General features: G+C 71.5%; 48 protein-coding genes and 1 pseudogene (1 of these 49 only partly in view). 23 read left to right on the plus strand and 26 right to left on the minus strand.

The genetic code is table 11. From position 1 onward, the window contains the following. From OG714_RS48395 to OG714_RS48430, 8 genes are all read left to right on the plus strand, one after another. Window positions 1-768 carry the 3' portion of a class I SAM-dependent methyltransferase gene (locus tag OG714_RS48395; protein ID WP_406132194.1) on the plus strand. The gene continues 33 nt to the left of window position 1, outside the view, so only the last 768 of its 801 coding nucleotides appear in the window; its start codon lies off the left edge, out of view; the stop codon is at window positions 766-768. Beyond that, entirely contained in the window at window positions 765-1,523 is a 759-nt protein-coding gene (locus OG714_RS48400) for an ABC transporter permease (protein ID WP_406130863.1), read from the plus strand. Before OG714_RS48395 ends, OG714_RS48400 begins: the two co-directional genes overlap by 4 nt. Window positions 1,524-1,709: 186 nt before the next feature. Further along, window positions 1,710-3,293 carry an ABC transporter substrate-binding protein gene (locus OG714_RS48405; protein ID WP_406130864.1) on the plus strand — a complete coding sequence of 528 codons (1,584 nt, stop codon included), beginning with the start codon at window positions 1,710-1,712 and terminating at the stop codon, window positions 3,291-3,293. A gap of 2 nt (window positions 3,294-3,295) precedes the next feature. Next, the gene (locus OG714_RS48410; protein ID WP_019057109.1) at window positions 3,296-4,252 is read left to right on the plus strand and encodes an ABC transporter permease; all 957 of its coding nucleotides are present in this window, start codon (window positions 3,296-3,298) and stop codon (window positions 4,250-4,252) included. Next, window positions 4,249-5,136, plus strand: a complete 888-nt coding sequence (locus OG714_RS48415; protein WP_406130865.1) for an ABC transporter permease — start codon at window positions 4,249-4,251, stop codon at window positions 5,134-5,136. The genes OG714_RS48410 and OG714_RS48415 overlap by 4 nt, the downstream gene beginning before the upstream one ends. Next, entirely contained in the window at window positions 5,136-6,866 is a 1,731-nt protein-coding gene (locus tag OG714_RS48420) for a dipeptide ABC transporter ATP-binding protein (RefSeq protein ID WP_406130866.1), read from the plus strand. Before OG714_RS48415 ends, OG714_RS48420 begins: the two co-directional genes overlap by 1 nt. Further along, window positions 6,863-8,869, plus strand: a complete 2,007-nt coding sequence (locus OG714_RS48425) for a CocE/NonD family hydrolase (protein WP_406130867.1) — start codon at window positions 6,863-6,865, stop codon at window positions 8,867-8,869. Before OG714_RS48420 ends, OG714_RS48425 begins: the two co-directional genes overlap by 4 nt. Further along, window positions 8,866-9,534 (plus strand): TetR/AcrR family transcriptional regulator, encoded by a 669-nt coding sequence (locus tag OG714_RS48430; RefSeq protein WP_406130868.1) that lies wholly within the window; start codon window positions 8,866-8,868, stop codon window positions 9,532-9,534. The genes OG714_RS48425 and OG714_RS48430 overlap by 4 nt, the downstream gene beginning before the upstream one ends. On the opposite strand, the gene OG714_RS48435 is transcribed toward OG714_RS48430, so the two are convergent. From OG714_RS48435 to OG714_RS48445, 3 genes are all read right to left on the minus strand, one after another. Further along, the gene (locus OG714_RS48435; protein WP_406130869.1) at window positions 9,497-10,405 is read right to left on the minus strand and encodes an SGNH/GDSL hydrolase family protein; all 909 of its coding nucleotides are present in this window, start codon (window positions 10,403-10,405) and stop codon (window positions 9,497-9,499) included. The genes OG714_RS48430 and OG714_RS48435 overlap by 38 nt on opposite strands. Window positions 10,406-10,482: 77 nt before the next feature. Further along, on the minus strand, window positions 10,483-12,147 hold the full coding sequence (locus OG714_RS48440) for an ATP-binding protein (RefSeq protein WP_406130870.1): 1,665 nt from the start codon (window positions 12,145-12,147) through the stop codon (window positions 10,483-10,485). Between the two features lie 8 nt (window positions 12,148-12,155). After that, entirely contained in the window at window positions 12,156-12,830 is a 675-nt protein-coding gene (locus tag OG714_RS48445; protein WP_363097858.1) for a response regulator transcription factor, read from the minus strand. Between the two features lie 231 nt (window positions 12,831-13,061). On the opposite strand from OG714_RS48445, the gene OG714_RS48450 reads away from it, so the two are divergent. Then, entirely contained in the window at window positions 13,062-13,490 is a 429-nt protein-coding gene (locus tag OG714_RS48450; protein ID WP_406130871.1) for an STAS domain-containing protein, read from the plus strand. A 3-nt stretch (window positions 13,491-13,493) separates the two neighbouring features. Here the strand turns inward: OG714_RS48450 and OG714_RS48455 are convergent. Then, window positions 13,494-13,616: pseudogene (locus OG714_RS48455) on the minus strand (SAM-dependent methyltransferase); the annotation flags it as partial. A gap of 305 nt (window positions 13,617-13,921) precedes the next feature. Here OG714_RS48455 and OG714_RS48460 point away from each other — a divergent pair. Then, window positions 13,922-14,716, plus strand: a complete 795-nt coding sequence (locus OG714_RS48460) for a VOC family protein (protein WP_406130872.1) — start codon at window positions 13,922-13,924, stop codon at window positions 14,714-14,716. Between the two features lie 43 nt (window positions 14,717-14,759). On the opposite strand, the gene OG714_RS48465 is transcribed toward OG714_RS48460, so the two are convergent. Beyond that, window positions 14,760-15,977 carry a low temperature requirement protein A gene (locus OG714_RS48465; RefSeq protein ID WP_406130873.1) on the minus strand — a complete coding sequence of 406 codons (1,218 nt, stop codon included), beginning with the start codon at window positions 15,975-15,977 and terminating at the stop codon, window positions 14,760-14,762. A gap of 106 nt (window positions 15,978-16,083) precedes the next feature. On the opposite strand from OG714_RS48465, the gene OG714_RS48470 reads away from it, so the two are divergent. Next, window positions 16,084-16,779, plus strand: a complete 696-nt coding sequence (locus tag OG714_RS48470; RefSeq protein ID WP_406130874.1) for a ribonuclease H — start codon at window positions 16,084-16,086, stop codon at window positions 16,777-16,779. An 18-nt stretch (window positions 16,780-16,797) separates the two neighbouring features. Here the strand turns inward: OG714_RS48470 and OG714_RS48475 are convergent, their stop codons facing one another. Next, the gene (locus OG714_RS48475) at window positions 16,798-17,151 is read right to left on the minus strand and encodes a hypothetical protein (RefSeq protein WP_406130875.1); all 354 of its coding nucleotides are present in this window, start codon (window positions 17,149-17,151) and stop codon (window positions 16,798-16,800) included. A gap of 122 nt (window positions 17,152-17,273) precedes the next feature. Between OG714_RS48475 and OG714_RS48480 the strand changes: the two genes are divergently transcribed. The 3 genes from OG714_RS48480 (at window position 17,274) to OG714_RS48490 (ending at window position 20,682) form a co-directional block, all read left to right on the plus strand. Continuing rightward, window positions 17,274-18,485, plus strand: coding sequence for an FAD-dependent monooxygenase (locus tag OG714_RS48480; RefSeq protein WP_406130876.1), 1,212 nt, complete (start codon window positions 17,274-17,276; stop codon window positions 18,483-18,485). A 119-nt stretch (window positions 18,486-18,604) separates the two neighbouring features. Further along, on the plus strand, window positions 18,605-20,098 hold the full coding sequence (locus OG714_RS48485) for an MFS transporter (RefSeq protein ID WP_406130877.1): 1,494 nt from the start codon (window positions 18,605-18,607) through the stop codon (window positions 20,096-20,098). Further along, window positions 20,095-20,682: a TetR family transcriptional regulator gene (locus OG714_RS48490; protein ID WP_406130878.1), complete on the plus strand. Its 588-nt coding sequence runs from the start codon at window positions 20,095-20,097 to the stop codon at window positions 20,680-20,682. The genes OG714_RS48485 and OG714_RS48490 overlap by 4 nt, the downstream gene beginning before the upstream one ends. Window positions 20,683-20,704: 22 nt before the next feature. On the opposite strand, the gene OG714_RS48495 is transcribed toward OG714_RS48490, so the two are convergent. Next, complete coding sequence (locus OG714_RS48495; protein ID WP_406130879.1) at window positions 20,705-22,438, minus strand: cholesterol oxidase substrate-binding domain-containing protein; 1,734 nt, start codon at window positions 22,436-22,438, stop codon at window positions 20,705-20,707. 136 nt (window positions 22,439-22,574) lie between these two features. Here OG714_RS48495 and OG714_RS48500 point away from each other — a divergent pair, with 136 nt between their 5' ends. Together OG714_RS48500 and OG714_RS48505 are read left to right on the plus strand one after the other, a co-directional pair. Next, on the plus strand, window positions 22,575-23,558 hold the full coding sequence (locus OG714_RS48500) for an aldo/keto reductase (RefSeq protein WP_406130880.1): 984 nt from the start codon (window positions 22,575-22,577) through the stop codon (window positions 23,556-23,558). A 77-nt stretch (window positions 23,559-23,635) separates the two neighbouring features. Beyond that, on the plus strand, window positions 23,636-24,124 hold the full coding sequence (locus OG714_RS48505; RefSeq protein ID WP_406130881.1) for a DUF6328 family protein: 489 nt from the start codon (window positions 23,636-23,638) through the stop codon (window positions 24,122-24,124). Here OG714_RS48505 and OG714_RS48510 read toward each other — a convergent pair. The 9 genes from OG714_RS48510 to OG714_RS48550 form a co-directional block, all read right to left on the minus strand. Beyond that, window positions 24,057-24,704 carry a DUF2238 domain-containing protein gene (locus tag OG714_RS48510; RefSeq protein ID WP_406132195.1) on the minus strand — a complete coding sequence of 216 codons (648 nt, stop codon included), beginning with the start codon at window positions 24,702-24,704 and terminating at the stop codon, window positions 24,057-24,059. The two genes, OG714_RS48505 and OG714_RS48510, sit on opposite strands and share 68 nt — an antisense overlap. A 111-nt stretch (window positions 24,705-24,815) precedes the next feature. Then, window positions 24,816-25,838 carry a hypothetical protein gene (locus tag OG714_RS48515; protein ID WP_406132196.1) on the minus strand — a complete coding sequence of 341 codons (1,023 nt, stop codon included), beginning with the start codon at window positions 25,836-25,838 and terminating at the stop codon, window positions 24,816-24,818. A 115-nt stretch (window positions 25,839-25,953) separates the two neighbouring features. Next, a complete protein-coding gene (locus OG714_RS48520) occupies window positions 25,954-27,606 on the minus strand; it encodes a serine/threonine protein kinase (RefSeq protein WP_406130882.1) in 1,653 nt (550 codons plus the stop codon). Between the two features lie 352 nt (window positions 27,607-27,958). Beyond that, complete coding sequence (locus OG714_RS48525) at window positions 27,959-28,918, minus strand: pyridoxal-phosphate dependent enzyme (protein ID WP_406130883.1); 960 nt, start codon at window positions 28,916-28,918, stop codon at window positions 27,959-27,961. A gap of 82 nt (window positions 28,919-29,000) precedes the next feature. Further along, window positions 29,001-30,029, minus strand: coding sequence for a polyprenyl synthetase family protein (locus tag OG714_RS48530; protein WP_406130884.1), 1,029 nt, complete (start codon window positions 30,027-30,029; stop codon window positions 29,001-29,003). Beyond that, entirely contained in the window at window positions 30,026-31,072 is a 1,047-nt protein-coding gene (locus OG714_RS48535; RefSeq protein WP_406132197.1) for a tetratricopeptide repeat protein, read from the minus strand. Before OG714_RS48535 ends, OG714_RS48530 begins: the two co-directional genes overlap by 4 nt. A 200-nt stretch (window positions 31,073-31,272) precedes the next feature. Beyond that, complete coding sequence (locus OG714_RS48540) at window positions 31,273-31,950, minus strand: AIM24 family protein (RefSeq protein WP_019057080.1); 678 nt, start codon at window positions 31,948-31,950, stop codon at window positions 31,273-31,275. Between the two features lie 66 nt (window positions 31,951-32,016). Further along, window positions 32,017-33,480, minus strand: a complete 1,464-nt coding sequence (locus OG714_RS48545; RefSeq protein WP_406130885.1) for a CAP domain-containing protein — start codon at window positions 33,478-33,480, stop codon at window positions 32,017-32,019. A gap of 166 nt (window positions 33,481-33,646) precedes the next feature. Then, entirely contained in the window at window positions 33,647-34,906 is a 1,260-nt protein-coding gene (locus OG714_RS48550) for a serine hydrolase domain-containing protein (protein WP_406130886.1), read from the minus strand. A gap of 307 nt (window positions 34,907-35,213) precedes the next feature. Between OG714_RS48550 and OG714_RS48555 the strand changes: the two genes are divergently transcribed. Beyond that, on the plus strand, window positions 35,214-37,010 hold the full coding sequence (locus OG714_RS48555) for a M4 family metallopeptidase (protein WP_406130887.1): 1,797 nt from the start codon (window positions 35,214-35,216) through the stop codon (window positions 37,008-37,010). Between the two features lie 72 nt (window positions 37,011-37,082). Here the strand turns inward: OG714_RS48555 and OG714_RS48560 are convergent, their stop codons facing one another. Further along, complete coding sequence (locus tag OG714_RS48560; RefSeq protein ID WP_406130888.1) at window positions 37,083-37,829, minus strand: hypothetical protein; 747 nt, start codon at window positions 37,827-37,829, stop codon at window positions 37,083-37,085. 135 nt (window positions 37,830-37,964) lie between these two features. Between OG714_RS48560 and OG714_RS48565 the strand changes: the two genes are divergently transcribed. The 4 genes from OG714_RS48565 (at window position 37,965) to OG714_RS48580 (ending at window position 44,616) form a co-directional block, all read left to right on the plus strand. Further along, window positions 37,965-39,137 (plus strand): ROK family protein, encoded by a 1,173-nt coding sequence (locus tag OG714_RS48565; protein WP_406130889.1) that lies wholly within the window; start codon window positions 37,965-37,967, stop codon window positions 39,135-39,137. A gap of 76 nt (window positions 39,138-39,213) precedes the next feature. After that, on the plus strand, window positions 39,214-41,007 hold the full coding sequence (locus OG714_RS48570) for an alpha-galactosidase D (protein WP_406130890.1): 1,794 nt from the start codon (window positions 39,214-39,216) through the stop codon (window positions 41,005-41,007). A gap of 22 nt (window positions 41,008-41,029) precedes the next feature. After that, window positions 41,030-43,387, plus strand: a complete 2,358-nt coding sequence (locus OG714_RS48575; RefSeq protein WP_406130891.1) for a glycosyl hydrolase family 95 catalytic domain-containing protein — start codon at window positions 41,030-41,032, stop codon at window positions 43,385-43,387. Then, window positions 43,384-44,616, plus strand: a complete 1,233-nt coding sequence (locus OG714_RS48580) for an SGNH/GDSL hydrolase family protein (protein ID WP_406130892.1) — start codon at window positions 43,384-43,386, stop codon at window positions 44,614-44,616. The genes OG714_RS48575 and OG714_RS48580 overlap by 4 nt, the downstream gene beginning before the upstream one ends. Before the next feature lie 18 nt (window positions 44,617-44,634). Here OG714_RS48580 and OG714_RS48585 read toward each other — a convergent pair whose 3' ends face one another. From OG714_RS48585 to OG714_RS48605, 5 genes are all read right to left on the minus strand, one after another. Next, on the minus strand, window positions 44,635-47,598 hold the full coding sequence (locus OG714_RS48585) for an AAA family ATPase (protein WP_406130893.1): 2,964 nt from the start codon (window positions 47,596-47,598) through the stop codon (window positions 44,635-44,637). Between the two features lie 79 nt (window positions 47,599-47,677). After that, window positions 47,678-48,028 (minus strand): UBP-type zinc finger domain-containing protein, encoded by a 351-nt coding sequence (locus OG714_RS48590; protein WP_406130894.1) that lies wholly within the window; start codon window positions 48,026-48,028, stop codon window positions 47,678-47,680. Then, window positions 48,025-49,482 carry an ATP-binding protein gene (locus tag OG714_RS48595; RefSeq protein ID WP_406130895.1) on the minus strand — a complete coding sequence of 486 codons (1,458 nt, stop codon included), beginning with the start codon at window positions 49,480-49,482 and terminating at the stop codon, window positions 48,025-48,027. The genes OG714_RS48590 and OG714_RS48595 overlap by 4 nt, the downstream gene beginning before the upstream one ends. Further along, the gene (locus OG714_RS48600; RefSeq protein ID WP_406130896.1) at window positions 49,479-51,155 is read right to left on the minus strand and encodes an FAD-dependent oxidoreductase; all 1,677 of its coding nucleotides are present in this window, start codon (window positions 51,153-51,155) and stop codon (window positions 49,479-49,481) included. The genes OG714_RS48595 and OG714_RS48600 overlap by 4 nt, the downstream gene beginning before the upstream one ends. Before the next feature lie 120 nt (window positions 51,156-51,275). Further along, the gene (locus OG714_RS48605) at window positions 51,276-51,629 is read right to left on the minus strand and encodes a VOC family protein (protein ID WP_406130897.1); all 354 of its coding nucleotides are present in this window, start codon (window positions 51,627-51,629) and stop codon (window positions 51,276-51,278) included. 61 nt (window positions 51,630-51,690) lie between these two features. Here OG714_RS48605 and OG714_RS48610 point away from each other — a divergent pair, with 61 nt between their 5' ends. Then, the gene (locus tag OG714_RS48610; RefSeq protein WP_406130898.1) at window positions 51,691-52,563 is read left to right on the plus strand and encodes a universal stress protein; all 873 of its coding nucleotides are present in this window, start codon (window positions 51,691-51,693) and stop codon (window positions 52,561-52,563) included. An 18-nt stretch (window positions 52,564-52,581) separates the two neighbouring features. On the opposite strand, the gene OG714_RS48615 is transcribed toward OG714_RS48610, so the two are convergent. Both OG714_RS48615 and OG714_RS48620 read right to left on the minus strand, forming a co-directional pair. Continuing rightward, complete coding sequence (locus tag OG714_RS48615; protein ID WP_406130899.1) at window positions 52,582-53,613, minus strand: Gfo/Idh/MocA family oxidoreductase; 1,032 nt, start codon at window positions 53,611-53,613, stop codon at window positions 52,582-52,584. Window positions 53,614-53,648: 35 nt separating this feature from the next. Further along, window positions 53,649-54,434 (minus strand): TIM barrel protein, encoded by a 786-nt coding sequence (locus tag OG714_RS48620; RefSeq protein WP_406130900.1) that lies wholly within the window; start codon window positions 54,432-54,434, stop codon window positions 53,649-53,651. Window positions 54,435-54,609: 175 nt separating this feature from the next. Here OG714_RS48620 and OG714_RS48625 point away from each other — a divergent pair, with 175 nt between their 5' ends. Beyond that, window positions 54,610-55,647, plus strand: a complete 1,038-nt coding sequence (locus tag OG714_RS48625; RefSeq protein WP_406130901.1) for a LacI family DNA-binding transcriptional regulator — start codon at window positions 54,610-54,612, stop codon at window positions 55,645-55,647. 17 nt (window positions 55,648-55,664) lie between these two features. On the opposite strand, the gene OG714_RS48630 is transcribed toward OG714_RS48625, so the two are convergent. Both OG714_RS48630 and OG714_RS48635 read right to left on the minus strand, forming a co-directional pair. Further along, window positions 55,665-56,900 (minus strand): DUF4032 domain-containing protein, encoded by a 1,236-nt coding sequence (locus OG714_RS48630; protein ID WP_406130902.1) that lies wholly within the window; start codon window positions 56,898-56,900, stop codon window positions 55,665-55,667. A 9-nt stretch (window positions 56,901-56,909) separates the two neighbouring features. After that, the gene (locus tag OG714_RS48635) at window positions 56,910-57,659 is read right to left on the minus strand and encodes an MBL fold metallo-hydrolase (RefSeq protein ID WP_406130903.1); all 750 of its coding nucleotides are present in this window, start codon (window positions 57,657-57,659) and stop codon (window positions 56,910-56,912) included. Between the last annotated feature and the right edge of the window lie 12 nt (window positions 57,660-57,671).

Consider the following 57,671-nt stretch of genomic DNA (forward strand, 5'->3'; position numbering starts at 1 on the left):
GACCACCCGGAGGCCGCCGACCGGCACGGCCAACTCCCCGCGATCCTCGACGAGTTCACGATCTCGCGACTGTCGTCCCTCGGTGACCTGACCGGCCTGCGCTGTCTGGAGACCGGCGCCGGGGGCGGCAGCATCGCCACCTGGCTCGCCCGTGCGGCGGGACCGACCGGGCGGGTGCTGGCCACCGACGTCAACACCCGCCATCTGCCGCCGAGTCCGCCGTACGACGTGCTGGTGCACGACCTGGAGAACGAACCGGTGCCCGACGGACCCTGGGACGTGATCCACGCCCGGCTGGTGCTGCTGCATCTGCCCGGACGGGAAGCCGTGCTCCGGAGGCTCGTGGCGGCGCTCGCACCCGGTGGCGCGCTGGTGGTGGAGGACTTCGAGACGACCTTCCGCAAGCTGGTGCTGGCGGCTCCGACGCCGGAGGCGGCCCAACTGGTCGACCGCTACCACGAGTTGCTCGTCGAACGCGTGCTGCCCGCCCACGGCAACGACCCCACCTGGGCGGGCCGGGTGCCGGCCGCCATGCTGGAGGCGGGCCTGACCGGCGTGGACACCGTGATCCAGGCGCAGTCCTGGCCGGGCGGCACCGCGGGCGCGCTGCTGATCGGCGCGAACATCGCGCAGGCGCGGGAGGACTTCCTGACGGCCGGCATGACGGAGGCCCAACTCGACGGGCTGGACCGCCTGGTGGCTGATCCCCGGCTGCTGGTGCGCGGGCACTTCACCTACTCGACCATCGGCCGCAGGCCCACGGCGTGAGACGCGTCCTGGCGGCGGGACCGCCGGTCCTGGCGGCGGTGTGCGCGCTGGCCGGGTGGTGGCTGGCGACCGTCGCCTTCGGCATCCGGCCGTTCCTGCTGCCGTCACCGCCCGACGTCGTCCGTGCCTTCGACCGGCTGCCCGGCTATCTGCTCCGGCAGACCTGGCAGACGTTCACCGAGACGGCGGTCGGCTTCGGCCTGGCCGTGGGCGCGGGACTCGCGACGGCCGTCCTGCTCACCGCCTCGCGCGGCGTGGAGCGGGCGGTCATGCCGCTGCTGGTCGCCGTCAACGCCGTACCGAAGATCGCGGTGGCGCCGCTCCTGGTGGTCTGGCTCGGCTTCGGGACGGCCCCCAAGGTGTTCATGGTGGCGCTGCTCGCCTGGTTCCCTGTCGTGGTGTCGACCATGGCCGGGCTGACCTCGGTCCCCCTGGAACTGACCGAACTGGCCCACTCCCTCACCGCCTCCCGCTGGCAGACCTACCGCAAACTCCGGATCCCCTGGGCGCTGCCCCAGGTCTTCGTCGGCCTGCGGCTCGGCGTCACGCTGGCCGTCGTCGGCGCGGTCGTCGGCGAGTTCGCGGGCGGCGACCAGGGTCTCGGCTACGTCATCGTGGCCTCCGGCGGCAACGCCGACACCCCCCTCGCGTTCGCCGCGATGGCCCTGCTCAGCGCGATGAGCGTGCTCCTCTTCTACGCCGTCGTCCTCGCGGAGCGGGCGCTGCTGCCCTGGGCCCGCGAGACCACCGGCTGAGTGACCGTCCGCACAGCCACCGCGCGGCCCGTCCCCGCGACTCCCGCACGCCCGTCCGCGTAACCACTGCGTTTCGGACGTTAATTTCCGCGCCCAAAGGGTTGGCGGGAAACCATCCCCTCGTTATCGTTCACCAACTTCACTCAATCGTTCGGCTGAACGAATAGCGACAAGGACGGTCGGTACATGTCCGACATCCACCACCCGGGCCGCCGGTCGGTGCTCGCCGCGGGTGTCGCCTCGGCCGCCGCGCTCGGCGGGTCCTGGCTGCTGTCCGGCTGCAGTGGGGCACAGGCCGCCCCCGTCCTGCCGGCCGCCGCCGCGAAGGGTGCCCCCGACCGCGGCGGCACCCTGCGCATCGCCCGGCCGCCCGCCTCCGACGCCGAGACCCTCGACCCGGCCAGCTCGCTGTCCGCCTACGAGTACCTGGGCGCCCTCTACAACCGGCTCGTCCGCGTCGCCGCGAACGGTGAGCTCGCCCCCGACCTCGCCGAGTCCTGGGAGACCGACGCCAAGGCCCGCACCTGGACCTTCCGCCTCCGCAAGGGCGTCGCCTTCCACGACGGCCGCGCCTTCACCTCCGCCGACGCCGCCTACACGCTGCGCCACATCCTCGACAAGGCGACGGCGTCCCCGCAGGCCGCGGTCCTCGCCCCGCTCATCGACCCCGCGAAGCTGGGCACGCCCGACGCCCACACCCTCGTCGTGCCGCTGAAGAGCCCGAACGCCGAGTTCCCGAGCCTGCTGACGCACTACAACTGCTACGTCGTACCCGACGGCAGCGCGAAGTCCATCGGCCGCACCGGCATCGGCACCGGCCCCTTCAAGCTGGAGTCGTTCGCGCCCGCGGGCCCCGGTCGCGTCACCGCGTACAAGGACCACTTCGCCGGCCGCCCCGTCCTCGACGCGATCGCCTTCTACTCGGTCGCCGACATGTCGGCCCGCTCAAATGCCCTGCTGGCAGGCCAGGTCGACCTCCTGTCGCAGACCAACCTCGACTTCGCGACCGCCCGTGTGGTCGCCGCGTCCGACCGCGCGACCATCGCCCGCGTGAAGAACGCCCAGTGGTACGTGCTCCCGATGCTCACCACCGACAAGCCCTTCACCGACGTCCGCGTCCGCCAGGCGATGAAGCTCGCCTACGACCCCGAGCACGTGGTCAAGGTCGCCCTCCAGGGCGCGGGCACCCCCGGCTGGGACAACCCGGTGCCGCCGAGCGACCCCGCGTACATCTCCGCGCATCCGAAGCACGACCCGGAGAAGGCGAAGTACCTGCTGAAACAGGCGGGACACGAGGGTCTGGCGATGGACCTCTACACCTCCTCCTACGACCCGCTGTTCACGCCGATGGCGCTCGCCTACCAGGACTCGGCGAAGCGCGCCGGTATCCGGATCAAGGTCAAGACGGCCTCCGCGGACTCGTACTACACGCAGATCTGGATGAAGAAGCCGCTGATGGCCACCTACTGGTTCACGGGCCGGCCCGTCGACCAGCTCTTCACCCAGATCTTCCGCAGTGGCTCCTCGTACAACGAGACCGCCTGGTCCGACAAGACCTTCGACGCCGTGCTCGACCGGGCCCGCGCCGAGATCGACGACACAAAACGGCGCGAACTCTACGGCGAGGCACAGACGTTGGTGATCGAGAGAGGCGGGGCGATGACCCCGATGTTCGCCGACCGGCTCGTCGGCATCTCCCGCAAGGTGCGCGGATACGCCGAGCACGGCTTCGAGTTCGACTACCTCAACATCGGCCTGAAGGGAGCCTGACCATGCTCTCCTTCATAACCCGCCGTATCGCGGCCGCAGTTGGCACCCTCTTCCTCTCCTCCATCCTCGTCTTCCTCGCCGTCCAGGCCCTGCCCGGCGACGTCGCCACCCAGATCCTCGGCAAGGACGCGACCCCGGACGCGGTGGCGGCCCTGCGCGAGAAGCTGAAGCTCGACCGGCCGGCCTGGGAGCGGTACTGGGACTGGGTGTGGGGTGCGCTCCACGGTGACTTCGGCACCTCCCTCGTCTCCGGCAAGGCCGTCGGCGGCGAAGTGTCCATGTATCTCGGCAACTCCGCGCTGATCGCCGTCGTCACGGTCCTCTTCGCGGTCACCGGCTCGATCGTCCTCGGCATCCTCGCGGGCCTCTACCGAGACCGCTGGCCCGACCACGTCATCTCCACCGTCAGCCTCGTCGGCATGAGCGTCCCCGAGTTCGTCGTGGCCACCGTCCTCGTCCTGTGCTTCTCGGTCGCCCTCCCGTGGTTCCCCGCGGTCGTCCTCTACGGCCCCGACGCCAGCGTCTCCCAACTCCTGCCCGCCGTATGGCTTCCCGCGCTCGCCCTCGCCGTGGTGATGGCCGCGTACATCGTCCGGATGGCCCGCACCTCGGTCATCGACGTGATGGCCACCGAGTACGTCACCACCGCCCGCCTCAAGGGCCTGTCCACCTGGCGGGTCGTCACCCGACACGCCCTGCCCAGCGCCCTGTTGCCCACGCTGCACGTCATCGCGCTCAACGTCGCGTGGCTGGTCGGCGGGGTCGCGGTGGTCGAGAACGTCTTCAACTACCCGGGCATCGGCAAGCTGATGCTCTCCTCGGTGCAGAACCGCGATCTGCCCACCATCCAGGCCATCGCCCTCATCAGCGCGGTCGTCTACGTCGTCTGCAACCTCGCGGCCGACCTGGCCACCATGGCTCTCAACCCCAGGCTCCGCACCCGAGGGAGGACCCGATGACCACGCTCGACACCGTCCCGCCGACGGCCGTACGAGGCGCCCGCACCGTCCGCGCCTGGCGCACCGTGAGCAGTTCCCGCACGGCACTCGTCGGCCTCGCGATCGTCGCCGTACACGTCCTGATCGCGCTGCTCGCCCCCCTCCTCACCTCCTACGACCCCATCGCCAACGATGCCAACCACGCCCTCCTCGGGTCGAGTTGGAGCCACTGGGCCGGCACCGACCAGTACGGCCGGGACGTCCTCGCCCGCGTCCTCTACGGCGGCCGGTACGCCCTCGGCGTCTCGATCGCCGCCACCCTCCTCACCGTCGCCCTCGGCACGGTCATCGGATGCGCGGCCGCGCTGCGCGGCGGCTGGTTCGACGACGTACTGGGCCGGGTCCTGGACGCGATCCTGTCCATCCCCGCGGTCCTGGCCCTGCTCGTCGTCGTGACCGCCCTCGGCACCGGCCCCGCGGTCATCGTCCTCGCCGTCGCGATCGTCTACGTCCCGCAGGTCGTCCGTGTCGTCCGTGGCGCCGCCCTCGCGGTGGTCCCCGCCGACTACGTGACCGCGGCCCGCGCCCGCGGGGAGAGCACCTGGTCGATCCTGCGCCGGGAGGTCCTGCCGAACATCACCGACGTGGTGTGCGTGGAGTTCGCGATGCGGGCCTCCTGGGTCGTGCTGCTGATCTCCTCGCTGTCCTTCCTCGGCTTCGGCGCCGACCCGCCGACCCCCGACTGGGGTCTGATGGTCGCCGAGAACCGCACCGCCATCACCGTCGTCCCGATGGCCAGCATCGCCCCCATCATCGCCCTGGCCACCCTCGTGGTCGGGCTCAACCTCGCGGCCGACGGCCTGTCCAAGGCGTGGGGCGTCGACCGGATCAGGGAGGGCTCCTGATGGCCTCGATCGTGTCCGTCAACTCCCTTTCCGTGGCCTACCGTTCGGGCGGCCAGGACGTCCCCGTCGTGCACGAGGTGTCGCTGGACGTCGCCGAGGGCCAGACCCACGCCCTCGTCGGTGAGTCCGGCAGCGGCAAGTCGACCATCGCCGCGACCCTCCTCGGCCACCTGCGGCACGGCTCCCGGATCACCGGGGGCTCGGTCCAGGTGTCCGGCGCCGACGTCTTCGCCCTGCCCGCACGGGAGTTGAGGCGCCTGCGCGGCGGAACGGTCGCCATGGTCGGCCAGAACGCCGGCCACGCCCTCACCCCCTCCATGCGCATCGGCCGGCAGATCGCCGAGGCGGGCGGCGACGTCCCCGTCGTCGACCTCCTCGAACAGGTCCGGCTGCCGAACCCCGCCGAACTCGCCCGCCGCTACCCGCACGAACTCTCCGGCGGCCAGCAGCAGCGCGTCGCCATCGCCATGGCCATCGCGGCCCGGCCCAAGGTCCTGGTCCTCGACGAGCCGACCACCGGCCTGGACGTCGTCACCCAGCGCAGCGTCCTCGACCTGATCGCCGCCCTGCGCGACGAACTCGGCCTCGCCGCAGTCCTCGTGAGCCACGACCTCGGCGTCGTCGCCCACATGGCCGACGAGGTGACCGTCCTGCGGTCCGGCCGCGTGGTGGAGTCGGCGCCCACCAGGCAGCTGTTCGCCCAGCCACAAGACCCCTACACCAAGCGCCTGTTGGCGAGCGTGCCGCGCCTCGACGACACCGGGCTCGCAGTCGTCGGCGAGGCGGGGGAGCGGGAGGTCAGGCCCCGGGCGGAAGTCCCGGCCGACGCCCCCGTGGCCGTGTCCGCGCAGGACATCACCATCGACTACGGCAGCACGCGCGCCGTCCACGGCGTCTCCTTCGACGTCCGGCGCGGCGAAGTCCTCGCCCTCGTCGGCGAGTCGGGCAGCGGCAAGTCCACCCTCGCGTGGAGCCTGGCCGGACTGCGCACCCCGTCCGGCGGCACGATGAACCACGCGGACGGCGACCTGGCCCGCCCCGCACAGCAACGACCGCTGTCGCTGCGCCGCCGGGTACAGCTCGTCTTCCAGAACGCCGACACCTCGCTCAACCCGCGCCGCTCCGTGGGCGACGCGGTCCGCCACCCCCTGCGCTTCTTCGGCACGGTGACCGACCGCACGGAGGCGACCGAGCGGGCCCGACAGCTGATCTCCGACGTACGGCTCGACCCCGCCCTCGCCGACCGCCTGCCCGCGCAACTCTCCGGCGGCCAGCGTCAACGCATAGGAATCGCCCGGGCGTTGGCGGGCGAGCCGGACGTCCTCATCGCCGACGAGATCACCACCGCCCTGGATGTGTCGGTCCAGGCCGACGTCCTCCGACTCCTGGACGACCTGCGCCGCGAACGCGACCTGGCCTGCCTGTTCATCAGCCACGACCTGGCCGTCGTGCGCGGCATCGCGGACCGGGTCGTCGTCCTGCGCCACGGAGTCGTCGTCGAAGAGGGCCCGACGGAGTCCGTCTTCGCCGACCCCCAACACCCCTACACCCGCCAGCTCATGGCGGCCGCCCTCGAACCCGACCCCGACGCGCAGCCCTACGTCGACGACACCGCCGACTGGGCCGACGCGGCGGACGGGGACGACATCTGGACCGACCAGGGCGACGACGGCCACCGTGTCCGTCGCTGGCGTCCCCTCAACGCCCCCGTGGCGGAAGGAGCTTTGTGAAGTACCGCGAGCAGTTCGAGCGCCGGGTCGTCCGCGAGGACGTCTGGATCCCCACCCGGGACGGAAGGACCCGGCTGCACGCCCGCATCTGGCGGCCCGATGACGCCGAGTCGGACCCCGTGCCCGCGCTGCTCGAATACCTCCCGTACCGCAAGAGCGACTGGACCGCACCGCGCGACGCCCAGCGTCACCCCTGGTACGCCGGACACGGCTACGCCTCCGTCCGAGTCGACATCCGGGGCCACGGCGACAGCGAGGGGCTGCCCGGCGACGAGTACGACGCGCAGGAACTCGCGGACGGCGTCGACGTCGTCAACTGGCTTGCCGCGCAACCCTGGTGCACCGGCAAGGTCGGCATGTTCGGCATCTCCTGGGGCGGCTTCAACGCCCTCCAGATCGCCGCCCTCGCCCCCGAACCGCTCAAGGCGATCGTCACCGTCTGCTCCACCGACGACCGCTACGACAACGACGTCCACTACATGGGCGGCGCCGTCCTCGGCATCGACATGCTCGCCTGGGCCGGCACCATGCTCGCCTTCGCTTCCCGTCCGCCGGACCCGGTGAGCGTCGGCGCGGACCGCTGGGTGCCGATGTGGCGCGAACGACTCGACGCCCTCGAACCCTTCCTCCACACCTGGCTCGACCACCAGCAGCGCGACGACTACTGGAAGCACGGCAGCGTCTGCGAGGACTACACCGCCATCGACGCGGCCGTCCTCGCCGTCGGCGGCTGGAACGACCCTTACCGGGACGCCGTGTTGCGGCTCGTCGAGCACCTGCCCGAGGACCGCGTCCGGGGCATCGTCGGCCCGTGGTCGCACCAGTACCCCGACCGGGGACTGCCGCCCGGCCCGGCGATCGGCTTCCTCCAGGAGACCCTGCGCTGGTGGGACCAGCACCTCAAGGGCATCGACACGGGAGCCATGGCGGAGCCCCTGCTGCGGGCCTGGATCACCGACCCGGTCCCGCCGGCGACGTCGTACGACGTGCTGCCCGGCCGTTGGGTGGGTGACGCCAAGTGGCCGAGCCAGAAGGTCAGTTGGGACTCACGTCCCCTTGGTGCGAGCGCGGAACCCGTCCTCGTACGCTCTCCGCAGCACACCGGCCTCGACGCCGGCCGTTTCTTCCCCTTCGGGAACGCGAGCGACCTGCCGCCCGACCAGCGGGAGGAGGACGGCCGCTCGGTCTGCTTCGACTCCGAACCGCTCACCGAACGCGTCGAGATCCTCGGCCGCCCGCGCGTCCGGCTCCGCCTCGACAGTGCCACCCCGCGCGCCCATGTCATCGCCCGGCTGTGCGACGTGGCGCCGGACGGCTCGTCGACGCTCGTCACCCGGGGTGTGCTCAACCTGCTGAGCAGGCACGGCCGTGACCGGGCCGTCGAGTGGACACCGGGGACGTACGAGGACGTCGAGTTCGAGCTGACCGGCATCGGCTACGCCGTCCCGCCCGGCCACCGCATCCGCCTCGCCGTCTCCGACACCTACTGGCCGTGGGTGTGGCCGCACGGCGAGCGCGGCGAGTTGCGGGTCGTCCCGGTCGAGAGCGCCGTACAACTGCCCCTGCGGGAAGCCGGAGTCGAGCCGACGGTCCGTTTCGAGGAGCCCGAGCAGGCGAGCCCGCTGGACGTGAGCTACGACCGGCCCGCCGAACCGACCCCCGAGCGACTCGTCACGCACGATGTCGCCAAGGGGGAGTGGACGCTGGAGGTCGACCCCAACTACGGGGGATCGCGGACGTATCCGGACGGGCTGCGCTACGAGGAGAGCGCGCGGGAGACGTACCGCATCCGCGGCGACGACCCGCTGTCCGCGAACGCCGTGTCGGAGTGGCGGATCCGGTTGCGGCGCGGGGACGACTACGACGCTGAGATCATGGCGCGGACGGAGCTGCGCGCCACGGCCGCGGACTTCGTCATGGACAGTCGCGTCGAAGCACGGGCGAACGGAGAGACAGTGGCCGAGCGAGCATGGCACCGCACCACCCCGAGGATGTCGGGATGACGGCCGCCAAGCAGCCACAGCCGGCCACCAAGTCCCCGCGCCGGGCCGTCGCCGCCGCCGACCGCACCCGGCAGCCCACCGAGGTGCGCCGCCGGCTCATCGTCGAGGCGGCCGTCCCGTTGATAGCGGAACGCGGTTACGCCTCGGTCGGCGTCCGGGACGTGGCGGCGGCGGCCGGGGTCTCCGTCGGCACCGTCACGTACCACTTCGGCAGCGTGCAGGAGATCCTCTCCGAGGCGATGGTCCTCCATATCGAGCGCTACTACGCCGAGTTGAGCGAGACGGCCGAGCAGGCGACGAGCGGCGCCGAGGCGCTGCGGCTGCTCGTCGACGCGCTGTTCACCGAGGACACCGACCGGCACTGGCGCATGTGGTTCGACTACTGGAACGCGGGCGAACAGGGCACGGACGCGGCCTTCAGCGGCGGACAGGCCCATCGCTACGAGACCTGGCACCAGCAGATCCGCGCACTGGCCCAACGGGGCGTCACCGACGGCGAGTTCGACGCCGACGACCTCGACGGCTTCACGGTCCGTTTCGCCGCCCTCGCCGACGGCCTCGCCCTGCAACGGCTGCGCCAGGCACCCCCGTTGAGCACCCAGGACGCCCGCCGCCACCTCAACCGCCTCATCGAGACGGAACTCGGTCGCCGATCACCCGAGTGATCTCCCGGGCGATCCGCAGGATGCCGGGCGAGGGCACGGGGCACGGCCTGGGCGTCGAGGTCGTCGGCGCCAGGCAGAAGTGCAGGTAGTCCGTGTCGAGGTGCAGGGCCGTGCGGCCGTTGCCCGGCTGGGTGCAGTAGTCGGGGTGGGCGCGTTCGTAGGCGGTGCACGGGAGGTACTGGGTCCAGGTGTAGCGGGCGTCGGCCGGGCTCACGGTCCGGCCGGCGTCGGCGACGATGTCGCCCGTGGACCTGGCCTGTGTCTCGTAGAGCGCGTTCACGTTCCGGACGCGCTCGGGGGTGATCGGGTCGGGTCCCTGCAACACCCAGACGATCGTGGGCCGTCGGGCGCCCCCGGCGGTCGCGATCTGCGCGGTGAGCTTCCTGATGTCGGCCGCGTACCGGTCGAAGTACGTCTCCCGGTCGGCGTCGTACGTGATCCCGTCCATGCAGGGCGTGTAACCCCACGCGTTGCCCCAGAACTGGAGCACCACGAAGTCCGGGCGCAGCGCACGCACCAGCACGGCCGCCTTGTCCCCGGCCGGGACCAGCGAACCCTCCTTCGTGCCCTCCAGGTAGTCGCACGGCGTGGTCCCCGAGTACGGGGCACTCGTGTACGTCGCGTCCAACTGGCCGCGCAGTTCCCGCCCGAGCACGTTCTGGCTCTCCATCGCGAGGGAGTCCCCGAGATACAGCACGCTGGGCGCCGACTTCACCACGGGAGCACTGCTCGGCGAGGCCGGCGCCCGTCGCTGTGTGGTGGTCGGCACGGACGGGGTGGGCGGGGCGACCTCGGGCCCGGACGCCGGGTCCGTGCACGCGCCGAGCAGCACCGCGGCCAGCACCACACCCACGATCCACGGCTTCCGCATACGCCAACTCCCGCCCCGGGCACCGGAAAACGGCCCTTCAGGCAAGCACAGCCGGGCGGTGGGAGGAAGACATCCGACTACTCGGGACTCTCCAGGAACTCCAGCAGATCGGTCAGCGGGAGCGGTTTGGCGAGATGGGCGTCGAAGCCGGCCGCCCGGGACAGCGAACGGTCGGTGCCCTGACCGAATCCGGAGACCGCGATCAGGCGCGGCCGGTCGCCGTGCGGGCGGGCGCGCACCGTACGGGCCACCGTGTAGCCGTCGGTGTCGGGCAGCCCCAGGTCGCACAGGACCACGTCGAAGACGTCGGACTCGGTCGCGGTGAGCGCGTCCGCGCCGGTGTGGACGGCGGTGACGTGGTGGCCCTGGCGCTCCAGGAGGGTGCGGTAGGTCGCGGCCAGGTCGGTGTTGTCCTCGACGATCAGGACGGCGAGTTGGCGTCGGGAACGAGGGGGCGGGGACGGCCGTAGCGGCTCCGGAACCGCCTCGTCGGCCTGCGGCAGGAGCACGGTGAACACCGCTCCCTTGCCGGGGCCTTCGCTGTGCGCGCCGATCCGGCCACCGTGCAGGTCGACCACCGTGCGCGCGACCGCGAGCCCCAGGCCGAGGCCCTCGGGTGTGTTGGGGCCCGCCGGGGCCGCCCGGGTGAACACCCCGAACAGGTCCTCCGCCTGGGCGGGTTCGAAACCGATGCCGTCGTCCTGGACGGTGAGCCGGGCCTGCCCCTCCTCGATCGCGAGGCGCACCTCCGTACGCCCGCCGGGCGGGGTGTACTTGAGCGCGTTGGACAGCAGGTTCGTCAGCACCTGCGCCAGCCGCAGCCGGTCCCCGTCGACCACAACGGGCGCTTCGGGAAGGGTGAGATGGAGGGTGCGCTCCTCGTGTCCGAACAGGCTGCGGATGTCGGCGCACGCGCCCTCGACCACGGACCGCATGTCGACCCGCTCGGGCACCAGCTCCAGCCGACCGGTCAACGCCCGTGCCCCGTCCAGCAGATCGTTGCTCATCCGCACCAGCGTGCCCAACTGCCGTTCCAGGACCGGCAGTGCGGGATGGCCGCCGTCCGGCAGGTCCAGCGCGAGCAGTTCCACGGCCGCCGCGGCGGCGGCGAGGGGGTTGCGCAGCTCGTGCGAGAGCGTCGCGATGAAGCGGTCCTTGGCCCGCTGCTCCTCCCTCAACTGCCGCCCTGCCGCGTCCAGTTCGGCGTTGGCGCGGCTCAGCTGCTCGTTGACCTCGCGGATCTCCCGGGCCCGGACGAAGAGGTCGATCTCCATGCCCTCCGCCCGCATCTGCGCCTCGGCCGCGGCACGTTCCTGTTCCCGGCCGACGTGGCGCAGATGCACGAAGTCGGTGACGTCCTCGACCCGGTGGATGATGTGCGTGACCCGTCCGTCGGCGTCCAGGACGGGGGAGTTGACGGGGCTCCAGTACCGCTCGTCGAAGGTCCCGGCCGTGCCGCCGGGGATGTCGTAGCGCTGGAGGGCCATCGTGTCCTTGCGGCCCGTCGCGACCACCGACTCCAGCGAGCGGCGCAGATTGGCGACCCCGTCGGCCGAGGGGTCGTCCGGATTGTCGGGGAAGACGTCGAAGATGCGCTGCCCGACGATCGCGCGTTCCGTACGGGTGGCGGCGAGGTACGCGCGGTTGACTTCGACGATCGTGAAGTCGGGGCTGAGCACCAGCAGCGGGGAGAGCGCCGCGTCGAAGAGGAGCCGGAAGTCCGGGGTGGGGAGGGGCGGCATGACGGCTCTCAGGGGTCGAGTCGGTAGCCGTAGCCGCGGACCGTGGTGATCCGGGGTGCGGGCGTAGGGAGTGCCGCGAGCTTGCCGCGCAGGCGGTACACGTGCTCGATCACGGTCGCGGGCTGCTGCCAGGAGGCACCCCAGATCCGTTCCAGCACCTGCTCGGTGGAGAACACCCGGCCGGGCGCCTCGCCGAGCATCTCCAACAGGGCGTACTCCTTGGGCCGTAGCGTCAGGAAGACGCCGTCGGCGGACGCCTGGCGGGCCGCCGTGTCGATGCGCAGCGAGCCGACCTGGAGGACGGCGGGGACCTCCGGCGGCTGCGATCTGCGCAGTACGGCCCGGATGCGGGCCACCAACTCCCGTTGGGAGAACGGCTTGACCAGGTAGTCGTCGGCGCCGATCTCCAGGCCCGCCACCCGGTCCGCCTCCGCGCCGCGCCCGGTGACCACGATGACCGGGAGGCGGCTGGTGGACCTGAGCGCCCGCAGGAGTTCGAGGCCGCTGCCGTCCGGCAGGCCCAGATCGAGGACGGCGAGATCGACGCGGCTCTCGTACAGGACGGACTTGCCGGCGCGGGCGTCCATGGCCCAGGTGACGGTGAATCCCTCGCGTTCCAGATAGGAACGGCACATCAGTGCGAAATCGGGTTCGTCCTCGATCAGGGCGAGGTGCGGACGCATTCCGGATCACCTGGCCCAACCGCTGCCCGCTCGTTGTGTCGCTGATGAGCGGGCGTTGATGCCCCGACCATGTGGCGAAGGTAGAACAGTTGGTACCCACGGTTCAAGGGGGAGCCGCTCGGGGGAGTTCCGGCGCGGGCTCGTGCGGTGCGGGGATGTCGAAGCCGCCGCACGGACCCGCGCCGGATCGCGCGCCCGCGCGCGGACAGCACGGAACGGGGACGGAACACCTTGCACGAGAACAGCCTGTTGCCCGAGAACGCCCTGTCGTACGAGAGCGGCCTGGAGCCGGTGCCCACCCCGGCCTGGCCCGCACCCGGCGAACACGCACTGCTGGGCACGAGGGACGGCCTGCTGGTCGTCGACCTGCACGGCGACGTCGACCTCGCGACCACCACCCCGCTGCGCGAGTGGCTGGACTCGGTGGTGGCGCTGCGCGCGCCCGCCTACGTCGTCGATCTGCGCCGCACCACGTTCATCGACTCCACCGGGCTCAACGTGGTGCTGCGTTTCCGCCGCCGGGTGCTGGAGCGCGAGGCGGGCTTCGCCGTGGTGTGCGCCCCGCGCACCGTGCGCCTGTTGCGGGCACACGGCACGCTGGACCTGCTCGACCCGGTGCCCGGCATCCCGGAGGCGGCCGCCCGGATCGCCGGGCGCTGAGACTCAGACCCGGCCGGCCGCGATCAGCAGATACTCGAAACTGCCGTCGCGGTAGGCGGTCAGGAACGTGTCCCCGATCCCCGTGACCAGATGGTCGGCCTGCCGGCGCAGCGCCCAGTAGGGAATCGTGACCCCGTCGTCCCGGCAGCCGTGCCACACCACCATCGCCGCCGCGACCGCGGCCGGTACGGTCGTGTACTCCGCGTAGCCGCCGTCGGTACGGCGCGGCCACGCGACGCCCACCCGGTCACCGACCGCGAACCCGCTCACCCCGGCCGCCGGAGATACCCCGGCCGATGCACCGGCAGATCGTCCTCGCATCCGCCATACGTCCAGTGTGGAACGGACCGAGGCGTTCGGCGCGCGCCTCGCTCTCCGGGTGACTAGCGTGAGAATCCGGACAACCCGACCTACCGGAGAGGGCCGCAGCCATGGCCGTACAACCTGAGGGAACCCCCTGTTGGGCCGACGCGATGTTCAGCGACGTCGAAGGAGCCAAGCGCTTCTACGGCGAGGTCCTCGGCTGGACCTTCGGCGACGCGTCGTCGGAGTACGGCGACTACACGCAGGCCTTCGTCGACGACAAGGCCGTGGCGGCCGTCGTACCGCCGATGCCCGGCCAGGAGGGGCAGTCGCAGTGGTGCCTGTACTTCGCGTCACCGGACGCGGCGGCCACCGCGGCGAAGATCCGCGAGAACGGCGGCCAGGTGCTGATGGAGCCGATGAAGGTCGGCGACTTCGGCACGATGTGCCTGGCCAGTGAGCCCAGCGGCGCCGTCTTCGGCGTCTGGCAGGGCGGCGTCCACGAGGGCTTCGAGGCCACCGGCGTGCCCGGCGCCTACGCCTGGGCCGAGGTCTTCACCCGTGAGCCCGAGAAGGCGGACGAGTTCCTCCCGGCGGTCTTCTCGTACGCGGCACAGCAGGTGGACGACAGCAACGTCGACTTCCGCGTCTACAACCTCGGTGAGAACACGGTCCTGGGGCGGATGAAGATGGGCGACGAGTTCCCGCCCGAGGTGCCGTCGTACGTCAACGTGTACTTCTCCGTGGACAACTGCGACGACGCCGTGGCCACGGCCACCAAGCTCGGCGGCATCCTCCGCTTCGGCCCCATGGACAGTCCCTTCGGACGGTTCGCGGCGCTGACCGACCCGCAGGGCGCCTCGTTCTCGGTGATCGACATGACCACGGCGCAGGGGGAGATGCCGTCGATGACGGACGTCTAGCCGAGCGGGCCCTTCACCGGCGGCCGTCGGTCGCCCAAGCCGGTCACTCGGTGCTCAGTCCTCCCTCGTAGTGGGACACACGGTTGGCCACGGCGACTCCCCAGGGGATGCCGAAGAGCAGGACGAGTGCCAGGCCGAGGACGAGCGGAGCCGGGCGCAGGGCGCCCACCGCCACACACAGGACGGCCATCGCGACACAGGTGCGGGCCAGGGGGCGGTAGAGCCCGAGGTTCTCGTTCCAGTGGCGCAGGGACGCCGCGAGCACCATCGTCGCGCAGAGCACGACGGCCGCGCCCCCGCACAGCACCCAGGCCGTGGCCGCGGGGGTCCGGCTGTCGTGGGCGTGCTCGACGAGGCCGACCATCGCGGCGCCCATGGCGGCGACCGCGGCCGTGATCGGCAGGTGGACCACCATCCACCGCAGGGCGCACGCGCGTGTGGGCCTCGGCAGCCGGTGTCCGGCGAAGTCGAAGTAGGTCCACCACGCGCCGAACCCGACGACCACGGCGACGAGTCCGACGGCGAGGGTGAGCGCGTTGGTCGGCTCGTGGGCCAGTCCGTCGACCACTCCGGTCACGTTCTCGCCGAGCACGATGATGATGAACAGCCCGAACCGTTCCGCGAGCGCGTCGGTCACACTCAGCGCGACCACCTGTTCCGGGATGGCCCTCCCGATCACGAACACGAACCCCGCCAGGTAGCCGACGGCCAGCACACCCCACGTCAGCACGCGGGCGTTCGCGGGCAGGGCCGCGCTCGCCGCGAGTACGACCGCGCAGGCCGCCGTCCCCGTCACGTACAGCATGCTGGGGCGCCGGAATTCGGGCGTGTCACCGCGCGAGGCGAGCAGCCACAGCAGCGCCAGGACCGCGAACAGCACCCCCGCGTCCACGGCGAACGCGGCACCGCGCTCGTCGCCCGCCCCGGGGATGAACGCGCCCAGCGGTACCAGCACGAGGATCTGCAGCAGGAACATGCTCCGGCCGCGCGCGTCCTCGTGGCCGTGCAGTTCGTGGTGCAGGCTGCCGTTGAGCCACGCGATCCACACCAGCGCGAACACCGCCGCGAACAGGCCCAGTCCGTGCCAGTCGAGCTCCCCGGACAGATGATGGGCGGCCTGCGCGACCAGGACGACCACGACCAGGTCGTAGAAGAGTTCCAGCGGTCCGACCACCCGCTCGCGCGGCTGCTCCCCGTGGGGGCGCGGAGGCCGCCACAAGTGGCGGCGCACCCGGGCCCATTGGTCCTGTCGCGTGGTCATGCGCGCAGCGTAGAGGGCCGGCGGACGAGATCTCGGACACGGTCCGCGGACTTCCGCGGGGGCAGGGCCGGTTCACCCGCGGCCGAGTCCGTGGCGCGGCCGTGGCATGATCGGGCGCATGCGTGAACGTGTGGTGGCCGCGTGCGACGGGGCTTCGAAAGGGAATCCCGGGCCGGCCGCCTGGGCCTGGGTCGTCTCGGACGACAAGGAGAGCCCGGCCCGCTGGGAGGCGGGACCGCTCGGCAAGGCCACCAACAACGTCGCCGAACTCACCGCGCTGGAGCGCCTGTTGACGGCGACCGCACCGGACGTACCGCTGGAGATCCGCATGGACTCGCAGTACGCCATGAAGGCGGTCACCACCTGGTTGCCCGGCTGGAAGCGCAACGGCTGGAAGACCTCCGGCGGCAAGCCCGTCGCCAACCAGGAGCTGGTCGTCCGTATCGACGAACTGCTCGACGGCCGCTCGGTCGAGTTCCGTTACGTCCCCGCCCACCAGGTCGACGGCGACCCGCTGAACGACTTCGCCGACCGCGCGGCCAGTCAGGCGGCCATCGTCCAGGAGCCCGCGGGCAGCGACCTCGGCTCCCCGGCACCGCCCCCCTCGCCCGACACCCCGAAGAAGCCCGCCCGCGCGGGTGGGGCCAAGTCGGCCCGGAAGAGCACGAGTTCGGCCTCGCGCACGATCAAGGCCAAGTTCCCCGGCCGCTGCCTGTGCGGCCGCGCCTACGCGGCCGGCGAACCCATCAGCAAGAACGCCAAGGGGTGGGGCCACCCGGAGTGCGCCACGGCCGAGGCGTAAGCACCCCGCCGGGCCGGTTCACTCCAGGGTGAGGTCCGAACGCATGGCCGTACGCAGGGAGTTGAGCGCCCTGTCGACGGCAGCCATGGTGGACGACCACTCGGGGTCGGCGCTGACGTCGGGTCCGTCGAAGCGGTCCCGCAGGTCCCGGACCGACCTGAACGCCTGGTTCGCCGTGTCGCCGAGCGGCCCGGGGGCGATGATCAGCATCTGGTAGCGGAGCTGGTAGGCGTCGGTGGACCCCAGGATCTCGCCCGCCTGCCTGATGCGTTCTTCCCTGGTCAGACCGGTGGTGCGCTTCAGGTCCCGGAGCCGGTGCGTGGTGAGCGAGAGCGCCCCGAGGGCGGTGCCTGCGAGAGTTCCCCAGTCCACGGTCCGATGGTAGGCAGGCGCGGCGGAACCGGAACACCGGGGCGCCGGGGGATCGTCACGCCTCCGTGCTGCTACTCTGCGGTTCCACTTGACCACTTTGAGTAATCTCCAGGGGTGTGCGCGTGAAGGTCGCCTGTGTCGGAGGCGGGCCCGCCGGTCTGTATCTCTCGATCCTGCTGAAGCGTCAGGACCCGTCCCACGACATCACCGTCTACGAGCGCAACCCCGAGGGTTCGACCTACGGCTGGGGCGTGACGTACTGGCGTGGACTGCTCGACCAACTCCGGGAGTACGACCCCGAGTCGGCGCAGGCCGTGGACGAGCACTCGGTGCGCTGGAGCGACGGCGTTGCCCGCATCCGGGACCTGACGACCACCCAGCCCGGCGACGAGGGCCACGGCATCGGCCGCCACCGGCTCCTCAAGATCCTCGCCGAACGGGCCCGATCCCTGGGCGTGCGGCTGGAGTTCGAGTGCGAGGTCACCGCCGACGACCTGCCCGACGCCGATCTCATCGTCGCCGCCGACGGAGTCAACAGCGCGCTGCGCACCCGCCACGCCGACCACTTCGGCGCCGAACTCAAGCCCGGCCGCAACCAGTACATCTGGCTCGGCACCAGCAAGGTCTTCGGCTCCTTCACCTTCGCCTTCGTGGAGACCGACCACGGCTGGATCTGGTGCTACGGCTACGCGTTCGGCCCCGAGGGCAGCACCTGCGTCATCGAGTGCGCACCCGAGACCTGGACCGGTCTCGGCCTCGACACCGCGGCCGAGGCCGACGGACTCGCCCTGCTGGAAAAGCTCTTCGCCGACCTCCTCGACGGCCACTCGCTGATCGGCCGCGCCTCGGCCGACGGCAGCGCCCAGTGGCTGAACTTCCGCACCCTCACCAACCGCACCTGGCACCGCGACAACCTCGTCCTGCTCGGCGACGCCGCCCACACCACCCACTACTCCATCGGCGCCGGCACCACCCTCGCCCTGGAGGACGCCATCGCGCTCGCGGACGCCCTGCGCGACCACACCGAACTGCCGCAGGCCCTCGCCGCCTACGAACAGCGGCGTAGATCCGCCCTGTTGTCCATCCAGAGCGCGGCCCGCTACAGCGCCCAGTGGTACGAGAACCTCCAGCGCTACATCCACCTGCCCCCGCACCGCATGTTCGCCCTGCTCGGCCAGCGGCACTCGCCCCTGCTGCCGTACGTCCCGCCGCAGGTGTACTACGGCATCGACAAGGCGGCCGGGCGGCTGGAGGCGCTGCGGCGGTTCAAGCGCTGGCTCGGCCCCAAGGTCGCGCGGACCGTGCACGCGCGAGCGCTCGCCGCCCGCAAGTAGGGCGCTCTCCGTGCGCGGTCCGGCTGCCGCGGGCGGCCGCGGAAGGTTGGGTGAATGGCTATTCACCAGTTAGGGTGAATAGCCATTCACCTTCTTTATTCGTGCCAGCTGGAGTGCCGATGGGTCAGCCCGTCCCGATACCCGCCCCGCCCGGCAGCACCGCCGGGCGGACCCCCGTGCGGGACCGGCTCACCGTTCCGGTGCTGGCGTTCGGCGGGATCCTGATGGCGGTCATGCAGACCGTGGTCGTTCCGCTGCTGCCGTCCCTGCCCCGGCTCACCCACTCCTCCGCCGGCGCCGTCTCCTGGATGGTCACCGCGACCCTGCTCTCCGGCGCCGTCCTCACTCCCGTGCTCGGCCGGGCCGGCGACATGTACGGCAAGCGCCGGGTCCTGACGAGCGCCCTCGGCCTGATGACCGTCGGCTCGGTCATGTGCGCCCTGTCCTCCGACATCCGCGTCCTCATCTTCGCCCGCGCCCTGCAAGGCGCCGCGGCCGCGGTGGTCCCCCTGTCGATCAGCATCCTGCGGGACGAACTGCCCCCGGAGCGCCGGGGCAGCGCGGTAGCGTTCATGAGCTCCACGGTCGGTATCGGTGCCGCGCTCGGACTGCCGCTCGCGGCGCTGATCGTGCAGTACGCCAACTGGCACGTCATGTTCTGGGCGACCAGCGCGCTCGGCGCGATCGGTGTGTGGGGGATCTGGTGGGCGGTGCGCGAGTCGCCCGTCCGCGAACCGGGCCGCTTCGACGTGCTCGGCGCGCTGGGCCTGGCCGTAGGACTGGTGTGTCTGCTGCTCGGAGTGTCCCAGGGCGGGCAGTGGGGGTGGGGCAGTCCGCGGATCCTGGGGCTGTTCCTCGCCACGGTCGTCGTGCTGGGCCTGTGGTGGTGGCAGCAACTCCGCGTGGAAAAGCCGCTGGTGGACCTGCGGCTGGTGTCGCGGCCCCGGGTGGGCCTGTCCCATGTGGCGGCCCTGCTGACCGGCTTCGCGTTCTACGCCAACTCCCTGGTCACCGCCCAGCTGGTGCAGGCGCCCAAGTCCACCGGGTACGGGCTCGGACTGTCCATCGTGCAGACCGGCCTGTGCCTGCTGCCCGGCGGTATCACCATGCTGCTGCTCTCACCCGTCTCGGCCCGGATCTCGGCGGCCCGCGGCCCGCGCATCACGCTCGCCATCGGCGCCGCGATCATCGCGCTCGGCTATGTGGTGCGCATCGCCGACAGCCGGGACCTGTGGACGATCATCCTGGGCGCGACGGTCGTGGCCACCGGCACCACCTTCGCCTACTCGGCGCTGCCCACGCTCATCCTGCGCGCCGTCCCGGCCGGCCAGACCGCCTCCGCGAACGGCGTCAACGTCCTGATGCGCACCATCGGCCAGGCCGCCTCCAGCGCCGTGGTCGCCGCCGTACTGGTGCACCACACCAGCCTGGTCGGCGGGCTCCCGCTGCCCACGCTGCACGGATATCTGATGGCGTTCGCCATCGCGGGCGTGATCGCCCTGGTGGCGTGCGCGGCGGCACTGACCATCCCGGGCGACCCCGCCCCCGACGACACGCGGCCGGCTTCCGGCCGTGCTCAGGGCGCGCGGGACGAGGCATTGGAGGGAGCATGAGTGCCGTGAGCACCACTCCACCCACCGCGTCCCCGCCCGCACGCCGGGACGCCGAGGCGACCAAGGCGGCCATCCTCAGGGCCGCCCGCTACCTCCTCGCGCGCAACGCGCACGCCGACATCACGCTCAAGGCCGTCGCCGAACGCGCCGGTGTCAGCGCGCCGTTGATCCTCAAGTACTTCGGCAACAAGGACGCCCTCTTCGCCCGCGTCATGTCCTTCGAGACCGACGCCGAGGACCTCCTCGACGCCCCGCTCGACGGACTCGGCCGCCACATGGTCCGGCACGTCCTGGTCAGCCAGCGCGAGCGCGGCGCCGACCCGCTGCTGCGCATCGCGTTCGCACCCCTCCAAGGCGACCACGGCGACATCCTGCGCGTCAACTTCCGCGCCCATGTGGTCGATCGCCTCGCCGAACGCCTCCCCGGCCCCGAAGCCGCCCTGCGCGCCGAACTCGCCGTCGCGACGCTCCTCGGCCTCGGCGTCATGTACGGAATCGCCCGCGGCACCCGGCTGCGCGCGACCGCCATCGACGCGATCGTCGACCGCTATGGACCCACCGTGCAGGCGCACTTGACGCCCTGACCCGGAGACGGCCTGGCCGGACCTAGCCGAACAGCCGGTCCAGGAAGGCGTTCCCGAACACCCCGTGCGGGTCCAGCCGGTCGAAGGTCCCCGCCGCCTGCCCCCACACCGACTCCCCGAACGAGCCCGGGATCACCGTGCCCAGCACCTCCTCGTCGCTCCACGCGGCCTGCTCGGTGTAGGCCCAGCCCTTCGACCACTCGACCCGGGTCAGCGCGTCCGTGCCGTCGTGCGAGCGGAGCAGGAACTGCTCCAACTCCCGCAGGAACTCCTCCGCGTACGGCGTGCCGGGCAGGGTCAGGACGTCCAGCCAGATCGCCGTGTCCCACTCCGGGTGCTCGGCGCTGGGCCGCAGCGCGGACAGCAACGGCGGGCGGGCACCGGTGAGTTCGGTGTCGGTGGGGTGGTCGAGGCCGGTCACCCGGATCTCGACGGTGCCGTTGACCGGGAACCGGCCGAGTGCCGCGTACGCGGTGAGCCGTTCCTGGTAGAAGCCGGTGAACTCGTGGAGCACACGCTGCACTTGGGCCCGCGAGGTGAGCACCGCGTAGCCGTTCGCGGTCTCCCGCAGGGTCGTCGGCTTGACGTAGAGCAGCGTGTTCTTCGACGGCCCCCAAATGTCCGCCGACAGCGTCGTCGTCAACCCCAGTGCGGCCACGTCGAGTTGGGCGTTGCCGAGCACCGGGGCCAGATACCACGCGGCATCGGACAGGATCCGCCCGACGAGATCCGCGATCGGTGTCGGCACGTTGTCGGAGAACGGATAGTTGTACGGCGACGAGACGCGCCGTGAGGTCAGCGGCCGGGTCGGTGCGACGCTCCACACCTTCAGCCAGGGGAACCCGGTGAACGCGAACCAGATCGCCTCGGCCCGCCCCGACGCGTCCAGGAAGCTCGCGAAGGTCCGCCCGCCGGACCCGGGCGCCCCGAACAACTCGGTGGCCGGGATGTCCGTACGGCTCACGCAGCGCAGGTTCGCGTTCGCCCCGACCCGCAGCACGATCTCGGTGACCAGCGAACGCCCCAGATGCGCGAGGAGCGCGGCGCAGTCCGCCTCGTCGCGGGTGTAGGTCCGCGTCACGTACGCGCCGGTGTCCGTGTCCCACACCACCGCCGTCAGCGACAGCACCAGATTGCTGAGCGACCCGAAGGTGTGCCCGGCGGTCCGCTGCTCGCCGTGCGCCGGTACGGCGGTGCCGTGCGCGTCGACGGCCAGGGCGCCGCCGATCGTGAGGTCGCCGGGCGCGGGCGAGGCGGTGAGACCGAGGCCGTGGCCCTCCAGGAACGTGAGCAGCGCCTCCAGGGTGACACCGGTACCGGCCCGCACGGCGGAGCCGGAGTCCAGGGCCAGGCCCGTGAGGTGCGGGGCGGTGTCCACCAGCAGCACCGGCGCGTCCGACGTCGTACCGGACTCGATCGTGAGCGGTGACCAGCCGTGCGAGGAGCCGCGGGCGCGGACCCGCCAGCCGTGCTGCCAGGCCCAGTTGACGACGGACACCACCTGGTCGGCATCGGTCGGCGCGCACGCCCACAGCCCGTCGGCGGTGATCTCACCGACCCAGTTCCGGTATGCCGAGCGGTAGAGGTCCACATCGGTGGGGAAGTCGGGCAGCTCGGCCGCGGCGACGGCCGGATCGGCCGTCAGGAGTACGGGTACGGCGGCCAGGGCGGCCGCGGAGAGGAGGAAGCCGCGACGGGTCCAGGGAGCGGAACTGCCGCTCCCCGGCTGGAGGTTGTTCGCCACATGATCGGTCACGCGCACACGCTAGGTGCGTGTTGACACGAGTAGGCATCCTGCCGAATGGGTTCACTCGTGTGAGTGAAAGATTCACAGGTCACGGCCCGGAGGAGCCCGTTCCGCGCCTGTCGGTGGCGGATGACAGACTGAGGGCATGGACGAACGTGTAATCGGCAGGTCGCATCAGCAGTTGTCCGTCGTCGGTCTCGGCACCTGGCAGCTGGGCGCCGACTGGGGAGACGTCGACGACAAGGAAGCCCTCGCCGTGCTGGAGGCGGCGGCGGAGTCGGGGGTGACCTTCTTCGACACGGCCGACGTGTACGGCGACGGGCGCAGCGAGCAGACCATCGCCACCTTCCTGAGCGGCCGGCCCGATCTGCATGTCCTGGTCGCGACGAAGATGGGCCGCCGCGTCGACCAGATCCCGGAGAACTACGTCCTCGACAACTTCCGCGCGTGGAACGACCGTTCGCGCCGCAACCTCGGCGTCGACCGCATCGACCTCGTACAGCTGCACTGCCCGCCCACGGCGGTCTACTCCTCGGACGAGGTCTTCGACGCCCTCGACACCCTGGTCGCCGAGGAGCGCATCGCCCGGTACGGCGTCAGCGTGGAGACCTGCGAGGAAGCCCTCACCGCGATCGCCCGGCCGAACGTGACCAGCGTGCAGATCATCCTCAACGCCTTCCGCATGAAGCCCCTGCTCCAGGTGCTCCCGGCCGCCCAGGAGGCGGGCGTCGGCATCATCGCGCGCGTGCCGCTCGCGTCGGGCCTGCTGTCGGGCAAGTACACCAAGGACACGGTCTTCCCGGAGAACGACCACCGCACCTACAACCGCCACGGCGAGGCCTTCGACCAGGGCGAGACCTTCTCCGGCGTGGACTACGCGACGGGCGTCGAGGCCGCCGCCGAGTTCTCCGCCCTCGCCCCCGAGGGATACACCCCGGCCCAGCTGGCCCTGCGCTGGATCATCGACCAGCCCGGTGTCACCACGGTGATCCCCGGCGCCCGCTCACCCGAACAGGCCCGCGCCAACGCGGCGGCGGCCAAGCTGCCCGCCCTCTCCGAGGACACGCTCACCGCGATCCGGGACCTCTACGGCCGCCGGATCAAGGACCAGGTGGAGAGCCGCTGGTAGGCCCCGGCCTCCTTCGGACTGCCATCCGTCAGGCAGTTCTCCGTTTGAACGGTCGGCGGTCCGGTTACCCGGACCGCATGACCCAGGAGGAAGATCGGCGGACGGGGCGCGACGAGTCCGAGGACGAGCGGGCGGACCGGATGTGGGGCGAGCTCATCCAGGAGGTCCGGGTCGCGCAGACCGGCGTACAGATCCTGTTCGGGTTCCTGCTCACCGTCGTCTTCACCCCGAAGTACGAGCAGCTGGAGCACGCGAACCAGATCCTCTACCTCGTGACCGTCGTCCTCGGCGCCACCGCCACCGGCGCCCTGATCGGCCCGGTGTCCCTGCACCGCCTGGTCTCCGGCCGGAGCGTGAAACCCCAGGCGGTGCGCTGGGCGTCCCGGCTGACCTTCGTCGGCCTCGTCCTGCTGCTCGCCACGATGACCTCCGCGCTGCTGCTGGTCCTCCGCGTCGCTACCCACGACGCGTATGTGCCCTGGCTGGTCGCGGGGGTCGTCACCTGGTACCTGCTGTGCTGGTTCGTGCTGCCGCTGTGGGCACGGCACCGTTATACGACCCGATGACCCCGAGCCGCGCCATCTGCCGGTCGTGCACGCGGCTGAGCACCAGCACCGAGACCGTGGCCCCGATCAGCGCGCAGAACATGTCCCACTGCGTGTCCCACACATCCCCCTGAGTGGCCAGGAAGGCGTCCGCGCTGTGCCCGCCGATCACGGCCGCCGCCCACTCGAAGAGCTCGAACAGGGCGCTGAAGGCGAGACACGCGCACACGGTGAGCGGCGCCAGCCAGCGGCTGCCGCGCAGCGGTGAGGTGCGGGTGAGCAACTCCCTTACCAGGACCGCCGGTACGAAGCCCTGCATGAGGTGGCCGAGACGGTCGTAGGGATTGCGGCTGAGACCGAGGGTGTCGCGGACCCAGTCGCCCGCCGGTACCTCCGCGTACGTGTAGTGGCCGCCCACGGCGAGGACCAGCGCGTGCGCCGCGAGCAGACAGCACAGCAGGCCGGTCATGGGGAAGCGGCGCCAGGTCAGGACGATCACCGGGAGTCCGGCGAAGACCCACACGGTCTCCAGGAACCACGTCGTGCGGTCGTGCGGCTGCCAGGCGGAGAGGGCCATGCCGACGACCACCAGCGCGACCATGGCGGCGGGCAGACGGCGCCGCGGTGCGGAGGGCAGAACGGACACGATGGGGCTCCCTTGTCGTGGGGAGCCCCATCGTGTCCGAAGGCCGAAGCCGCTACATGAGTACGGCTACTCAGCCGGAGTGGTGGTCTTGCGCAGCGCGCTGAGGCAGCTGTCGATGGCCTGCTGGAGTTCCTCCAGACGCTGGACCATGTCGTCCTCGTAGAAGTCCTGGGCGTCGTCGAAGGTCAGCTCCTCGAACGCCTTCGTGGCCTTCTGGAGGCTGCTGTAGAACTTGGTCCGCTTCTCCTGGACGCGCAGTTCGGGGTCGGCCTCGACCGCCTCGACGACCAGGTTCTTCATCGTGTCGTAGGCCTCGGTCGCCCACCCGCCGGTGTCCTCGCCGTCCTCCAGTTCGTCGAGGAGCGACAGGTGCCGCTCGGCCTCCTGGCGCAGGTCCACGGGCGCGTCGACGGTCTGGCCGGCCGGGGTCTTGATCTGGCCCGACTCGGCGATCTGGCGCACATAGCCGATCCGGTCCGCCGAGCGGCTCTCCGTCGCCACCGCCTTCTTCAGGTCGTCGGTGCGCACGACGTCCCGCGCCAGCTCGGACTGGAGCTCCGGGTCCTCGCGGACGCGGTCCAGCAGTGCCTGCCGGGCGGCCCGCGCGGTGGACGGGTCGGCGAGGATCGCGGCGCGCAGCGCGGTCGGGTTCTCCGCGACCTCCAGCGCCTTGGTGGGGCGGATGCCCTCGGCCTCGGCGGCCTCGGTGATGGCGGTGCCGCGCTCGGAGGTGGCGCTGGAACGGGAGACGTAGTAGTTCAACCACACGTCGGCGTCCGGGAGTTCGACCTCCTGGCCGGGGGCCAGCTCCTCGAAGTGCGGGACGAGACCGTCGTCCGCGGCCCGGTCCCAGGCCTTGTAGTAACGCATGACACGCTCGGGGGAGCAGTCGGCGAGTTCGGCGAACTCCTTCGCGGACACCTTCTGCGTCTCGTCCGCGCTCTGCCCGCCGGGCCGGACGCTGCGCGCCACCTTGAGGCCGAACGCCCAGCCGCCGGTGCGGGCGTAGGCTCCGAACTCGTGCGCGTCCCGGGCGACGAGGCCTGCGTCGTCGAGGGCGGTGAAGGACGTCTCGGCCTGGTCGATCACTACGGTCAAGGCGGACTCTCCTGGGCTTGTGATGAGGCATGGTGCGAACAGGCAGCCTATATCCACCCATTGCCGCTGGTTTGAGCGCCCGGCCCTCGCGTCGCCGTCAGCGCCGTCAGTTCGATTCCCGCCGGAAGGTCTTGAAGAAGGTCTGCAACGCCTGACGGTTGGCCGCGTCGTTCCATTCGTCGGCGGGCGTCGTCCACCGTAGCGAGAAACTGCGCCCGCCGCCGATCAGGAAGCCGCGCCCGAGCGTGCGCACCCGGTCCTCGCCGGTGCCGGAGAACCACTCCAGGTCGGCCGCCTTGTCGCCCTGGTACGTGGTGGCCCGGATGTCGCCGATCTGCTGGAAGCCCTCGGTCTGCTTCAGCCCCGGCAGGACGTCGTCCCGCCACACGGCGACCGGGTCCGGGCCCGCCTGCGTGCTGTACGTCACGGCCAGCGTGCGCGGGTCACCCGTGGCGCCGAAGGTGACCCGGTAGGCGTCGGACGCCGTCTGGGTCTCCAGCACCTTCCAGCCCTTGGGGAGCGCGACGGAGAAACCCTGCGGCGCCTTGAACACCCGGAAGCCGGCCGGCAGCGCCGAGGCGGTGGGGGAGGGGGACGCGGTCACGGAGGGCGAGGCGGACACGGAAGGGGACGGCGAGGCGGGGGATGTGGGCGACGGCGTGGCGGACGGGGAGTAGGCGTGACCGTCGACGTTCTCGCCGGGGGTGCTGACCGAGGCGGACGCGGAGGCGGACGGGAGCGGCGAGGGGGAGCCCGCCGCCGAGGTCTCGGTGCCGGGCAGCTGGTGGGTGGCGGCGAGGACGGCGACCGTGACCGTGCCGACGGCGAGGGCGGTCCCGACGGCCATGCCCCGGCCGCTCCAGGTGGTCCCCGCCCCGCGCACGGCGTCGTAGGCCCGCCGCAGCCGGGGCAGCGGGACCGCCTCGCGGTCGGCGTACGGGTCGTCGTTCAGGATGCGGGTGAGGGACTCGCGGACCACCGGGCGGGTCAGCCGCTCCCGGGAGTTCTTGCGCAGCAGCCCCTGCACGACCTGCGCCAGCGGCCCGGCGCGCGACGGGCCGCGCATCGGGAGACGGTCGACGCCCTTCATGGTCGCCTCGGGGCGGCCCCGGTCGCGGAACGGCGGGTGTCCCTCGACCAGCGTGTAGAGGATCGCGCCCAGCGCCCACAGGTCGGCGGCCGGACCGATGCGCTCGTCCCTGGCCTGTTCCGGCGAGGCGTACGACGGCGCGGTGATCCGCGGCGCGAGGGTGGCGCCCGCGAGTCCGAAGCCGGTGAGGACGACCCCGCCCCGGTCCCGCACGAACACCTGGCCCGGGCTGAGTTCGCCGTGCGTGATGCCCTCGCTGTGTGCCGCCTCCAGGATGTCGAGCAGTTCGAGTCCGATGCGGGCGGCCCGCACATAGTGGAACGTGCCCTGCTGGGCGAGGAGTTGGCCGAGCGGCGTGCCGTCGATCCAGTCGGTGACGGTCCACAGCGTGCCGCCCTCCTCGACGGCGTCGACGACCGGCGCGACCCGGGTGGGGCAGAGCAGCACCATGACGTCGGTGGTCCGCCGGATGCCGGCGGTGATCCGGCCGGCGCCCTCCGGATCCGGGGCGACGGGAAGGGTCACCTGTGTGAGGAGGCAGGGCTGTTCGGCGATCGTGTCCTCGCCGTACCAGGAGACGCGGTTGGTCTCGCGGTGCGCGACCTCCATGGGCCGGTATCTGCCGGCGACCGACTCGTGTACGGAGACGTGCGTCTCGACCATGGCCATCCCTCGCTGAACCCCTGGCTCTCACCTTTCCCAGAAGTACGGCGGGTGTGCCGGGCTGCGTTCAAAGGAAGCCCAATTCCCTTGTGTTTCTTGCCTTTTATTCAACGGTGCCGAGCAGGTGTGCGAGAAAATCGAGTCGCGGGGAGCTCCCAGGTCGCCGCTCGTGTGCCGGGGCCGGTGAATTCGCGCCGGAGGCCTCCATGGCGGAATACCACCGCCCCGACCTGGTGGTAACCAGCGGTAAACGCCGACATGAAGACCGCGAATACACGGGGTTTGTCGACAACGTAGTCAAGGGAAACCGTCCACGATCCCGTCAACGAGCCTGTCGACGAAGTGAGTTGACGGAAAGTCAGCGCAGTCCGAAGCCTTCGGACCAGGCCGAGATCTCCCCGACGGTCGCGTTGCCCCCGCAGACCACGAGGCCGAGCCGGGCGCCGTCACCGACCCGCCGCAGCACCTGCCGGGCGGCGGGCAGCAGACAGCCCGCGGCGGGCTCGGTCCACACCTTGGCGTGCTCGGCGAGGTCGAGACAGCCCCGCACGGCGTCCCGGTCGGGGACGGTCAGCACCTCGGTGACCAGGGCCGACACATGGTCGTACGTCAGCTGCGACACGGCCGGCGCGCTGAGCGTGGTCACGATCGACGACGGTGTGACCGGCACCGGGCCGCCCGCCGCGAGCGCCGCGGACATGGCCTCGGCGCCCTCCGTCTCCACGCCCCAGACCCGGATCCCGGGCCGGCGGGCGTGCAGGGCGGCGGCGATGCCGGCGATCAGGCCACCGCCGCCGATGCTGACCAGGACGTCGGTGAGTTCACCGGCGTCCTCCGCGAACTCCAGCCCCACGGTGCCCTGTCCGGCGATCACCACCGGGTCGTCGAACGGGTGGACCAGGGTCAGCCCCTCGTCCCGCAACCGGTTCACCAGCTCGAACGCGCTCGGCATGTCGTCGGTCAGCCGCAGCGACGCGCCCGCCGCCTCGACCAGCGCGACGGAGCGCGCCGGCGCCGAACGCGGCATGACCACCGTCGCCTTCACATCGAGCGCCGCCGCCATGACCGCGAGCGCGATCCCGTGGTTGCCGCCGCTGACCGCCACCACTCCGGCCGCCAGCTCACCCTCGCTCAGCGACAGCAGCTTCGCCGTCGCCCCGCGCGCCTTGAAGGAGCCCGTGCGCTGCAACAGCTCCAGCTTCGTCGTGACCGGGACACCGAGCAGCTCGGAGAGCCCGAAGCTCTCCAGGGTCGGGGTGCGTACGACGTGTCCGGCGATCCGCTCGGCGGCGGCTTCGATCTCCGAGATGCCGATCAAGGCAGTGATCCTTCCGGCACGGGGACAGGTGACCCGTGCCGATTCGACCCTGACCCGGAAAGGACGCGCAGGTCAACACGTTTCAGAGATCGCGGCGCACCAGGAACTCCAGCAGGGACCGCAGGTCGTCCGCGGGCCCGGCCGCCAGCGGCACACCGGCGAGAGCCGTCTCCACGGCGCCGATGTGCCGACGGGCCTCCGCCAGCGCGGCCGCACGGCCACCCGCCTCCTCGATCAGCGCTGCCGCCACGGCGGGTGCGGTGCCCGAATCGAGGAGGGCGGCGAGGTGTTGGGCGCCTGGTGCGGAGAGCGCGGCCAGGACCGGGAAGGTCTTCTTGCGCTCCCGCAGATCGCCGTGCACGGGCTTGCCGGTCAGCGCCGGGTCGCCCCAGATCCCCAGGACGTCGTCGACCAGTTGGAAGGCGATGCCGAGATGCCGTCCGGCCCGGTCGAGCGCGGCGACCGTCGTCGGGGGCGCTCCGCCGAGCACGGCACCGAGCGCGACCGCGCAGCCGAGCAGCGCGCCCGTCTTGCCCTCGGCCATCGCCCGGTACTCGTCCGGGCCGACCCGCTCCGGCCCCGTCCAGGGGCGCGCCGCGAACAGCAGGTCGTCCGCCTGTCCGTGCACCAGGTCGCCGAGCGCCGTGGACAGCAGACGCAGCCCGCCCGCGCCACCAGGGGCCGCGGCGAGCGTCTCGACGGCCAGCGCGAACAGGGCGTCGCCCGCGAGGACGGCCGGCCCCGTGCCGTAGGCCTTCCAGACCGTGGGGCGGCGGCGCCGGGTCGGGTCGCCGTCCATGATGTCGTCGTGCAACAGCGAGAAGGTGTGCACCAGTTCCACCGCCACCGCCGCGGCGACCCCGGCCCGCCCGGGTGCTCCGGCCGCCTCCGCACCGAGCACGGCGAGGGCCTGCCGTACGCCCTTGCCGCCCGGCGCGGTGACGGGAGCGCCGCCCACCTCGCACCAGCCGAACGAATAGGCCGCCATCTCACCCATCCACGGATGCAGCCGCCCCACCGCCTCCGCCAGCGCGGGCCGCACCAAGTCCCGGCATCGGGACAGGACGTGGGGCACGGACGGTGCCGCTACGGTCGAGGAACGCGCCGTCACCGTACGACCTCCGCCGTGCCGCCGATGCCCAGCTCGTCCTGCGCCCGGGCCACCATCTCCCGCGCGTGCCGCAGGCCTATCCGTTCCAACGTCCGTGCCAGTTCGGCGAGTTCGGCCGCCGTCTCGGCGCGGTCGCGGCCCAGCCGGGCCAGGGACTTCGCCAGGCCCAGCCGCGAGAGGGCCTCGCCACGCGGCTCGCTCATCGCGCGGAACCCGGCGAGCGCCTGCTCGTAGAGGTCCCGTGCCTCGGCGTAACGCCCGGCGCGGTAAAAGACGTTGCCGCGCATCTTGTGGTTGTAGGCGAGCGCGCTGGACAACGTCATCGCACGGCAGCTCTCCTCCGCCTCGGACAGCAGGGCGAGCGCCCGCTCGGTGTCCCGGTCGCGCACAGAGACGATGTCGGCGAGTCCGCGCAGCGCCCAGGCGTGCCCGCGCCTGTCGTCGGCGCCCGCCGCGATCTCGGCCGCCTCCTCGAACATCGCGAACGCCGTGTCGTAGGAACCCCTGTTGCGATGGATCTGCGCGATGCCCTCCAGCGCCCACACCGTGTGCCGGGCCTCGCCGCGCTTGCGGGCCTCGGCGAGGAGCTGTTCGTGCAGGCGCGCCACGGCCTCGTAGTCGCCCTGGATGCGGCCGGTCTCGGCGAGGCCCGCCAGCGAGTAGCCCCGTACGACGATGTCGCCGCCGCGCTCGCCGAGTTCGGCCGCGAGCCCCAACAGCCGCCAGGCCAGCGGGAACGCGCCGCGCTGCCGGGCCAGAGTGCCGCCGCTCCACATCGCCCAGGCCATCGCGGCCGTGTCCCCGGCCTCGCGGGCCGCCCGGTAACTCGCCTTCCACGCCCGGTCCGCCTCCCGCACCTGCCCGAGCCGCCGGTGCGCCTCGGCGACCGCGAGCCCCGAGCGGGCCGCCTCCCCGCGCTGCCCGGACCGCTCGGCCGCCGCCAACTGCTCGGTGCCGGCGGCCAGTACGTCGACCAGTGAGGAGTTCACGGACAGGGTGGTGAGGGCGCCCTGGTACTCCGGAGCGAATGCCTTGCCGTACATCGATGCCTTCCGGTCCATATACACCGCATGTAGACACTGTGTGTATACGTGGTGGGTATACGTCGTGCGTATACATGTCGTGTATAGAGCGTCGAAAATGAGCCCTGGCCGTGGGGGCCAGGGCGTCATCCGCTGATGTGGATCAAGACGTCGATATGTAGGGCGAGGTTGCCTCTGAGGCGTAGATCACTCGCCGGACCTCAGTGCTGCTGCGCCTTCTGCGGGGTCTCCTCGCTGGGCCGGACGACGACGAACCCCTCGCCCTGGAGCATGAGTTGAACGGCCTCGCCGGAACCGCCGCGCAGCATCGACCCGATGGACTGCGAACGGTGCAGCGAGGTCTGGAGATGGGCCGACCAGCCGACCACGGCGTCCGTGTCGACGAACACCGGGTACTGCGGCGAGACCGGTATGACCAGCGGGTTGCCCTCGCAGACCAGGCCCAGCTTGCCCTGCCCGGTGAAGACGCTGTTGAAGAGACCGCCGCCCGCGATGCCGGAGCCCTTCACCGTCTTGATCGCGTACGACAGCGAGGCGTCGAAACACAGGACGTTGCGGCCGTTGACGGTGAACTCGTCACCGGGATCGATCTCGACCACGAAACAGTTCTGCGCCTCGTGCGCGAACCACGCCTCGCCCTGACCGCGCACCACCATCAGCGGCAGCCCCTCACCGGTGACCGCACGCTTGAGCATGCCGCCCACGCCCTGGCCCTTGCGCTCGAACTGGAGGTTGCCGCGGTAGGCGATCATCGCCCCCTGGCGGGCGAGCATCTCGCCGTTGACCGCGTACCTGATGCACTTGGCATTCTCGACGGTCATGCCCGGCGCGGTGGCCGGCTGCACCATGTGCTCACTGGAAAACAGATCACCCTTCATGCGGGCATCCTGACCCGGAAGAGCTCATTCCGCCAAGATCGTGGAGGGGTTGACCGTCCCGCGCGGTCAGGCGCCGAAGAGCTGCGTCCAGTACGTCCCCATCTGTCCGCCGCCCGCGAAGCCGATGCCGATGTGTGTGAAGTCCGGCTTGAGGATGTTGGCGCGATGGCCGGGGCTGTTCATCCACCCCTCCACGACCTCGGCGGCCGATCGCTGACCGGATGCGATGTTCTCGCCGATCGTGCGCCTGCGCGCAACCGCGGCGGCCGCCCGGTCCCAGGGCTGCGAGCCGTCGGGGGAGGTGTGTGAGTAGAAGGCGCGGGCCACCATGTCGGTGCTGTGCGCCTGCGCGGCGGCGGCCAGCAGCGGGTCTACGGCCAGTGCGCGCAGCCCTGCCCTGGCGCGCTCGGCGTTGGTCAGCTCGACGACCTGCTCCGCCGTGCGGGCCAGGCCGCGCGCGGTGGACGGCTTTGCCCACAATGCCGTCCAGAAGACGTCACCGGAGCGGGGGTCGACGGCCTGGGCGAGACCCGTGTGCGTGAACTCCCGCTCCAGCAGCGTCCGGCGGGCCTTCTCGGTGCGCAGGCAGTAGTCGACGAACCCGGCGGGGGTGAGCGGGCCGGAGACCAGGTGCTCGCCGATGGTGAGGTAGGCGTAGCCGGCGCGGACGACCCGCTGGTACACGGAGGTGCCGTCACCGCTCTCGGCGCCGAGGTGTCCGGCGGCGGCCATGCCTGCGGCGTGGGCCTGCGCGGCGGAGACGAGCCGGGGGTCGAGGGAGACCGGCGGCGAACCCGCGTCGGCGCGGGCCGAGTTGGCCAGGGTGAGGAAGTCGGTGCGGTCGGGCGTCGGGGAGGTGGGCGAGACGTGGTGCGGGCCGCCGGAGGGCGCCGTCCGGGGCGCGGGGATCGACGCTGATCGTCGCGGGTCGGACGCGGACGCGGGCCGCGAACTGGTCGTGGGCCGAGGAGGGGTGCCCGGTGTCGGGCGGGACGCGCCGGAGCCTGCGCCGCCTACCGCTCCCGCCCCTCGACCCGGCGCGGGAATCGCGTCCTCGGCGATGTCCACGCCGAAGTCCCGCGCGACCCCCGCGAGTCCGTCGGCGTACCCCTGTCCCAGCGCGCGCAGTTTCCAGCCGGTGCCGCGCCGGTAGAGCTCCGCGAGGAGCAGGACGGTCTCGCGCTGGGGGCGTTGCGGGGTGAAGCGGGTGAGGGGCCGGCCGCCGGTGTCCGTCACATGGAGGGTCGGTGCGGGCAGGCGGCCCAAGGGGGTCCCGGGATCGGCCGGGCTGATGACGACGGTGACCCGCGCGGCGCCGGTGCGCAGGCGGGCCGGGTCGATGGTCAGGGTGTCGTCCCGCAGCCGCGCTCCGGGCGCCGTCGGCTGGTTGTAGAACACGAAGTCCGCGTCACCGCCGACCTTGCCGCTCTCGTTCGTGATCAACGCCGACACGTCGAAGGGACCGGGAACCCACAGGGTCAGGGAGCCGCCCGGAAGAGGGAGATTGCCGCCCGGCACCAGCTCGTCCATGGCACCGCCCTTGCTGCTCGTGCCCGGTGGGGGAGTTCCCCGGTGGGGGCTTTCGGTGGGGGACTTCGTCCTCCACTCAACGTCCCGCCGGGGCGCGAGGGTTCCCGCGTGAGGAGGCGGGGGACGGAGAGCGACGCCGCCCGGCCCCCACCTCCGCGTCGCGTCCTCAGTCCCGTGCGACCCCCGGCGCGATGTCCTCGTAGGCCACGTTCCGTTCGGTGACGTAGGAGCCTCGGCCCGTGAGCGGCGAGTTCTGGATCGTCCTCGTCCGCTTGCCGCAGAACGCCGACTCCAGGGTGCGCGCCATGGTGTTCAGCACCGTGCCGTTGTTGGAGGTGTTGGCCAGCGCGGTGAGGCTGCGGCGGCCGTCCTTCGAGGTGAAGGAGTAGGTGTAGAAACCCTGGACCGCGCCCGTGTGGCCGTACACCGAGACACCGCAGGACAGGTCGCGGCGGCGCAGTCCGAGCCCGTACCGGGTCGTGCTGTTGACCGTGGTCCACCGCTCCATCTGCGCGAGCTGGGCGGCGGAGGTGAGCCTGCCGCCGAGCAGCGCGGAGAAGAAGGTGTTCAGGTCGCGGGTGGTGGAGATGACCGCGCCGGCGCTCTGCGCCCAGGAGACCGTCTGGTCGGTGGCGTCGACCAGCTTCGCGCCCGCGCGGTCCGGGGTGAGATAGCCGTGGGCGTACCGGCCAGGGATCTTCGCGGCCGGGTGGACGTAGAAGGTGTCGCGCAGCTTGAGCGGCTCGATGACGCGGTTCCGGTACTCGGTGCCCACGGAGTGGCCCGTCAGCTTCTCGATGAGCATCCCGGCGACCACGAAGTTGGTGTTCGAGTACGAGTAGGCGGCGCCCGGCGCGTTGGTGCGCGCGTGCCTGAGCGACAGCTGGACCAGCTGCCGGTAGGTGAAGACCTTGTCGCGTACGGCCTCGAAACCGGAGACCGAGCTGGCGAACATGGAGTTCGTGTAGTCGTACAGACCGCTGCGGTGGCTCAGTACATGGCGCACGGTGATCCGCTTGTCGGGCAGCAGCCCGGGCAGGTAGCGGTCGACCGAGGCGTCCAGGTCCAGCTTGTGCGCGTCGGCCAGTTGGAGCAGGACGACGGCCGAGAACGACTTGGTGATGCTGCCGATGCGGAAGCGGTCGGCGTTGCCGATGGCCCGGCGGGTCGAGCGGTCGGCGATGCCCGCGGCGGCCGTGTGGACGGTGCCGTGGTCGTCGACGCGGGCGATCGCCCCGGGCGCGCCCTGGGCCGTGAGCGTGCGCAACACGGCCCGGAGCCCTGCCATGTCGGGGGCCGGAAGTGCGGCCGCGCTGCTGGTTCTCGTGGTGTCCGACTCGTGGGTCGCGGCATGCGCCGGTACCGCCGTGAGCGTCAGCAGTGCCACCGCCGACGCCGTGGCCCTGCGCACCGTTCTTGAGACCATCCGGTTCTCTCCCGTTTTTCTGTCGGTATGCGAGATCGATCACAGTCGGGCGAGGCAACCTTCTCGCGCCCCGTCACATCTCCACAGCTGACGCACAGTTGGTCATTCGCTGATCACTGAGCGATGCGGATTTGCCAAGTATTGCCATGAAACGCTCGGAAACCGTTCATTTCGGCTTTACATGCACATGGTGGATACGTGAGGGTTTCGGTCCGGGGCCCGACCAGCCCCGTGGGCGCGTTCAACCGCGCCCTGTCTCAAGGCGGTTGGTGATCCCGGCCGTCTTCGTACGGAGGAGCCCTCTTTCATGCGTGGACCCCACATACGCGGCCTGGCGGTCGCCGTCGCGGTGACGACGGCCGCCACGGGGCTGGCCGGCACGGCCTTCGCGGGACCGGCCACAGGGACGGACGGTGCGACGGCCTCGACCGACGCCGGCGCCGCGTCCGTCGTCACGGCCGCGCGTGCCGCCGCGTTCGCGCACGCGTCGGCGACCGGTGTCACGCGGGGCGACGAACTCCGGGCCCAGGACGTGATGATCGACCCCGAGGGCGCACGCCATGTGCGCTTCATACGCACGCACCAGGGCATGCCGGTCCTCGGCGGCGACCTCGTCGTCCATCTGTCCCACGGCCTGGCCTACACCGGCGTCACCCGGGCGGCCGACCAGAGCGTCAGGCCCGCCACCACGCGGGCCAGGCTGACGGCCGGTCAGGCCGAGGCGAAGGCCGCCGCCGTCGGGAAGGGCGACGCGGGCACCGCCCACCTGGTGGTGGACGCCCGGGACGGGGGAGCAGCCCTCGCCTACCAGATACCCGTCACCGACAGCAGCACCGCCGAGGCCGTCGGCACCCGCACGGTCGTCATCGACGCCGTCACCGGCAAGGTCCGCAGCAACACCCCCGACAGCGACGAGTTCCTCTCGCCCAAGCTGCTCGACACCCTGCGCGAGCGCGGCGAGACCCTGGACCCGGCCACCGCCACCGGCGTACAGCCGACGTCCCTCACGGCGGCCGCCGCGAGCCGCGCGGTCCACTACCCGGTCACCGCCTCGGGCACCGGCACCTCCCTCTTCGTCGGCAAGGTGCCGCTGACCACCACCCGCACGGCGCGCACCAGTTACCTCCTCAAGGACCCGACCCGCTGGGGCACCGAGACCCGCGACGCCAAGGGGAAGGAACTGGAGAACTTCGCGCAGGGCAAGAAGTTCACCACCACGACGAACAAGTGGGGCAACGGCGCCGTCTCGCACCGCGACAGCGCCGCCGTCGACGCCCAGTACGGCATCACCAAGACCCTGGACTTCTACAAGAAGACCTTCGGCCGCAAGGGCATAGCGAACAACGGCAAGGCCGCCCGCGGCATGGTCCACTTCGGCAACAAGGTGGCCAACGCTTTCTGGGACTCGACCTGCGGCTGCATGCTCTACGGCGACGGCGACGGGGACATGTTCAAGAAGCCGCTCGTCGTCCTCGACGTGACGGGACATGAGTTGACCCACGGCGTCGTGGACGCCACCGCCAAGCTGGAGCCCACCCGCGTCGACGCCGACGGCAACCAGTACGGCGAGGCGGGCTCCCTGAACGAGTCCCTCGCGGACATCTTCGGCTCCAACGTCGAGTTCAGCGCCAACAACGCCAAGAACCCGCCGAACTACCTGATCGGCGAGAAGCTCGGCCTCGCCCAGAAGTTCCTGCGCCGCCTCGACCACCCCTCCCTCGACAAGCTGGAGGGCACGATCGACTACTGGTCGCCGCAGACGTACGACGCCGAGGTGCACGCCGGCTCCGGAGTCTCCTCGCACGCCTACTACCTCCTCGCGGAGGGCAGCGGCCGCAAGACGATCGGCGGCTTCGCCTACGACTCGCCCACCTACGACGGGTCGACCGTCACCGGCATCGGACGCACCAAGGCCACGGCGATCTTCTACCGCGCGCTGACCCGCTACATGGTGTCCACCACCGACTTCCACGACGCGCGCACCGCGACGCTGAAGGCCGCGGCGGACCTCTACGGCGCGAGCAGCACGGCGTACAAGACCGTCGATCTGGCCTGGGCCGCCGTGAACGTCACGGTCGCCAACGCCCCTGCCGCCAGGCACTGATGACCGTCCGGGTGCCCTGCCACGAGCGGGGCACCCGGAGCCCCGCCTCGGCCCCGCAGCGTGTCGACCTTCTCAGATCCACTGCTTCTCGACCTCCTCGGACACGGTGAACACGGCCTCGCAGGAAGGGCAACTGGCCTTCCCGAAGACATACCTCAACGCCTGCGCGACCTCCGTCTGCCCGAACTCGACCGCCTCGCCGTGCAGTCGCGCCCCGATGCCGTCGAGCCGGTCGGGCGCGGCCGGTATCAGCTCCGTCCGCCCCTCCGTGTCCGCCTCCTCGTTCGCGCCGGTCACGTAGTCGCCGGCCGAGGTGAAGACGCCGTACGAGCCGAACGCGACGAACAGGCCCTCCTCGCACTCGGGGCACTCCAGGTCGTACTCCTCGGCGTTGATCCTCTCCAGCGCCTCGGCCCACACCCCGTCGTCGCCCTCGAAGGCGAGCACGGCCATCTGCAGATAGACGAAGGTGTGCGCGTCCTGCCCCGGATCGGCGCGCAACACCCTTGCCACATCGAGCAGTTGGCCTATCTCGCGCGCGTACCGGGCACGGCACTCCTCGTCCGGGTCCGTGGTGATCAGCCCGGCCATGGTGACCGCCTGTACCGGCCCGCCCGGCGCCCGGCCCAGCGCGATGCCGGTGAGCACGGGCAGTGCCGCCCAGCTCGCGTCGTACACCGAACCCTGGTGGCACAGCGACCCCCACAACTCCTGCCACACGGCCTCGTCCTCGGTGCCGCCGAGGCGCGCGAACAGGCCCGGGACGTCCTCGGCGCTGCCGTAGGCATGGGTCAGCTCGGACCAGTCGATCGTCGTCATACGGCGATTGTGCCGCCCGGCACTGACAACGAGGCCCCGGCAGGCATCAGTTCCGCTCAGGAGACTCACAACTTCGCTGTGACAAATCCTGCTTCTTTTATTGACGACGGAAAAGAAGGGACCTAGGTTCCCGCCATGCGCTCGACCCCCCGCACCGAGTCGTTCCCGGCACATACGCCGGCCGTCTCACAGGTGTTCACGACCGTGCTGTCCCACGGCCCCCTCACCCGGCTTGAGGTGGCCCGCCGGGCAGGGCTGTCGGCGGCCGCCGTGACCAAGGCGGTCCGGCCGCTGATGGAGGCCGGGTACCTGGCGGAGGGTGCCGACCAGGACGCGCCCCCGGCACTCGGGCGGCCCGCGAACCTCGTCCGGGTCGACGGCGGGCGGGCGTTGTTCATCGGGGTCAAGGTGACCGGCGACGAGATCATCGGCGTCCTCACCGACCTGTGCTGCCGCATCCGCGTCGCCCGCCATGTACCGCTGACCGACCACGACCCCAAGGCGGTGCTGTCGACGATCGCCGACCTGGCCCAGGAACTCCGCACCGAGGCGGACGACTTGGGCATCCGGGTGCTCGGCCTCGGGCTCGCGGTCTCCGGTGACGTGGACCGCGGTGAAGGGGTCGTCCGCTACTCGCCGTTCCTGGAGTGGCGTGACGTACCCCTGGCCGAACTGGCCGCCATGACAACGGGGTTGCCGGTCACCGTCGACAACGACGTGCGCGCGCTGACCGTCGCCGAGCAGTGGTTCGGCGCCGGCGCGGGTCTCACGGACTTCGCCGTGGTGACCGTCGGCGCGGGCATCGGCTGCGGACTGGTCGTGCACGGCCGGGTCGTCGCCGGCGCCTACGGGGTGGCCGGTGAGATCGGGCACGTGGTCGTCGATCCCGCCGGGCCGCTGTGCCACTGCGGCAACCGCGGCTGCGTCGAGGCGATCGCCGGGGACGCCGCGATCGTCGCCCGCGTCCGCGAGGTCACCGGCGTCCAAGTCGCCGACACCGCCGAGGCGTTGGCCCTCGCCCACCGGGGCGACGCCGGAGCGCGCGAGGTGTACGCGCGGGCCGGTGAGGCCATCGGCCGGGGCATCGCGACCGTGGTCAACCTGTTCGGCCCCGAACGCGTGATCATCTCCGGCGAGGGCCTGGCCGCCTACGACCTGTTCGCCGAGCAGATCCGCGACTCCTTCACCGCCGCCGCCTTCGGCTCCGCCGCCCGGTGCGACGTCCACACCCGTCCGCTGCCCTTCGACGAATGGGCTCGCGGAGCCGCCGCGACCGCGATCCAGTCCTTCATCCGATCGGACACCTAGCCGCACGATCACACCCCCCACCCCCAACCGCGCACTCCCCGCCCCACACACTCCTACCCGCACGAGGAGCCCGACGATGTACTCCCTCACGCCCGTCCGCGCCCTGAGAGCCATGGTGGTGCTGGCCCTCACCGCCGGCTTCGCCACCTACCTCCCCGCCGCCGAGGCGGCCACGCCCACAGCGGACCCCGCCGTCGCCGCCAAGCCCTATATGGGCTGGTCGAGTTGGAGCATGCAGTCGTCCAAGTACCCCGGCCTCAACCCGGACGGCGACTACAGCTACCTCACCGAGGCGAACGTCAACAAGCAGACCGACGCCCTCGCGAGCAAGCTGAAGAAGTACGGCTACGACCACGTCAACATCGACGCCGGCTGGTGGATGGACAAGACCTGGAAGACCGGATACGACCAGTACGGACGCCAGAAGGCCGACCCGGTCCGCTTCCCCAGCGGCATGAAGGCCGTAGCCGACCGCATCCACTCCAAGGGCCTCAAGGCCGGCATCTACCTGCCCGCCGGCCTGGAGAAGGGTGCCTACGGCGACGGCAAGACGCCCATCTGGAACGCCGACGGCTGCACCACCGCCGACATCGTCTACAGCGACCTGCGCACCACCAACGGCTGGGACAGCGCGTACAAGATCGACTTCTCGCGGCCCTGCGCCCAGAAGTACATCGACTCCCAGGCCCAGTTGATCGCCGGCTGGGGTTACGACTTCCTCAAGCTGGACGGCGTCGGTCCCGGCTCCGGAAAGAGCGGCGACCAATACGACAACGTTGCCGACGTGGCCGCCTGGAACAAGGCCATCACCGCCACGGGACGCCCCATCCACCTGGAAGTCTCCTGGTCCCTGGACTACGGACACGCGGCCGACTGGAAGAAGTACTCCAACGGCTGGCGCATCGACACCGACGTCGAGTGCTACTGCAACACCCTTGTCACCTGGGAGAACTCGGTCGACGACCGCTGGGACGACACCCCCGCCTGGACCGACAGGGCGGGCCCCGGCGGCTGGAACGACCTCGACTCCCTCGACGTCGGCAACGGCGCGATGGACGGCCTGACCAAGGCGGAGCGCCAGAGCTACGCGACCCTCTGGGCCGTCGCCAAGTCCCCGCTCTTCACGGGTGACGACCTCACCCGCCTCGACGACTACGGCCTCTCGCTGCTCACCAACCGCGAGGTCATCGGCGTGGACCAGAGCGACGCACCGCCCGCCCGCCCGGTCACCCCGTCGGACCCCCAGCAGGTGTGGGCCGCGAAGAACCCCAACGGCACCTACACCGTCGCCCTGTTCAACCTGGCCGACGCCCCCGCCGCCGTCTCCGCGAACTGGACGACCCTCGGCTTCACCGGCAAGGCCGCCGTCCGTGACCTCTGGAACCACGAGGACCTCGGCACCTACACCAACAAGGTCACCCAGGCCCTGCCCGCCCACGGCTCACGCCTCTTCACCGTCACCCCGCACGGCAGCGCCGTCACCACGACCGCCTACGAGGCCGAGGCCACCACCAACACCCTGAGCGGCAACGCCAACATCGCCGACTGCTCGGCCTGCTCCGGCGGCCACAAGGTCGGCAACCTCTACGTCGGCGGCAAGCTCACCATCAACAACGTCGTCGCCGCCAAGGCCGGCACCTACCAGGTGAAGATCGCCTACGTCAGCGGTGACTCCCGCCCGGCGAGCATCTCCTCGAACGGCAACGGCGCCACCAGCCACAAGTTCCCGTCCACCGGCGACTGGGGGACCGTCGGGACGGTCAGTGTGCCGGTGACCCTGAAGGCGGGCGCGAACACGATCACCTTCGACAGCGGTTCGGGCTACGCGCCGGACATCGACCGGATCGACGTGCCCAACTCCTCCTCCTGAGCCGACCTTTTCGGAGACCGCCATGTCCAGTGCACTGCCCGACCTGCCCAGACGCAATGTGCTCGCCCTCGCCGCGGCCACCGGCGCCCTCGCCGGCCTGCCCGCCTTCACCGCCTCGGCCGCACCCCAGCGAACCGCCAACGCCTCGTACGACAGCGGGACTTCACGCAACACCCTGTGGTGGCAGGCGCCTGCCGGCGACACCTCGATGATCGAACAGGGGCTCCCCGTCGGCAACGGCCGGCTCGGCGCCCTCGCGAGCAACGACCCCGGCCACGAGGTCCTCCTGATCACCGACGCCACGATCTGGACCGGCGGCCTCAACGGCACCCTCGACTCCGACGGCCAATTCCCCTACGGCCGCGCGGACTTCGGGTCCCTGACCCTGCTCGCCCGGCTCACCGTCGACATCCCCGACCACGACCTGGGCGCCGTCAACGGCTACCGCCGCACCCTCGACCTCGACCGGGGCGTGGTGGGCGCGTCGTACGTCCGCTCGGGAGTGACGTACAAGCGGGAGATGTTCTCCAGCAGTCCCGACGACGCGATCGTCCTCCACTTCTCGCAGAGCGGAGGCGGACGCTACACCGGCACCGTCACGCTGGAGGGAACGCACGGCGAGGCCGCCGCGCTCTCCTTCGGCGGCCAGTTCGCCAACGGCCTGAAGTACGGGGCCGCCGTCACCGCGTACGGCACCGGCGGCAAGGTCACCGTGAACGGCGCGCACATCGAGTTCTCCGGGTGCAAGGACCTCACCGTCGTGGTGAGCGGCGGCAGCAACTACGCGCCGGACGCCGCCCACGGCTTCCGCGACCCCAAGCTCGACCCGCAGAAGCTCGCCCGCACCAAGGTCCGCGCCGCCGCCCGGCACTCGGCCGTGACCCTGCTGAGCACCCATGTCGCCGACTACCGGGCCGCGTTCGGTACGTTCGAGCTCTCGCTCGGCACGTCGTCCGACGACCAGCGCGCGCTGGACACCTGGGAGCGGATCCAGGCACGCCACACGAGCGGCGACCCCGACCCCGAACTCGAGGCCGCCTACGTCCAGTTCGGCCGCTACCTCATGGTCTCCGGCTCGCGCGGCAGTCTGCCGATGGGACTCCAGGGCCTGTGGCTCGACGGCAACGACCCCGACTGGATGGGCGATTACCACACCGACATCAACATCCAGATGAACTACTGGATGGCCGACCGGGTGGGTCTGTCCTCGTCCTTCGACGCCTTCACCGACTACTGCGTCGACCAGCTGTCGTCCTGGACCGACCTCACCCACCGGCTGTTCCAGGACTCCCGCAACCGTTTCCGCAACACCAGCGGGAAGGTCGCCGGCTGGACCGTCGCCTTCTCCACCAACCCCTACGGCGGACTCGGCTGGTGGTGGCACCCGGCGGGCAACGCCTGGCTGAGCAACAGCCTCTGGGAGCACTACGAGTTCACGCACTCCCGCACCCACCTGGAGAAGATCTATCCCCTCCTCAAGGGCGCCTGCGAGTTCTGGGAGAAGCGGCTGGTCACCACCACCCTCGCCAACGGGAAGGAGGTACTGGTCGCGGACCACGACTGGTCACCGGAGCAGGGTCCGCAGGACGGCAGAGGCAACACCTACGCCCAGGAAGTGGTGTGGACCCTGTTCGGCAACTACGCGGCCGCATCCGCGGAGTTGAAGCGGGACAGCGGGTTCGCGAACACGATCTCGGGACTGCGCAGGCGTCTGTATCTCCCCGAGGTGAGCCCGACGTCCGGCTGGCTGGAGGAGTGGATGTCGCCCGACAACCTCGGCGAGACCACCCACCGCCACCTGTCCCCGCTGATCAACCTGTTCCCCGGCGACCGCATCCGCCCCGACGGCTCCACCCCGAAGGACATCGTCGACGGCGCCACCGCCCTGCTCACCGCGCGCGGCATGAACAGTTTCGGCTGGGCCAACGCCTGGCGCAGCCTGTGCTGGGCCCGCCTCAAGGACGCCGACAAGGCCTACCAGCTGATCGTCAACAACCTCCGCCCGTCCGAGAACGGCAGCAACGGCACCGCCTTCAACCTCTTCGACATCTACGAGGTGGAACAGGGCCGCGGCATCTTCCAGATCGAGGCCAACTTCGGCACCCCGGCGGCCGTGACCGAGATGCTCCTTTACTCCCGCCCCGGCCATCTGGAACTCCTGCCCGCCCTCCCGGACGCCTGGGCCGAGTCCGGCTCGATCACCGGGGCCGGTGCCCGCGGCGGCTTCGTCGTCGACCTGCGCTGGAAGAACGGCAAGCCCACCGAGGCGAAGATCCGCAGCGTCGGCGGCCGCACCACGACCGTCGCCTACGGTGGAAAGACCCGCACCGTGACCGTCAAGCCCGGCGGATCCGTCACGCTGAAGGACTTCGCCCGGTGACGGCCCGGCGGGCACCACTGCGCCGTACGGCCGCACTTCTCCTGCTCGCCGCCGCCTTCCAGGCAGCACCCGCACAAGCACAGCCCCAAGCACGGCCGCAGGCACAGGTGAAGGCCTCGAACTCCCCGAAACCCGTCATCACCTGGGGAGCGAGCGCCGACCACCTGGGCGACGGCGTCGCCGACCGCAGCTACCGCCTGATCGTGCACACCAGTGTCGCGGGCGGCGATCTGCGGATCCGGCTCTCCAACGCCTTCGGCGACCGGCCGCTGACCTTCGACAACGTCCACGCCGGTGTGCAACGGGCGGGCGCCGCGCTGGTGCCCGGCTCCAACCGGCGGCTGACCTTCGGCGGCGAGCGGTCGGTCACGATCCCCGCGGGCGCGGTCGCCTACAGCGACCCGCTCGCCGGCAAGGTGCCCGCCGCGACCAACCTGGTAGTCAGCATCCACTCCCCGGACGCGGCGGGCCCGGCGACCGGTCACGGCATGGCCATGCAGACGTCGTACGCCACCCAGGGCGACCACACCGGCGAGGAGGGCGCCACCGCCTGGACGGACAGCATCGGCTCCTGGTACTACCTCGACGCCGTCGACGTACGGCCGAGCGCGGGCATCGGCGCCGTGGTCACGCTCGGCGACTCCATCACGGACGGTTGGGCGTCCACGTCGGACCTCAACCGGCGCTGGCCCGACTACCTGGCCCGGCGGCTCCAACGCGCCGGCACGGCCGTCAAGGGAGTGGCCAACGAAGGGATCTCCGGCAACAAGGTCCTCGCCGACGGCGCCGGGCAGAGCGCCCTCAACCGGCTGCAGCGCGACGTGCTGTCCCAGCCCGGCGTCCGCACGGTGTTCCTCTTCGAGGGCGTCAACGACATCAAGGCCCACTCCGGCGTCACCGCCCAGGACCTGATCGCCGCCTACCGCGCGATCATCGACCGGGCGCACGCGGCCGGGAAGTGTGTCGTCGGCGCCACCGTCGGACCGTTCAAGGGCTGGGGCGAATGGGACCCGGCGGCCGAGGCGGTACGCCAGGAGGTCAACCAATTCATCAGAAGCAGCGGGGAGTTGGACGCCGTCACCGACTTCGACCACATCCTCCGCAGCCCCTACGACCAGGAGAGGATGCTCCCCTTCTTGGACGGCGGTGACCATCTCCATCCCAACGACAAGGGGATGGCGGCCATGGCCGACGCCGTCGACCTCAAGAGCCTCGACTGCGCGAAGTGAGGTTCAGTGACGTGAGGTTCAGCCGGACGCCGTGGCCTCCGGGGTGATCAGCCCCTGTCGGTAGGCGATCGCCACCGCCTCCGTACGGCTCGCGGCGCCCAGCTTCGCGAGGATGTTGGAGACGTGGACGCTCGCCGTCTTGCCGGTGATGAACAGCTCCTCGCCGATCTGGCGGTTGCTGCGGCCGAGCGCGAGCAGCCGCAGCACGTCCCGCTCGCGGGCCGTCAGCGGCGAGGGGCGGTCCCCGGTGTCCGGCGCCGGGTCGCCCAGGCGGCCACGGCGGATCAGCGTGTCCAGCCGTGTGAGCAGGGGCGAGGCACCGAGCCGGGTGGCCGTCTCCCGTGCCGCACGGGCCTGGGCGGCCGCCTCCTCACGGCGGTCGGCCGCCAACAGGGCTTCTGCGAACCGGAATCGGCACCGCGCCTGCTCGTAGACGTCGCCGTAGTCGAACGCGGCCGTCGCCTTCTCCCAGGCGGCCACGTCCGGTCCGGTGGCGGCCCGTGCCCACTCCGCCTCGGCGCGGGCCAGCCACGCCAGTCCTTCCGGCCCCTGGGGCCGGGCGTCACCACCCGCGTCGGCCACGGACCGGGCCAGCTCGACGAGTTCCGTCGCGGTGTCCGTCCAGTGACGCGCCCCCGCCTCGTCGCCGGTGAGCCGTAGCGCGGTGGCCCGGTCGGCGACCGCGGCCAGGGCGAGGGCGGCGAGCCGGACCGTGAGGTCGGGACGGCGGCCGGAGTCGTCGGTCAGCGCCGCGACCGCAGTACGCAGCTGCTCGACGGCCGTCTCCGGGGTGCCCTGGACGGCGCAGGCGTCGGTGAGCACGATGGCCGCCACCATCGCGGCCATCCAGTCGAACGGCCCCTCCAGCAGGGCCCGGGCCCGCTCCACCGCCCCCAAGTCACCGCGCGCCAGCGCCACATACAGCGCGGGCCCCATGGTGAAGCCGCCCGCGTGCGGCAGGACGTCCGCGTCGCTCGCGGCCACCTTCACGCACTCGTCCCAGCGGCCCAGCGTGTACAGCACCAGGAGTTGCAGATAGCGCATCTCCAGCGGATACGGCGACGAGAGCAGTCCGGCGCGCCGGGCCCGGTCCAGCCCCTCGGCGAGCCAGGGCAGCGACTCCTCCAGGTCCCCGGACTCGAAGCTGCCGATGGCGAGGTGGAACAGGGCACGCATCTCCACGGGCGCGTGCCCGGCCTGCCGGGCCAGCTCACGTGCCTCGGCGAGCCGCTCCCGGCCCTCCCGGGTACGGCGGCCGCCCTTTTCGAGCGTGGCCAGCGAGATCAGCAAGTCGGCCCGGGCGTCGACCAGTCGGAGCTCCTCGGCGATGTGCAGGGCCTGGCGGGCGACCCGCAGCGCGATCTCGTCCTCACCGACCTGACGCGCCGTCAGCACATGCGTGGCGGCCGCCCACACCCAGGTCCGGGAGGGCGGTTCGGCGGGGATCATCGCCAGGGCCTCGCTGCTGTACGCGAACGCGGCCGTGAGGCTGTCGACGCCCATGAGATTGCCGGCCAGCGTGTAGCGGACCCGGGCGGCCAGCTCGGAGTCCGTGTCCTGGCCGATACCGGCGAGCGCGGACCGGGTGAGGGAGACCGCGCGGTGCGCGTCCCCGGCGTGGGCCGCTGCCGCCGACGCGCGCAGGGTGAGGGTCACGCTGTCGATGCCCTCGCCCGAGGGCCGGGTCGTCGGGTCGACCGACGACCACAGATCGAGGGCGGTCTCCAGATGCCGTAGCTCCTCGGCGGGCGCGCCCACCCGCTGGGCGTGGTCGGCGGCCTCCAGGGAGGCGGCCAGCGCCTCGGCCAGGTCGTGGCTCTCGCGGTAGTGGTGGGCGCGCTCCGCCGCGCTCTCGGCCGGGTGCCCGCGCGAGGCGAGGAGGCGGGCGAACGCGCCGTGCTGCCGGGACCGCTCGCCGGGGAGCAGGTCGGCGTACACGGCCTCACGGGCGAGGGCGTGCCGGAAGGAGTACGTGTCGGCGTGCCCGGGGACCAGGAGCTGTCGCTCGACGGCCTCGCGCAGCGCCGACTCCAGCTCGTCCTCGGGGAGTCGGACCGCGTCGCGCAGCAGGTCGTACTCGACGCGGCGCCCGGCGACGGCGGCGGTGCGCAGCACCTGCTGGGCGGTGTCGGAGAGTTGCTCGAAACGGATCAGCAGGACGTCGGCCAGCCCGCTCGGCACCCCGCCCGCCTCCATGTCGCTCGCCGCGAGCAACTCCTCGGCGTAGAAGGCGTTTCCCTCGGCGCGCTCGACGATCCGGCGGACCGTGCCGTCCGGCACCGGAGCCGTACGCAGCGCGCGCACCAGCCGGGCGACCTCCGCGTCCCCCATGGGCCGCAGCTCCAGGCGCTCCACGGCGGGCAGCCGCACCAGCTCGGCCAACAGGGGCCGTAGGGGATGGCGGCGGTGGAGGTCGTCCGCGCGGTACGACGCGAACACCGCGAGGCGGTGGGTGGGCGCGCCGCCCGCCGGGCGCTGGAGGATGCCGCGGCTGAGCAGGAAGCGGAGCAGGTCGCGGGAGGACTGGTCGGCCCAGTGCAGGTCCTCCAGGACCAGGAGCAGGGGAGCGATGTCGGAGAGGTCGGCGAGCAGTCCGGCGATGCCCTCGAAGAGCCGCAGCCGGCCGCCCGCGTCCCGCGCCGCGTCCGAACCGGCGCCCAGCAGCCGGTCGACCGCCGGATGCGCGGCCAGCGCGGCGGCGAAACGTTCGTCGTCGGCGAGCACACCGAGGATCTCGGTGAAGGGGAGATACGGCAGACCGACGTCACCGAGGTCGACGCAGTGCCCGGTGAGGACGGTCATCCCGGCGGTCGCGGCCCGCCCGGCGATCTCGTCCAGGACCCGGGTCTTGCCGACGCCCGCGTCCCCGGCGATCAGCACCGCTCCCGCCGTACCCGCGCGGGCGCGCTCCAGCACACCGGCGAGGCGGGCGAGTTCCTCGTCCCGGCCGATGAGCGGCGCTGCTGCTACGGATGACGACACGTCCCCATCCTGGCACGCGCCACCGACAACGCACCTGGCCACCGGGCGGGAGACGGGCCCCCGCCCGGCAGACCGGGGTTCAGCGCAGGGTCTCGGCCCAGTTGGACGGGACGCGTCCCGCCGGGCCCGGCACCGGCTGGTCCTTCGGGTGGCTCACCGGGGCGGTGAGCTCGGGACCGGAGTCGTAGAGCTCGGAGGTGGTGAAGTTCCAGAACCAGTCCTCGCCCGGCTCGTAGCTCTGGATGAACGGGTGGCCCGTGGACTGGTGGTGGGCCGTGGCGTGCTTGGCGGGGGAGTCGTCGCAACAGCCGACGTGGCCGCACTGCGCGCACCGCCGGAGGTGGAACCACCAGCCGTCGGCCGCGTCGCACTCCACGCAACCCGCGCCGCTCGGCGGGACGGTGGGGTCGATTCCGGCGATGTCGCTCATGCGGACTCCTCGGGCGTCTCGTTGTCGGCGGCGGTGAGGGGGAGCAGGACCTGGAAACGGGTGTCGCCCGGCACCGACTCCACCTGGAGGGTGCCGTGATGCTTGTTCACGACGATCCGCCAGGAGATGTCCAGCCCGAGCCCCGTGCCCTCGCCCACCGGCTTGGTGGTGAAGAACGGATCGAAGATACGGCTGCGGATCTCCTGCGGCACACCGGGCCCCGTGTCACGGAACTCCACCATGAGCTGATCGCGCACCGGCGCCGTCCGCACCGTCAACGTGCCTTCCCCGCCCGCGCTGTTGATGGCGGACACCGCGTTGTCGATCAGGTTCGTCCACACCTGGTTGAGCTCGGCCGGATAGGCCGGGATCTTCGGGAGCGTCCGGTCGTAGTCCTTGACGACCTTGATCCGGTCGCCGGTCTTCGCGCCGAGCATCAGCAGGGTGCTGTCGAGGAGTTCGTGCACATCGGCGACCTGGTAGGGCGCGCGGTCCAGCTGCGAGTACTGCTTCGCGGCGCCGACCAGGTTCGAGATCCGGGTCGTGGAGTCCTCGATCTCCGTCATCAGCAGCTCGGTCTCGACCGTGTAGCTGAGCCAGCCGACCGCCGCCTGGAGGACGTCCTCGTCCACGGCCGCCGCGACCTGGTCCAGCCAGTCGATGTCGAGACCCGCCTGCACGAACGTGGGCGCGATCTGCCAGGCCTGCATGATGCCGTGGTCGTCGAGCCAGTCCGTGAGGGCGTCCTCGCGGTCCGAGGCCTCCAGAGGGCTCAACGACGGGGCCTTGGCGACCCGTTCGGCCGTGCGTTCCTGGATGTCGATGAGGTTCGCGAGGGCTTCGCGCGAGTACGGGCCGGAGGAGATGACCCGCAGCTTGTGCCGCATCTTCGCCACCCGCTCGCGCAGTGTCGAGGTGGCCCGGACGGCGGCGGCGGCGGGGTTGTTGAGCTCGTGCGTCAGCCCGGCCGACAACGAGCCCAGCGCCAGCAGCCGTTCACGCTGGCTGATCGCCAACTGGCTGCTCTTCTGGCCGAAGAAGAGCCCCTCCAGCAGATGGACCGCCATCGGGAACCACTCGCTCATGATGGCCGCGAACGTCTCGGCGGGCAGCACGAAGAACCGCGTCGGCTCCGTCACCCGCATCGAGTTCAGGTACACCTGCTGCACCCGGTCCCCGATGTAGGCCTGCATCGCGCCCGTGTACACGCCGCGTTGCGAGGTCCGGGCGACCTCCACGTCGTCACCGCCGACCCGCCGCGACAGCACGACGGTGCCCTCGATCATGACGTAGAAGCAGGTCGCGGGGTCACCCTCGGTGTAGACGGGCCCGGCCTCGAACTGCTCCACCTGCCCGTCGCAGCACAGCCGGCCGAGCTGCTCCGGCGTCAGCTTCTCGAACAGGAACAGCGTGCCGATCTCCTGCGGGCTGCACGGCAGCACCTGCCCGCTCATGACTGCTCCAGGTAGCGGTGGACGAGCATCACGGCCATGGCTCCCTCTCCGACGGCGGACGCGACGCGTTTCGCGGACTCGGCGCGCGCGTCGCCCGCCACGAACACGCCGGGGATGTTGGTCTCCAGGTGGTACGGCGCCCGCTCCAACTCCCAGCTCGCGGGCGGCTTTCCGTCCGCGCCGAGGTCGGGCCCGGACAGGATGAACCCGCGCTCGTCCCGCAGCACCGACCCGTCCAACCAGTCGGTCAGCGGGGCCGCGCCGATGAACACGAACATCCACTGCGCGTCGACGAGTTCGGTCTTCCCGCTCTCGGTGTCGCGCAGGGTGAGCTGCTCCAGATGGTCCGAGCCGTGCGCCGCGTCGACGACGGTGCCGGTGCGCACGGAGATGTTCTCCGCGTCGTTGATCTGCTGGATCAGGTAGTACGACATCGACGCGGCCAGCGAGCCCCCGCGCACCAGCAGCGTCACCGACTTGGCGCCCCGGGACAGGTACATCGCCGCCTGGCCCGCCGAGTTGGCGCCGCCGACGATGTACACGTCGTGCCCCTGGCAGGAGGCCGCCTCGGTCAGCGCCGAGCCGTAGTACACCCCGCAGCCGGTCAGATCCGGGGTGCCGGGCGCCTCCAACTGCCGGTACGACACACCGGTCGCCAGGATCACGGCGTGCGCGGCGACCGCCGAGCCGTCGGCGAACCGTACGACGCGTGCGGAGCCGCTGACCTCAAGTCCCGTGACCTCGCGGGCGGTCAGGATCTCGGCGCCGAACTTCCCGGCCTGCCGCCGTGCCCTGTCGGTGAGTTGAGCCCCGGACACCCCGTCCGGGAACCCGAGGTAGTTCTCGATGCGGGAACTCTGCCCGGCCTGCCCACCGGTCGCCGACCGTTCGACGAGAACCGTCCGCAGCCCCTCCGAAGCCCCGTACACGGCCGCGCCGAGTCCCGCCGGGCCGCCGCCGATGACGACGAGGTCGTAGAAGTCGGCCGTCGGTGTGGTCGCGAGCCCGACCTCGGCGGCCAGCTCGGTCGCCTCCGGCTCGACCAGCACGTTCCCCTCGGCGGTGATGACGAGCGGCAGCCGCTGCCCGTCCTGCCCGGCGGCCGACAGCAGCCGCAGTCCCTCCGGGCTGTCGGCCGAGAACCAGCGGTACGGCACCTGGTTGCGGGCCAGGAACTCCCGCACGTCCGAGGAGCGCGCCGACCAGCGGTGCCCGACCACCTTCGTGGCGGGCACGGGCCGGTAGTCGCTGTTCCGCCAGGCTTCCAGGAGGTCGTCCAGGACCGGATAGAGCTTCTCCTCCGGCGGGTCCCAGGGCTTCAGCAGATAGTGGTCGAGGTCGACGACGTTGATCGCGTCGATCGCCGCGTCCGTGTCCGCGTACGCGGTCAGCAGCACCCGGCGCGCGCCCGGATAGACGTCGAGGGCCTGCTCCAGGAACTCGATGCCGTTCATCTGCGGCATCCGGTAGTCGGCCAGGATCACGGCCACGAGATCCCCGCGCAGCTTCAGCTCGCGCAAAGCGTCCAGCGCGGACTCGCCGGACTCCGCGCGGACGATCCGGTACGACTCGCCGTAGCGTCGCCGCAGGTCACGGGCGACGGCACGGGAGACTCCCGGATCGTCGTCCACGGTCATGATGACGGTCCGCGCGGCTTCGGCGGCCTGTGCCATACGTCTCCCACCCCGAGTGGTCGGCTTCACGGCACGGCGGCGCCGTTGTCACCGCGCCGGCTCCCCACCATCGTATGGTCGATCGCCGTGTCGCGCTCCGCTACACCCGAGACGGGGGCCTCAGGGGCGCCGGGAGCGCAACACGCAGAACTCGTTCCCCTCCGGGTCCATCAGCACCACCCACGACTGCTCGCCCTGCCCGACGTCCGCGGTCCGCGCCCCCAACGCGAGCAGCCGGACCACCTCGGCCTCCTGGTCGTCGGGCCGGAAGTCCAGATGCAGCCGGTTCTTGACCGTCTTTCCCTCGGGCACCGCCACGAACAGCAGCCCCGGGAGCCGCTCCGGCTCCGGCCGGATCTCGAACTCGTCCGGCGACTCGCCCACCACCACCCACCCGAGGGCCTCGGCCCACCAGCGCCCGAGCGCGACGGGGTCGGCCGCGTCCACCACTACCTGCTCCCACTCCAAGGTCATGCGGGCACCGTAGTGAAGACTGGGCCCGACGCACGTGACCGCACCACCGGGAGGCCACCGCATGACACGACCGATCACCGCAGGGGTCGACGGATCGGCGGAGAGCCTCGCCGCACTCGCCTGGGCGGGCCGGGAGGCCGTACGGCGGGGGCTCGCGCTGCGTGTCGTGCATGTCTGGCGGTACGAGGAGCACCAGGCCCTCGACGCCGGGGACCGGGACACCCAGGACCGCTGGGTGCGGGACGCGGCGGCCGAGGCCGCCCGGGAGGTCGCCGAACGCCACCCCGGTCTGGACGTCACCACCGACGTCCTGGAGGGCGACCCCGTCGACGCGCTGACCGCCGCCGCTGCCGACGCCGAACTCCTGGTCCTCGGCTCACGCGGCCACGGACCCGTCGTGGGCTTCCTGCTCGGTTCCGTCGGGCAGCAGGTGATCGCCGATTCCCTACGGCCCGTCGTGCTGGTGCGCGCCGGGGACGAAGCCGCCGGGGAGGCCGCCGGGCGCGAGATCGTCGTGGGTCAGCACGGCGACACCGAGGACAGTGCCGCCGCGCTGGGCTTCGCCTTCGAGACGGCGGCGGCGCGGGGTGCGACGGTCCGTGCCGTACGGGCTTGGACGTTGCCCCCGGTGTTCGCGTACAGCCCCGGCTCCATGAAGCTCCTCGACGAGGCCGGCGGCCTGGAACCGTACGAGAAGAAGGGGCTGGCCGAGGCGCTGGAGCCGTGGCGGGAGCGGTTCCCCGACGTGCCCGTGGTCGAGCACGTGGAGATCGGCAGCGCGGGGCAGGTGCTGCTGTCCGTCGCGGGGCGCGCCCAGTTGATGGTCGTCGGGCGGCGCGCCCACCGTACGGCGGTGGGCGCGCGGATCGGCTCGGTCGCGCACGGGGTGCTGCACCACGCGGAGTGCCCGGTGGCCGTGGTGCCGGCGTCCTGAACCTTCGGTAGAAGTCGGTCAGTTGGCCTCGGCGCGGATCTCCTCGATGCGCACCGGGGCCCCCTTCTCCACCGACCGGATCGCCGCCAGTGCGATCGTCAGCGCGGCGCGGGCGTCCTCGCCGGTGGCCGACGGGGTGCCGGCGGTGCGGACGGCCTCGGCGAAGTCGGCCAGCTCGGCTACGTACGCGTCGTGGAACAGGTCCTGGTCGTAGGTGACGGTCTCGGCCGCGATGCCGTCCGCGCCGTAGGACGTCAGATGGGTGCGCCGGATGTCGCCCATCGTCAGCATGCCCGCCGAGCCGAAGACCTCGCCGCGTACGTCGTAGCCGTACACCGCCTGGAAGTTGGCCTCGGCGGTGGCGAGGGCGCCGTTGTCGAAGCGGATCGTGACGACGGCCGTGTCGAGCAGGCCGCGGTCCTTGAAGTCGGGGCGGACCAGGGCGTCGGCCATGGCGAAGACCTCGACCGGTTCGGCACCGGGGTTGAGGTAGCGCAGGGTGTCGAAGTCGTGGATGAGGGTCTCGAGGAAGATCGTCCACGGCGGGATGGGGGCCGGGTCGGCGAGTTTCGGGTCGCGGGTGAGCGAGCGGAGCAGTTGCGGGGTGCCGATCGCACCCACCGCCACCTTGTCGTGCGCGGACCGGAACCCGGTGTCGTAGCGGCGGTTGAAGCCGACCTGGAGCACTACGCCCGCCCCGGCGGCGGCCGCGATGGCGCGGTCGGCGTCCGCGAGGGTGGTGGCCATCGGCTTCTCGCAGTAGACGGCCTTGCCCGCGCGTGCCGCCGCCACGACCAGGTCCGCGTGGGTGCGGGCCGGCGTCGAGATCACCACCGCGGCGACCTCCGGATCCGCGAGCAGGTCGCCGATCTCGGTGTACGCCGTGGGGCAGCCGAGCCGGTCGGCCAGGGCCTGTGCGGCGCCCGGGGCCGGGTCGGCGACGGCGGCGAGACGGACACCGGGCAGGCGGCGGGCGAGAGTCTCGGCATGGAAGGAGCCCATGCGGCCCGCGCCCACGAGGCCGATGGCGAGGGGCAGTTGGGTGGTCATGGGGTCTCCCTGGTGCCGTGTGGATCCGGGACGGGTCAGAGCGTGAACGCGGTGCGGAAGCGGTCCAGGGCGCGTTCGCTGTCGCCGTCCGAGGCCCAGGCCTCCATCGCGACCGTGCCGTCGTAGCCGATGTCGGCGAGGGCGCGGGCGATCGCCGGGTAGCTGATCTCGCCGGTGCCGGGCTCCTGGCGGCCGGGTACGTCCGCCACCTGGATCTCGCCGATCAGGTCCAACTCGTGGGCCTTGCGGACGAGTTCGATGAGGTTCCCCTCGCCGATCTGCGCGTGGTAGAGGTCCAGGTTCATGCGCAGGCCCGGCCGGTCCACCGCCTTGACCAGGGCCAGGGTGTCGGCGGCCGTCGCGAACGGTACGCCCGGGTGGTCGACCGCGGCGTTGAGGTTCTCCAGCGTGAAGGTGACGCCGGCGCTCTCGCCCAGCTCGGCGAGGCGGGTCAGGGTGCGATGGGCGGCGATCCACATCGCGCCCGTGGGCTCGCCGGTCACCGGAACCACCGGCAGGCCCTCGGAGTCCAGGCCCGTGCCGTGCAAGTTGAGCCGGGGGCAGCCGAGTTGATCGGCGGCCTTGACCGACTCCTCGGCGGTGCGCAGGAGTTCGGCGGCGCCCGCCTCGTCGGTGAGGCTGCCCCGGATGTAGCCCGTCATCGACGAGAACTCGGCCGGGGTCCGCGTCAGCGCGTCCAGGTCGTGCCGGGTCCAGTCCCAGATCTCGACCTGGAAACCGGCTTCGTGGATGACCCGCGCCCGCTCGTGGATCGGCAGGTCCCGGAAGACCATCTCGGCACAGACCGCCAACGTGTACATCGCTACTCACTCACCCTCTTCTAGAACGTTCTAGATGGCAGTAGTACGCCACTGCTGGATTCCCGTGTCAAGCCTTCGCCGGGCATGTTTCTAGAACGTTGCAGTACCTTCGGAGCAGCACCTTTGGGGGGCTACCATCCCGGAACGGAACGACACCTCGACCGGAAGGACAACCGTGCCGACCATCCCCGCGGTCCCCGACGGCAAGAGGCCCACCCTGGCCCATGTCGCGGCCCGGGCGGGCGTCTCCGTCGCGCTGGTCTCCATCGTGATGCGCGGGGCCTACGGCGCGAGCGCCACCACCCGTGAGCGGGTGCTCAAGGCCGCCGAGGAGATCGGCTACCGGCCCGACACCCGGGCCAGGGTGCTGCGCAGCAACCGCTCACGCCTCCTCGGCGTGCAGTTCGGGCTGCGCCATCCCTTCCACACGGACCTGGTGGAGGGCATCTACGCCGCCGCCGAGCCCGCCGGCTACCAGGTCGCCCTCAGCGCGGTCGCGCCCACGCGCGGTGAGCGGCAGGCCGTGGAGGCGCTGCTCGCCGACCGGTGCGAGGCCCTCGTCCTGCTCGGCCCGGAGGTCCAGGCCGCCCGCCTCGCGCACCTCGCGACCCAGGTCCCGGTCGTCTCGGTGGCCCGGCGGCTACGGCCCGCCCCGCCGGCCGTGGACGTCGTCCGCACCGCCGACGACGAGGGTGCCCGCCAGGCCGTGGACCACCTGGTCGCGCTCGGCCACCGGGCCATCGCCCACATCGACGGCGGCCGCGCGCCCGGCGCCGCCGACCGCCGCCGCGGCTACCGCACCGCGATGCACCGGCACGGCCTCGACGGTCATGTCCGTGTGCTGCCCGGCGGGCTCACCGAGGACGACGGCGCGCGGGCCGCCCGCACCCTGCTCGACGAGGTCCCGGCCGCCCGGCCGAGCGCGGTCCTCGCCTTCAACGACCGCTGCGCCACGGGCGTCCTCGACACCTTCCTGCGATCCGGTGTGACCGTCCCCGGCGAGATCTCCGTGGTCGGCTTCGACGACACCAGCCTGTCCCGGCTCGCCCACATCGACCTCACCACCGTCGCCCAGGACGTCCCGCGCCTCGCGGAACTCGCCGTCGGCCGCGCCATCGCCCGCCTGGACGGCGAGGCCGTTCCGGACGGAGAGCAGGTCGTCCCGCCGCACCTCGTCGTCCGGGGCACCACGGCCCCGCCCGCCACGGACTGAGCACGGACTGAGACGGGTCACTCCGGTGTGGTCGGCTCCAGGGTCTCGCGGACCTTCGGCAGGATGTTCTTGAGGTAGTCCTCGACCGCCGTGTCCAGACCGATGTCGTGCTGGGCGTGCTCGGACATGTACCAGCGGTGTTCGAGCAGCTCGTGATAGATCTCGGCCGGGTCCATCGAGCCGCGCAGTTCCAGTGGTACGGCGCGCACGGTCGGCCGGAACACGTCCCGCACCCACCGGTGCGCGAGCACCTCGGGCCGGGCGGCGAGGGGATCGCCCGGGGCGTAGTCGTCCTGGGTGGCCATCCAGGACTCCAGGTCGTTGAGCAGCCGCCGCGCCTGGTTCTCCTCGGCGTCGAGACCGGTCAGGCGCAGCAGTTGACGCTGGTGGTGACCGGCGTCGACGACCTTCGGCACGAACGTCACCGTGTCGCCGTTCGAGGAGTGCTCGATCTGCATCTCGGCGACGTCGAAGCCGAGTTCGTTCAGGCGCCGGATCCGGCGTTCGATGAAGTGGTACTTGCCCGCCGGGTACACCGAGACGCGGGTCAGCTCCTCCCACAGACCCTGATAGCGGGCGCAGATCTCCATGCCGAACTCGATCGGGTCGACGGAGGGGTGCAGCGCCCCGGACGCCTCCAGGTCGAGCAGCTCCCCGCTGATGTTCACGCGGGCGAGGTCGAGGTCGTAGTCCCGCTGGCCGTTGCTCAGCGTCGGGTGCAGATCGCCGGTCTCCGCGTCGACCAGATAGGCCGCGTAGGCGCCCGCGTCCCGCCGGAACAGCGTGTTGGACAGCGAGCAGTCGCCCCACGCGAACCCGGCCAGGTGCAGCCGGACCAGCAGCACCGCGAGCGCGTCCATCAGCCGGTGCATGGTGGCGGGCCGCAGTGTCGTCTCGAACATCGAGCGGTACGGCATCGAGCCGCCCAGGTGCCGGGTGATCAGCACCGGTTCCAGCGGCTCGCCGGCGGCGTCGGTACGTCCGGTGACCACCGCGAGGGGGTCGACCGCCGGGATGCCGAGCCGGTCCAGGTCGCGCAGCAGCTCGTACTCGCGCAGCGCGGGCCGTTCCGCCAGCTCCTTGACGGCTATGACCTCGCTGCCGGCACGGGCGTAGCGCACGACGTGGCGGGAGATGCCGCGCGGCAGCGGCACGAGGTACTCCTCGGGCCACTCCTCCAGGGGAACGTCCCAGGGCAGTTCCAGCAGGAGGACCGGATGCTCCGGGTTGGTCGCGTTGATCTGCAGTGCCATGGGGTGACCTTAGATCGCGTGTTCGCGGGCGCGCTGTGCCGCCTCACGGACCGGACCGGTGTGCACGGAGCCGTGGCCGGGCAGCAGGGTCTCGGCGTCCAGCGCTTCGAGGACGTCCAGCGAGGCCACGGCACGCTCGCGCTCGTGATGGAACATGTCGGGCAGCAGCTGCGGGCCCTTGATCCGCGAGGTGGCATGGCCGCTGACCAGGGCGTCCCCGGAGATCACGATCCCGCTGTCCGGGAGATGGAAGACGCAGTGCCCGCTCGTGTGGCCGGGGGTGTGCACGGGGACGGGCCGGCCGGGCAGGTCGAGCGGGCCGCCCGCCGCCGGGAACGCCTCGGGGGTGGCGACGGGATGCTGCTCGGTGCCGCCGACGCGGATCGTGTGCACCATCCACGGGAGCACTCCGGGACGCCAGATGTTCTTCAGTACGTCCCCGACGGTCACCTGTTGCAGGAACTCCCGGCGGGCGTGCGGCACTTCGGCCTCGTGCAGGTACACCGGTGTGCCGTAGGTGTCGCGCAGGTACTCCGCCGAACCGAGGTGGTCGTTGTGGGCGTGGGTGATCAGCACCGCCGTGACGGCCTTCGGTGAACTCCCCACCTGCTCAAGGGAGTCGAGCACCAGCTGACGGTCCCCGGGGTACCCGGTGTCCACCAGCGTGACCGCGTCGCCGTCCGTGAGGATCACCCAGTTGGTGTTGCTTCCGTGCACCAGGTAGGTGCCGTCGGCGACTTGGCGTACATCTGCCCGCATGATCGTCCCTCG

Origin of the sequence: Streptomyces sp. NBC_00989 (assembly GCF_045162655.1) — a bacterium.
Lineage (GTDB): Bacteria > Actinomycetota > Actinomycetes > Streptomycetales > Streptomycetaceae > Streptomyces.

Bases quoted from the DNA above. Each gene is read 5' to 3' on its own strand.
- OG714_RS48405 (WP_406130864.1), top strand. From the start codon at position 1,710: ATGTCCGACATCCACCACCCGGGCCGCCGGTCGGTGCTCGCCGCGGGT.
- OG714_RS48410 (WP_019057109.1), top strand. From the start codon at position 3,296: ATGCTCTCCTTCATAACCCGCCGTATCGCGGCCGCAGTTGGCACCCTC.
- OG714_RS48415 (WP_406130865.1), top strand. From the start codon at position 4,249: ATGACCACGCTCGACACCGTCCCGCCGACGGCCGTACGAGGCGCCCGC.
- OG714_RS48420 (WP_406130866.1), top strand. From the start codon at position 5,136: ATGGCCTCGATCGTGTCCGTCAACTCCCTTTCCGTGGCCTACCGTTCG.
- OG714_RS48430 (WP_406130868.1), top strand. From the start codon at position 8,866: ATGACGGCCGCCAAGCAGCCACAGCCGGCCACCAAGTCCCCGCGCCGG.
- OG714_RS48435 (WP_406130869.1), bottom strand. From the start codon at position 10,405: ATGCGGAAGCCGTGGATCGTGGGTGTGGTGCTGGCCGCGGTGCTGCTC.
- OG714_RS48440 (WP_406130870.1), bottom strand. From the start codon at position 12,147: ATGCCGCCCCTCCCCACCCCGGACTTCCGGCTCCTCTTCGACGCGGCG.
- OG714_RS48445 (WP_363097858.1), bottom strand. From the start codon at position 12,830: ATGCGTCCGCACCTCGCCCTGATCGAGGACGAACCCGATTTCGCACTG.
- OG714_RS48460 (WP_406130872.1), top strand. From the start codon at position 13,922: ATGGCCGTACAACCTGAGGGAACCCCCTGTTGGGCCGACGCGATGTTC.
- OG714_RS48465 (WP_406130873.1), bottom strand. From the start codon at position 15,977: ATGACCACGCGACAGGACCAATGGGCCCGGGTGCGCCGCCACTTGTGG.
- OG714_RS48470 (WP_406130874.1), top strand. From the start codon at position 16,084: ATGATCGGGCGCATGCGTGAACGTGTGGTGGCCGCGTGCGACGGGGCT.
- OG714_RS48485 (WP_406130877.1), top strand. From the start codon at position 18,605: ATGGGTCAGCCCGTCCCGATACCCGCCCCGCCCGGCAGCACCGCCGGG.
- OG714_RS48490 (WP_406130878.1), top strand. From the start codon at position 20,095: ATGAGTGCCGTGAGCACCACTCCACCCACCGCGTCCCCGCCCGCACGC.
- OG714_RS48500 (WP_406130880.1), top strand. From the start codon at position 22,575: ATGGACGAACGTGTAATCGGCAGGTCGCATCAGCAGTTGTCCGTCGTC.
- OG714_RS48505 (WP_406130881.1), top strand. From the start codon at position 23,636: ATGACCCAGGAGGAAGATCGGCGGACGGGGCGCGACGAGTCCGAGGAC.
- OG714_RS48510 (WP_406132195.1), bottom strand. From the start codon at position 24,704: ATGGTCGCGCTGGTGGTCGTCGGCATGGCCCTCTCCGCCTGGCAGCCG.
- OG714_RS48520 (WP_406130882.1), bottom strand. From the start codon at position 27,606: ATGGCCATGGTCGAGACGCACGTCTCCGTACACGAGTCGGTCGCCGGC.
- OG714_RS48535 (WP_406132197.1), bottom strand. From the start codon at position 31,072: ATGTACGGCAAGGCATTCGCTCCGGAGTACCAGGGCGCCCTCACCACC.
- OG714_RS48540 (WP_019057080.1), bottom strand. From the start codon at position 31,950: ATGAAGGGTGATCTGTTTTCCAGTGAGCACATGGTGCAGCCGGCCACC.
- OG714_RS48545 (WP_406130885.1), bottom strand. From the start codon at position 33,480: ATGGACGAGCTGGTGCCGGGCGGCAATCTCCCTCTTCCGGGCGGCTCC.
- OG714_RS48550 (WP_406130886.1), bottom strand. From the start codon at position 34,906: ATGGTCTCAAGAACGGTGCGCAGGGCCACGGCGTCGGCGGTGGCACTG.
- OG714_RS48555 (WP_406130887.1), top strand. From the start codon at position 35,214: ATGCGTGGACCCCACATACGCGGCCTGGCGGTCGCCGTCGCGGTGACG.
- OG714_RS48560 (WP_406130888.1), bottom strand. From the start codon at position 37,829: ATGACGACGATCGACTGGTCCGAGCTGACCCATGCCTACGGCAGCGCC.
- OG714_RS48565 (WP_406130889.1), top strand. From the start codon at position 37,965: ATGCGCTCGACCCCCCGCACCGAGTCGTTCCCGGCACATACGCCGGCC.
- OG714_RS48570 (WP_406130890.1), top strand. From the start codon at position 39,214: ATGTACTCCCTCACGCCCGTCCGCGCCCTGAGAGCCATGGTGGTGCTG.
- OG714_RS48575 (WP_406130891.1), top strand. From the start codon at position 41,030: ATGTCCAGTGCACTGCCCGACCTGCCCAGACGCAATGTGCTCGCCCTC.
- OG714_RS48590 (WP_406130894.1), bottom strand. From the start codon at position 48,028: ATGAGCGACATCGCCGGAATCGACCCCACCGTCCCGCCGAGCGGCGCG.
- OG714_RS48595 (WP_406130895.1), bottom strand. From the start codon at position 49,482: ATGAGCGGGCAGGTGCTGCCGTGCAGCCCGCAGGAGATCGGCACGCTG.
- OG714_RS48600 (WP_406130896.1), bottom strand. From the start codon at position 51,155: ATGGCACAGGCCGCCGAAGCCGCGCGGACCGTCATCATGACCGTGGAC.
- OG714_RS48605 (WP_406130897.1), bottom strand. From the start codon at position 51,629: ATGACCTTGGAGTGGGAGCAGGTAGTGGTGGACGCGGCCGACCCCGTC.
- OG714_RS48610 (WP_406130898.1), top strand. From the start codon at position 51,691: ATGACACGACCGATCACCGCAGGGGTCGACGGATCGGCGGAGAGCCTC.
- OG714_RS48615 (WP_406130899.1), bottom strand. From the start codon at position 53,613: ATGACCACCCAACTGCCCCTCGCCATCGGCCTCGTGGGCGCGGGCCGC.
- OG714_RS48620 (WP_406130900.1), bottom strand. From the start codon at position 54,434: ATGTACACGTTGGCGGTCTGTGCCGAGATGGTCTTCCGGGACCTGCCG.
- OG714_RS48630 (WP_406130902.1), bottom strand. From the start codon at position 56,900: ATGGCACTGCAGATCAACGCGACCAACCCGGAGCATCCGGTCCTCCTG.
- OG714_RS48635 (WP_406130903.1), bottom strand. From the start codon at position 57,659: ATGCGGGCAGATGTACGCCAAGTCGCCGACGGCACCTACCTGGTGCAC.